44 protein-coding genes, 2 tRNA genes and 1 pseudogene are annotated in these 47859 nt (G+C 70.6%); 38 read left to right on the forward strand and 9 right to left on the reverse strand.

Annotated elements, in window-relative coordinates; all coding sequences use genetic code 11:
* Together GTW40_RS01310 and GTW40_RS32470 are read left to right on the forward strand one after the other, a co-directional pair.
* Window positions 1-193 (forward strand): annotated as a pseudogene (locus GTW40_RS01310) (hypothetical protein); the annotation flags it as partial.
* Between the two features lie 163 nt (window positions 194-356).
* Window positions 357-509 carry a hypothetical protein gene (locus tag GTW40_RS32470; protein WP_199587679.1) on the forward strand — a complete coding sequence of 51 codons (153 nt, stop codon included), beginning with the start codon at window positions 357-359 and terminating at the stop codon, window positions 507-509.
* Window positions 510-596: 87 nt separating this feature from the next.
* On the opposite strand, the gene GTW40_RS01315 is transcribed toward GTW40_RS32470, so the two are convergent.
* Entirely contained in the window at window positions 597-1163 is a 567-nt protein-coding gene (locus tag GTW40_RS01315) for a CGNR zinc finger domain-containing protein (protein WP_161178283.1), read from the reverse strand.
* Window positions 1164-1470: 307 nt separating this feature from the next.
* Window positions 1471-1884, reverse strand: a complete 414-nt coding sequence (locus tag GTW40_RS01320) for an SsgA family sporulation/cell division regulator (RefSeq protein WP_004002642.1) — start codon at window positions 1882-1884, stop codon at window positions 1471-1473.
* Window positions 1885-2075: 191 nt separating this feature from the next.
* On the opposite strand from GTW40_RS01320, the gene GTW40_RS01325 reads away from it, so the two are divergent.
* From GTW40_RS01325 to GTW40_RS01335, 3 genes are all read left to right on the forward strand, one after another.
* Window positions 2076-2516, forward strand: coding sequence for a TIGR02611 family protein (locus GTW40_RS01325; RefSeq protein ID WP_161178284.1), 441 nt, complete (start codon window positions 2076-2078; stop codon window positions 2514-2516).
* Window positions 2517-2563: 47 nt separating this feature from the next.
* Window positions 2564-2635: transfer RNA gene (locus GTW40_RS01330), tRNA-Val, on the forward strand.
* Between the two features lie 467 nt (window positions 2636-3102).
* Window positions 3103-3174 (forward strand) — tRNA-Val (locus GTW40_RS01335).
* 89 nt (window positions 3175-3263) lie between these two features.
* On the opposite strand, the gene GTW40_RS01340 is transcribed toward GTW40_RS01335, so the two are convergent.
* The gene (locus tag GTW40_RS01340) at window positions 3264-3989 is read right to left on the reverse strand and encodes an exonuclease domain-containing protein (RefSeq protein WP_161178285.1); all 726 of its coding nucleotides are present in this window, start codon (window positions 3987-3989) and stop codon (window positions 3264-3266) included.
* A 168-nt stretch (window positions 3990-4157) separates the two neighbouring features.
* Between GTW40_RS01340 and GTW40_RS01345 the strand changes: the two genes are divergently transcribed.
* The 3 genes from GTW40_RS01345 to thrS all read left to right on the forward strand — a co-directional run bounded on the left by GTW40_RS01345 (window position 4158) and on the right by thrS (window position 8040).
* On the forward strand, window positions 4158-4724 hold the full coding sequence (locus tag GTW40_RS01345; protein ID WP_161178286.1) for a DUF4365 domain-containing protein: 567 nt from the start codon (window positions 4158-4160) through the stop codon (window positions 4722-4724).
* Entirely contained in the window at window positions 4721-5971 is a 1251-nt protein-coding gene (locus GTW40_RS01350; protein ID WP_161178287.1) for a hypothetical protein, read from the forward strand. The genes GTW40_RS01345 and GTW40_RS01350 overlap by 4 nt, the downstream gene beginning before the upstream one ends.
* Window positions 5972-6063: 92 nt before the next feature.
* Window positions 6064-8040, forward strand: a complete 1977-nt coding sequence (thrS, locus tag GTW40_RS01355) for a threonine--tRNA ligase (protein WP_161178288.1) — start codon at window positions 6064-6066, stop codon at window positions 8038-8040.
* A 32-nt stretch (window positions 8041-8072) separates the two neighbouring features.
* Here thrS and GTW40_RS01360 read toward each other — a convergent pair whose 3' ends face one another.
* Complete coding sequence (locus GTW40_RS01360) at window positions 8073-8726, reverse strand: potassium channel family protein (protein ID WP_161178289.1); 654 nt, start codon at window positions 8724-8726, stop codon at window positions 8073-8075.
* Between the two features lie 67 nt (window positions 8727-8793).
* Here GTW40_RS01360 and GTW40_RS01365 point away from each other — a divergent pair, with 67 nt between their 5' ends.
* Window positions 8794-9354, forward strand: coding sequence for an HIT domain-containing protein (locus GTW40_RS01365; RefSeq protein WP_161178290.1), 561 nt, complete (start codon window positions 8794-8796; stop codon window positions 9352-9354).
* 66 nt (window positions 9355-9420) lie between these two features.
* Here the strand turns inward: GTW40_RS01365 and GTW40_RS01370 are convergent, their stop codons facing one another.
* Together GTW40_RS01370 and GTW40_RS01375 are read right to left on the reverse strand one after the other, a co-directional pair.
* Window positions 9421-11067, reverse strand: a complete 1647-nt coding sequence (locus GTW40_RS01370) for a hypothetical protein (RefSeq protein WP_161178291.1) — start codon at window positions 11065-11067, stop codon at window positions 9421-9423.
* Window positions 11068-11282: 215 nt separating this feature from the next.
* Entirely contained in the window at window positions 11283-13481 is a 2199-nt protein-coding gene (locus GTW40_RS01375) for an elongation factor G-like protein EF-G2 (RefSeq protein ID WP_161178292.1), read from the reverse strand.
* Window positions 13482-13782: 301 nt separating this feature from the next.
* Here GTW40_RS01375 and pgsA point away from each other — a divergent pair, with 301 nt between their 5' ends.
* The 7 genes from pgsA to GTW40_RS01410 all read left to right on the forward strand — a co-directional run bounded on the left by pgsA (window position 13783) and on the right by GTW40_RS01410 (window position 19580).
* The gene (pgsA, locus tag GTW40_RS01380) at window positions 13783-14457 is read left to right on the forward strand and encodes a phosphatidylinositol phosphate synthase (protein WP_161178293.1); all 675 of its coding nucleotides are present in this window, start codon (window positions 13783-13785) and stop codon (window positions 14455-14457) included.
* Entirely contained in the window at window positions 14454-15368 is a 915-nt protein-coding gene (locus GTW40_RS01385; protein ID WP_161178294.1) for a phosphatidylinositol mannoside acyltransferase, read from the forward strand. The genes pgsA and GTW40_RS01385 overlap by 4 nt, the downstream gene beginning before the upstream one ends.
* The gene (locus tag GTW40_RS01390) at window positions 15365-16528 is read left to right on the forward strand and encodes a glycosyltransferase family 4 protein (protein WP_161178295.1); all 1164 of its coding nucleotides are present in this window, start codon (window positions 15365-15367) and stop codon (window positions 16526-16528) included. Before GTW40_RS01385 ends, GTW40_RS01390 begins: the two co-directional genes overlap by 4 nt.
* A gap of 41 nt (window positions 16529-16569) precedes the next feature.
* Complete coding sequence (locus GTW40_RS01395; RefSeq protein ID WP_161178296.1) at window positions 16570-17112, forward strand: hypothetical protein; 543 nt, start codon at window positions 16570-16572, stop codon at window positions 17110-17112.
* Window positions 17113-17224: 112 nt separating this feature from the next.
* On the forward strand, window positions 17225-18130 hold the full coding sequence (pdxS, locus tag GTW40_RS01400) for a pyridoxal 5'-phosphate synthase lyase subunit PdxS (protein ID WP_161178297.1): 906 nt from the start codon (window positions 17225-17227) through the stop codon (window positions 18128-18130).
* A gap of 11 nt (window positions 18131-18141) precedes the next feature.
* Window positions 18142-18747 carry a pyridoxal 5'-phosphate synthase glutaminase subunit PdxT gene (gene pdxT / locus GTW40_RS01405; RefSeq protein ID WP_161178298.1) on the forward strand — a complete coding sequence of 202 codons (606 nt, stop codon included), beginning with the start codon at window positions 18142-18144 and terminating at the stop codon, window positions 18745-18747.
* Between the two features lie 80 nt (window positions 18748-18827).
* Complete coding sequence (locus GTW40_RS01410) at window positions 18828-19580, forward strand: YebC/PmpR family DNA-binding transcriptional regulator (protein ID WP_161178299.1); 753 nt, start codon at window positions 18828-18830, stop codon at window positions 19578-19580.
* 103 nt (window positions 19581-19683) lie between these two features.
* On the opposite strand, the gene GTW40_RS01415 is transcribed toward GTW40_RS01410, so the two are convergent.
* The gene (locus GTW40_RS01415; protein WP_161178300.1) at window positions 19684-19995 is read right to left on the reverse strand and encodes a hypothetical protein; all 312 of its coding nucleotides are present in this window, start codon (window positions 19993-19995) and stop codon (window positions 19684-19686) included.
* A 323-nt stretch (window positions 19996-20318) separates the two neighbouring features.
* Between GTW40_RS01415 and ruvC the strand changes: the two genes are divergently transcribed.
* From ruvC to GTW40_RS01460, 8 genes are all read left to right on the forward strand, one after another.
* The gene (gene ruvC, locus GTW40_RS01420; protein ID WP_161178301.1) at window positions 20319-20903 is read left to right on the forward strand and encodes a crossover junction endodeoxyribonuclease RuvC; all 585 of its coding nucleotides are present in this window, start codon (window positions 20319-20321) and stop codon (window positions 20901-20903) included.
* A complete protein-coding gene (gene ruvA, locus GTW40_RS01425) occupies window positions 20900-21505 on the forward strand; it encodes a Holliday junction branch migration protein RuvA (RefSeq protein WP_161178302.1) in 606 nt (201 codons plus the stop codon). Before ruvC ends, ruvA begins: the two co-directional genes overlap by 4 nt.
* Window positions 21506-21533: 28 nt before the next feature.
* Complete coding sequence (gene ruvB, locus GTW40_RS01430) at window positions 21534-22604, forward strand: Holliday junction branch migration DNA helicase RuvB (RefSeq protein ID WP_161178303.1); 1071 nt, start codon at window positions 21534-21536, stop codon at window positions 22602-22604.
* 165 nt (window positions 22605-22769) lie between these two features.
* A complete protein-coding gene (yajC, locus tag GTW40_RS01435; protein WP_161178304.1) occupies window positions 22770-23309 on the forward strand; it encodes a preprotein translocase subunit YajC in 540 nt (179 codons plus the stop codon).
* Between the two features lie 144 nt (window positions 23310-23453).
* Entirely contained in the window at window positions 23454-25217 is a 1764-nt protein-coding gene (gene secD, locus GTW40_RS01440; RefSeq protein ID WP_343245590.1) for a protein translocase subunit SecD, read from the forward strand.
* Between the two features lie 3 nt (window positions 25218-25220).
* Window positions 25221-26324, forward strand: a complete 1104-nt coding sequence (gene secF / locus GTW40_RS01445) for a protein translocase subunit SecF (RefSeq protein WP_161178305.1) — start codon at window positions 25221-25223, stop codon at window positions 26322-26324.
* Window positions 26321-26860: an adenine phosphoribosyltransferase gene (locus GTW40_RS01450; RefSeq protein WP_161178306.1), complete on the forward strand. Its 540-nt coding sequence runs from the start codon at window positions 26321-26323 to the stop codon at window positions 26858-26860. Before secF ends, GTW40_RS01450 begins: the two co-directional genes overlap by 4 nt.
* Window positions 26861-27124: 264 nt before the next feature.
* Window positions 27125-29644 (forward strand): bifunctional (p)ppGpp synthetase/guanosine-3',5'-bis(diphosphate) 3'-pyrophosphohydrolase, encoded by a 2520-nt coding sequence (locus GTW40_RS01460; protein ID WP_161178307.1) that lies wholly within the window; start codon window positions 27125-27127, stop codon window positions 29642-29644.
* Between the two features lie 118 nt (window positions 29645-29762).
* On the opposite strand, the gene GTW40_RS01465 is transcribed toward GTW40_RS01460, so the two are convergent.
* The gene (locus tag GTW40_RS01465; protein ID WP_161178308.1) at window positions 29763-30992 is read right to left on the reverse strand and encodes a DUF349 domain-containing protein; all 1230 of its coding nucleotides are present in this window, start codon (window positions 30990-30992) and stop codon (window positions 29763-29765) included.
* A 158-nt stretch (window positions 30993-31150) separates the two neighbouring features.
* Window positions 31151-31990, reverse strand: a complete 840-nt coding sequence (locus GTW40_RS01470; protein WP_161178309.1) for a peptidylprolyl isomerase — start codon at window positions 31988-31990, stop codon at window positions 31151-31153.
* Between the two features lie 180 nt (window positions 31991-32170).
* Here GTW40_RS01470 and GTW40_RS01475 point away from each other — a divergent pair, with 180 nt between their 5' ends.
* The 14 genes from GTW40_RS01475 (at window position 32171) to aroB (ending at window position 47450) form a co-directional block, all read left to right on the forward strand.
* Window positions 32171-32878: an MBL fold metallo-hydrolase gene (locus GTW40_RS01475; protein ID WP_161178310.1), complete on the forward strand. Its 708-nt coding sequence runs from the start codon at window positions 32171-32173 to the stop codon at window positions 32876-32878.
* A gap of 17 nt (window positions 32879-32895) precedes the next feature.
* Window positions 32896-34158, forward strand: a complete 1263-nt coding sequence (gene hisS, locus GTW40_RS01480) for a histidine--tRNA ligase (protein WP_161178311.1) — start codon at window positions 32896-32898, stop codon at window positions 34156-34158.
* 217 nt (window positions 34159-34375) lie between these two features.
* Complete coding sequence (locus GTW40_RS01485; protein ID WP_161178312.1) at window positions 34376-35032, forward strand: vitamin K epoxide reductase family protein; 657 nt, start codon at window positions 34376-34378, stop codon at window positions 35030-35032.
* A 71-nt stretch (window positions 35033-35103) separates the two neighbouring features.
* Window positions 35104-36456 carry a replication-associated recombination protein A gene (locus GTW40_RS01490; RefSeq protein WP_161178313.1) on the forward strand — a complete coding sequence of 451 codons (1353 nt, stop codon included), beginning with the start codon at window positions 35104-35106 and terminating at the stop codon, window positions 36454-36456.
* 340 nt (window positions 36457-36796) lie between these two features.
* Window positions 36797-37411, forward strand: coding sequence for a 30S ribosomal protein S4 (gene rpsD, locus GTW40_RS01495; protein ID WP_018549020.1), 615 nt, complete (start codon window positions 36797-36799; stop codon window positions 37409-37411).
* A gap of 221 nt (window positions 37412-37632) precedes the next feature.
* The gene (locus tag GTW40_RS01500) at window positions 37633-38079 is read left to right on the forward strand and encodes a DUF948 domain-containing protein (RefSeq protein WP_161178314.1); all 447 of its coding nucleotides are present in this window, start codon (window positions 37633-37635) and stop codon (window positions 38077-38079) included.
* Between the two features lie 15 nt (window positions 38080-38094).
* On the forward strand, window positions 38095-38457 hold the full coding sequence (locus GTW40_RS01505; RefSeq protein ID WP_161178315.1) for a hypothetical protein: 363 nt from the start codon (window positions 38095-38097) through the stop codon (window positions 38455-38457).
* Complete coding sequence (gene alaS / locus GTW40_RS01510; protein ID WP_161178316.1) at window positions 38457-41129, forward strand: alanine--tRNA ligase; 2673 nt, start codon at window positions 38457-38459, stop codon at window positions 41127-41129. The genes GTW40_RS01505 and alaS overlap by 1 nt, the downstream gene beginning before the upstream one ends.
* A 10-nt stretch (window positions 41130-41139) precedes the next feature.
* Window positions 41140-41604 carry a Holliday junction resolvase RuvX gene (ruvX, locus tag GTW40_RS01515; protein WP_161178317.1) on the forward strand — a complete coding sequence of 155 codons (465 nt, stop codon included), beginning with the start codon at window positions 41140-41142 and terminating at the stop codon, window positions 41602-41604.
* A 122-nt stretch (window positions 41605-41726) separates the two neighbouring features.
* Window positions 41727-43454: an endolytic transglycosylase MltG gene (gene mltG, locus GTW40_RS01520; RefSeq protein WP_202485221.1), complete on the forward strand. Its 1728-nt coding sequence runs from the start codon at window positions 41727-41729 to the stop codon at window positions 43452-43454.
* 190 nt (window positions 43455-43644) lie between these two features.
* Window positions 43645-44484, forward strand: coding sequence for a shikimate dehydrogenase (locus GTW40_RS01525; RefSeq protein WP_161178319.1), 840 nt, complete (start codon window positions 43645-43647; stop codon window positions 44482-44484).
* A gap of 178 nt (window positions 44485-44662) precedes the next feature.
* Complete coding sequence (gene aroC / locus GTW40_RS01530) at window positions 44663-45847, forward strand: chorismate synthase (RefSeq protein ID WP_161178320.1); 1185 nt, start codon at window positions 44663-44665, stop codon at window positions 45845-45847.
* Entirely contained in the window at window positions 45844-46362 is a 519-nt protein-coding gene (locus GTW40_RS01535) for a shikimate kinase (protein WP_161178321.1), read from the forward strand. Before aroC ends, GTW40_RS01535 begins: the two co-directional genes overlap by 4 nt.
* Window positions 46359-47450, forward strand: a complete 1092-nt coding sequence (gene aroB, locus GTW40_RS01540; protein WP_161178322.1) for a 3-dehydroquinate synthase — start codon at window positions 46359-46361, stop codon at window positions 47448-47450. The genes GTW40_RS01535 and aroB overlap by 4 nt, the downstream gene beginning before the upstream one ends.
* Window positions 47451-47859 lie beyond the last annotated feature (409 nt).

The raw sequence follows: 47859 nt of genomic DNA on the forward strand, positions 1-47859 counted from the left end.
GGTGGAGCGCCGACGCGGCGGGAAGGGCGCGATACGCGGCGGCGAGGCCGACCCGGTGGCGCCCGCCGCCTCGGCACCGTCCCTCGGCCGGGGCGGCGGACGCACGGCCCGTCCGGCCACCCCGCCCGCCGCCACCGGTTCAGGCGACGACTTCAGCGACATCGAGGCCATCCTCAAGAAGCACGGCATATGACCCGGCCCTGAGGGAGCGCGGCGTCACAGGCGGCCCCGGTACGTCCGAAAACGTTCACGACACGGAGCGAGCCGAACGAATCGGTGCGAATTCCGCAGACTCCCGCGCTTTACAGGTGTGTTGATCGCGTACAGGGCGCCCCGTGGTCCATCATCACCGCGAGATGGTGGATACGACACAGAGCGAGGCCCCGCCGCAGGAGGACGAGCCGCGCGGGTGCCTCTTCGCCCTTTCCCAGCCACCGCTGATGATCTTCCTTGCGGTGATCGGGTGTCTGATCCTCATGGCGGCGCTGCACGATCTGCTGTTGCTGTGAGCCGTACACGTCCGTCCCGGCGTCACCCGCCGGGACCGGCGTCGGTCCGAAGCCCCGACCGTCCCCACGCCCCGGCGCTCGACCGTCTCAGCCCGCCGACTCCGACTCCTTGCGCCGCGCGCGGTACGCGGCCACATGCAGCCGGTTCCCGCAGGTACGGCTGTCGCAGTAGCGGCGCGAGCGATTGCGGGACAGATCCACGAAGGCACGCCGGCAGTCCGGCGCCTCACAGCGCCGCAGCCGCTCCTGCTCCCCGGCCACCACGAAGAAGGCGAGCGCCATCCCGCAGTCGGCGGCGAGATGGTCGGCCAGCGACGCGCCGGGGGCGAAGTAGTGCACATGCCAGTCATAGCTGTCGTGGTCCGTCAGACGCGGGGTGGTGCCCGCGGCGGCGACCAGCTCGTTGATCAGCCCCGCGGCGGCGCGGGCGTCCGGTGCCGCGAAGATCCTCGCGAACCGGCCCCGCACCTTGCGCACCGCCGACAGGTCGAACTCGGACAGCGCCCCCACATCACTGACCGCGTGGCCGCGCACGAACGCGGCGAGCGCCTCGACGTCCGGCAGCCCGTCCGCCGCCGTGTCGTCCTCCGGCGCGGTGTTCACCAGATCGACCACGGTGTCGAGGGCGCACCGGGTGTCGTGGGTGATCAGCACGTTTCGCTCCCTGGCCTGGGGGTCGGGCGGACGCCCGCCGATGCTGGCCGATGGTAGCGACAACCCGGGCCGCCGCACCGGGCCCGCCCCGGGTGACTGCCCGGGCAACGCCTCGCCCCCCGTCCGGGTTCCCGGATCCGCGCGGAAAGCCGGGCGGACGGCACGCGGCGAAGGGAACGCGGGCACGGCTCGGCGCCGTCACCGTGAGTGTTCACGGTGACGGCGCCGAGCCTGCCGGTATACGGCTGTGCGGGCCCGAGCCGTCTCCCCGAGTGGACGGCGCCGGGCGTCTTGGACGGGCGGCGGCCTAGCTCTCCGCCAGGATGTGGGAGAGCTCCTGATCCAGATCGAAGTGCCGGTGCTCCGTGCCGGGCGGCACGGCGGCGTCGGTCCGCTTCAGGAAGGACTCCAGGGCCCGTGCGGGGGCCTCCAGCAGAGCCTCGCCCTCGGGAGAGCTGAGGGCGATGCACACGACGCCCTGGCCATGACTGCGCGATGGCCAGACACGGACGTCGCCGGTGCCGGTGGGCCGATGCAGCCCCTCGGCGAGAAGATCGCGGGCGAACACCCACTCGACGGTTTCCTCGGCTCCGGTGTGGAAGGTGGCGTGCACGGCGTAGGGGTCGGCCGTGTCGTACCGCAGGCCTGCGGGGACAGGCAGGGAGGACTCGCTCGACACAACGAGGCGCAGGTGCAGCTCGCAGCTGACCGTGGTGTTCATAAGCGCCAGGGCCTTTCGCTCAGTGTGCGCTCGGGGATTCGCACGTCGGCGAAATCGACATGCCACCTACGGTGCCGTTGTAAACCCCTCTGGGGGTTTTGCATGAGTTTCCGTACCTCTTCCGGCCGAGAACTTGTGCGACATCTGCCACCATTCCGGTGACTGGAATCACTCGGGTAGGGTTCGACGGTATGAATACGGGGAGTGACGTTCCGGGTGAGGTTGTCGTGGCGGACAAGGCGGACGCGGACCAGGAGCAGCCCGGACAGGGGCTGGGCTCCCGTGCGCCCGGATTCGTCAAGGACCGCCGCGCCCTCCATCTGAGCTGGCAGGTCGGCGTCTTCCTCGTCGGCCTCGCGGTCGTCGCCGCCGGCATCGTGATGCTCCCGCTGCCCGGCCCCGGCTGGGCCGTGATCTTCGGCGGCATGATGATCTGGGCCACCGAGTTCGTCTGGGCCCAGCTCGTGCTGCGCTGGACGAAGCGCAAGGTCACCGCCGCCGCGCAGCGCGCCCTCGATCCCCGTGTGCGCCGCCGCAACATCGCCCTGACCGTGATCGGCCTGGTGATCATCGGCGTGCTCACCGCGATCTACGTCCGGCAGTTCGGCTTCGTGCCGCCCTGGAAGATCTAGGCGGTCGGAACCACCCTCTGACATGCGGTAATGTTCTCTCTGCGCCCGGGCGATTAGCTCAGTGGGAGAGCGCTTCGTTCACACCGAAGAGGTCACTGGTTCGAACCCAGTATCGCCCACCCGGACCGACGGCCCATCTGCTTGCGAGCAGGTGGGCCGTCGGCATATGCGCTACGCTCCGCGCCCGCCGCTCCCCACGGACACCCGTCAAGACCGACTTCCGGACGGACCGCCCCACCCGCGCCGAAGCACCCCATTCAGGCCGCCTCCGGAAATACCCCCGCACCCTATTGCGCGACCGCGCCCACGCAATTCCCGTTGCGCCCGCATTTCCGCGGCACCTCGCACCGCACCCGGAATTCCGGAATCCTCAAGTCCTGTGTTCCGACAGGTCATATGAGTACAAGTCACTTCATGGGAAGCGGACGCGCAATGCCGCACACGCACCGCGCGGGACCCCGCACCGCACCCTGCCCGCGCCCTCCGTCACCGGAGACCGGTCGCGCCCCGGCGGCCCCGGCCGGTACCCCGCACCGAGGCGGTTTGGAGGAACCCCGCCGAGACCTGTATTGTTCAGTGCGTTCCCGGGCGATTAGCTCAGTGGGAGAGCGCTTCGTTCACACCGAAGAGGTCACTGGTTCGAACCCAGTATCGCCCACCCGGATCGACGGCCCATCTGCTTACGAGCAGGTGGGCCGTCGTCGTACGCCCACACGGCACCCCCTTCGCACCAGCGCCCCGCCACCGCTAAGCCGCCGCCGACAGCTCCTCCCTCAGCGGCCACTCCGTGCTCACCGTCTCCGGCGAACCACTGCGCGCGAACCACGCCTGGAGGCCCCGCGCCTGCGCCGCGTGCCAGCCGACCTGCAACGCGTGCAGCTCCGCCGGAGAGAGGCGCTCAAGGCGTGCCGAGAAACGCCGCCCCACCGCCCGTACGACATCCAGCGCCGCCAGCGCGTCCGCCGCCGCGTCGTGCGCGTCGTTCAGCGCCACGCCGTAGTGCTCGCACAGGTCCGTCAGCGTGCGGCGGCCCTTGCGGTAGCGGTCCAACTGCTTGTCCAGCACCCGGGGGTCGAGCACCCGCAGCGGGGCCGCCTCGAACCAGCGGTCCAGCGACGAGGCCCGGTGCCGCCGCAACTCGCGGTCCAACAACGTCAGATCGAACGGCGCGTTCATCACCACCAGCGGGCGCCCCATCGCCGTGTGCTCCGCCAGTTGCTGGGCTATCTCGTACATCACCGGCGCCGGCCAGCGGCCGTTGTGCTGGAGATGTTCCTCCGTCAGCCCGTGCACCGCCGTCGCCTCCGCGGGCACCGGCACCCCCGGGTTCACGAGCCACCGGCTCACCCGGGGCCGCGTACCCGGCGCGTCCTGTACGACGACGGCGGCCGCCACGATCCGGTCGCCCTCGACGTCCACACCCGTCGTCTCCGTGTCGAAGGCGGCCAGGGCCCCTTCGTACCAGCAAGTCATCCCAACCCAACTCCTCGTTCACCCAGGACACATGACATGCCGTCTTCTGCCCGTTTGGTGATACCCGGGCTGTTTGCGCCGTACGCCGGGCGGAGACAACAGGAGTACGGGTCTTTGCAGTTCAGCGGCCCGAAACGGGAAAACCCTTGGCTGGGAAGGCTGTTCGTCATGGCCATTGCGCAGCCCGAGCGGGGCGGGCTGCTGCCCGAACGCGCGGGACTGGTTCGCGGCACACTCGCCACCACCGCCTGCATGGAGACCCTGCAGGTCGGCTATCTGCACGCGGTCGCCGCCGCCGCGGGCTGCTCCCTGTCCCAGCCCTTCCCGGACAACGGCATCGACTGGCACGTCAGCCACAGCGCACCAGGCCACACCGTCGACGACGAAGTGACGATCAAGGTGCAGCTCAAGTGCACCTACCAGATCGCCCCCCACCCCCCGGGGCCCACCTTCTCCTTCACGCTCGACAACGACCATCTGCGCAAGCTCGCCCGCACCCCCGTCTCGGTGCACAAGATCCTCGTCGTCATGATCGTCCCGCGCGCCCAGGAGGACTGGCTCCGCGCCGGACACGACCGGCTCGACCTCCGCCACTGCTGCTACTGGGTCAACCTCGCCGGACACCCCGTCACCGGGCGCCACCGCACCACCGTGCGCATACCGGTCTCACGCATCTTCGACGACCGCGCGCTCTGCGAGATCATGACGCGCGTCGGGACGGGAGGCAGACCATGAGAAGCCGCGCCGACGACTCCGACGACGACACCACCGTCCGCCACCTGCGCGCCCACCCCGACCACCTCCCCTGGCACGAGACCCCCGACCCCACCCGCGTCGACCCCGCCGTCCTCACCACCCTCCTGCACCGCCATGGCTGGCAACGACGCGGCGGCGCCGCCGGGCGCTACGGCCGCTGGACCCCGCCCGCCCCGGCGGGCCCCGGCACCAGCCTCCTCGTGCCCGAGAACCGCGCCTTCCCCGACAGCGACGACCTCCTCGGCGAAGCCCTGGACGCCCTCGCCCGCAGCACCGCCCCCACCGCCCGCGAGGTGCTCATCGCCCTCGCCGTACCCAGCGACGAGATCCGCTGGCACCGCGACACCCCCTGCGGCCCCGCGGGCGCCGCCCCCTGGACCACCGACGAACATCTGCGCACCGCCGCCCGCCGCACCCTCCTGGCCGCCGCCCTCGCCACCCGCGCCCCGGCCGGCTACCACGGCGCCCGCCACCGGTCCGCCGCCGCGACCCTCCTCGACAGGATGCTCGTCGGACCGGCCGCCGAAGGCCGCCGCCTCACCGCCTTCGCCCCCGTACCCACCGCACGCCCCCTCGCCGTCCGCCTCCACCAGTCCCTGCACGCCACCCGCGAGGCCATCGACTACCAACGCGCCACCGGCAGCGCGGCCGCCTTCGACGGCGCCATCGCCGCCGGAGTCAGCCGCGAACTGACCGAGGCGCTCACCGTCCTCGTCCGCGGCAGCGAGGGCGCCCGCGTCACCGTCTCCTGGGCCCCCGCCGCCGGAGTCCCCGACGGCTGCGCCGCGCACGCCGAACCCGTCGAGTTCTCACCCGGCGACCTGCCCGTCCTGCGCGCCGCCGCGGCCCGCTATCTGCGCGCCGAGCCCTCCGTGCCCGTCGCGGTCACCGGCGTCGTCGTCCGCCTGCGCCGCTCGGGACCGCGCGGCGCGGGCACCGTACGGCTCCGCGTGCTCACCGGAGCCGAGGTGGCCCATCTGCGCCTCACCCTCGGCGAGGAGGACTACCGCATCGCCGGATACGCCCACCTCGTCGGCCTCCCGGTGCGCGTGCACGGCAGGCTGGAGCGCAGGGGCGGCTTCCGCAGGCTCACCGGCGCCACCGGGGTCGTCCCCGTCCAGGTCGACGAGGCCGAGCGCGACCGGCTGATGAAATCCCTCCAGGAGAACCTCGACTCCTTCGAGGAGGCGTGCGGCGAGACGTACGGCGAAGGGGACGGAAAGTAACCGTTTCGCGGTGGACGGTGCCGGGTCGGTACGATCCCTTGTGCGCGCGCTCCTGGTATGGCGCCGCATCCCACTTCAGTCAGGAGAGACCGGTGTCAGACGTCCGTGTGATCATCCAACGCGATTCCGAGCGGGAAGAACGCGTGGTGACGACGGGCACTACGGCCGCCGACCTCTTCGCGGGCGAGCGCTCGATCATCGCCGCGCGTGTGGGCGGCGAGCTGAAGGACCTCAGCCACGAGCTGTCCGACTGCGACGAGGTCGAGGGTGTCGAGATCTCCTCCGAGGACGGTCTCAACATCCTGCGCCACTCCACCGCGCATGTGATGGCCCAGGCCGTGCAGGAGCTGTTCCCCGAAGCCAAGCTCGGCATCGGCCCGCCGGTCAAGGACGGGTTCTACTACGACTTCGACGTGGAGAAGCCCTTCCACCCCGATGACCTCAAGGCCATCGAGAAGAAGATGCAGGAGATCCAGAAGCGGGGCCAGAAGTTCGCCCGCCGTGTGGTCTCCGACGAGGACGCCCGCGCGGAGCTGGCCGACGAGCCGTACAAGCTGGAGCTGATCGGCCTCAAGGGATCGGCCTCCTCCGACGACGGCGCGGACGTCGAGGTGGGCGCCGGCGAGCTGACCATCTACGACAACCTGGACGCCAAGACCGGCGAGCTGTGCTGGAAGGACCTCTGCCGGGGTCCCCACCTGCCCTCCACCCGGAACATCCCGGCGTTCAAGCTGATGCGCAACGCGGCCGCCTACTGGCGCGGCAGCGAGAAGAACCCGATGCTCCAGCGCATCTACGGCACCGCCTGGCCGTCCAAGGACGAGCTGAAGGCGCACCTGGAGTTCCTCGCCGAGGCCGAGAAGCGCGACCACCGCAAGCTGGGCAACGAGCTGGACCTCTTCTCCATCCCGGAGCAGATCGGCTCCGGCCTCGCCGTCTTCCACCCCAAGGGCGGCATCATCCGCCGCACCATGGAGGACTACTCGCGGCGCCGCCACGAGGAAGAGGGCTACGAGTTCGTCTACACCCCGCACGCGACGAAGGGGAAGCTCTTCGAGACCTCGGGCCACCTGGACTGGTACGCCGACGGCATGTACCCGCCCATGCAGCTCGACGAGGGCGTGGACTACTACCTCAAGCCCATGAACTGCCCGATGCACAACCTGATCTTCGACGCGCGCGGTCGCTCGTATCGCGAGCTGCCCCTGAGGCTCTTCGAGTTCGGGACCGTGTACCGGTACGAGAAGTCGGGCGTCGTGCACGGCCTCACCCGGGCCCGCGGCTTCACCCAGGACGACGCGCACATCTACTGCACCCGCGAGCAGATGGCGGAGGAGCTCGACAGGACGCTCACCTTCGTCCTCGGCCTGCTGCGCGACTACGGTCTGACCGACTTCTACCTGGAGCTCTCCACCAAGGATCCGGAGAAGTTCGTCGGCTCGGACGACGCCTGGGAAGAGGCCACCGAGACCCTGCGTCAGGTCGCCGAGAAGCAGGGCCTGCCGCTCGTGCCCGACCCGGGCGGCGCCGCGTTCTACGGCCCGAAGATCTCCGTCCAGGCCAAGGACGCGATCGGCCGTACCTGGCAGATGTCGACCATCCAGCTCGACTTCAACCTGCCCGAGCGCTTCGACCTGGAGTACACGGCGGCCGACGGCACCAAGCAGCGGCCGGTGATGATCCACCGCGCGCTGTTCGGCTCCATCGAGCGGTTCTTCGCCGTCCTCCTGGAGCACTACGCGGGTGCCTTCCCGGCGTGGCTCGCCCCCGTGCAGGCCGTCGGCATCCCGATCGGTGACGGGCATGTCGAGTACCTGGAGAAGTTCGCGGCCGAGGCCAAGAAGCAGGGCCTGCGGGTCGAGGTGGACTCCTCCTCGGACCGGATGCAGAAGAAGATCAGGAACGCCCAGAAGCAGAAGGTGCCGTTCATGGTCATCGTCGGTGACGAGGACATGAGCGCGGGCACCGTCTCCTTCCGCTACCGCGACGGCTCGCAGGAGAACGGCATCCCGTTCGGCGACGCCATCGCGAAGATCGCGAAGGTCGTGGAGGAGCGGGTCCAGGTCTGATCCGGACCGGCCCCCGTACGAGCCCCCGAGGACTAGTTCCTCGGGGGCTCGTCCTCTTCCCGCGAGAACACCTGCAGCAGCCACGACGAGAACGACCCCGTCACCGCCCCGAGCAGCGCCAGGCCGCCCGCCATCATGGCCGCCGCGATGATCCGGCCGCCCGTCGTGACCGGGACGATGTCGCCGTAGCCGACGGTGGAGAGGGTGGAGCAGGCCCACCAGACGGCGTCGCCGAAGTTCTTCATCTGGGAGGCGGGGGCGTCCCTCTCCTGCTGGTAGACCGCGAGCGCGCCGGTGAAGCCCATCAGGAGGGTGGAGAGCCCGGAGTAGACGATCACGCGCGCGTACAGCGGGAGCCGGGGGAGTCCGCGCCGGTGCTCCATGGCCTCGTAGATGCGGACGATGCGGAGCGGGCGCAGCAGGGGCAGGATCAGGACGAGGGTGTCCAGCAAGTGGGCGCGGACGAAGCGCGGGCCCTGGCCGCTGAGGGTCCAGCGCACGGCGTAGTCGACGGCGAAGAGTGCCCAGCAGACGAGGAGCAGCGAGAGCCAGAGGTCGTCCCACGGGGTGCCGGGGCGGGGGGAGAGGACGAGGGCGGCGTAGGAGCCGAGGAACGTCATCGAGGCCACGGTGAGCGGCATCTCGGCGTGGCGCTCCCAGCGCGCCGTGGGGCTGTCGTGGTCCACCGGGTCAGCTTGGCCGTTTGGTCCCCTTCCGCCGCCCCGGCGACACGCCGCGAACGGGCGAAGCCATATGCTGCCTTGCATGACGAGTGAGCCCGAGCAGCAGATCGGAGTGGGGACGCAGGACGCGTTCCAGCGCCTGTGGACGCCCCACCGGATGGCCTACATCCAGGGCGAGAACAAGCCGAGCGGTCCGGGTGCGGACGACGGCTGCCCGTTCTGTGTGATTCCGGCGAAATCGGATGAGGACGGTCTGGTCGTGCGGCGGGGTGAGCACGTGTACGCGGTGCTCAATCTGTATCCGTACAACGGCGGCCATCTGATGACGGTGCCGTACCGGCATGTGGCCGACTACACCGATCTGACCGGTCCGGAGACGGCCGAGCTGGCGGAGCTGACGAAGCAGGCGATGACGGCGCTGCGGACGGCGTCCGGGGCGCACGGGTTCAACATCGGTATGAACCAGGGTGCGGTGGCCGGTGCGGGTATCGCGGCCCATCTGCATCAGCACATCGTGCCGCGCTGGGGCGGGGACACGAACTTCATGCCGGTGGTGGGGCACACGAAGGTGCTGCCGCAGCTGCTCGCGGACACGCGGAAGATGCTGGCGGAGGCCTGGCCGGCGAGCTGACGCCGTACCTCACGCACATGAAGGCCGCCGGTTCTCCGGCGGCCTTCACGCGTCGTACGAGCGGTTCTACGCGTTGTAGAGGTCGGCCTTCCCGGGGGTCGGGTCCTGCACCTGGCCGCTGAGGAAGGAGGAGCGGGCGCCGAACTTCTCGGTGTTCACGCCGTTCTCGTTGAGGACCTTGATCGCGGCGGCGTGGACCACGCGCAGGACCGGGGTGGCCGCGCGCAGGGCGTCGTCGGCCATGAAGCGGTGGCGCCAGGGCTGGTCGGCCCAGGCGTGCCGGAGGCCGAAGGGCTCGGGCAGGGCGATGGAGCCGCCGAGCCAGTTGAGCAGGGGCGGGTACCAGGTCAGCGGGGCGCGCACGGCGAGTCGTACGACCTCGTCGGGGTTGACGAGGGGGAGCTTGACGGTGCGGTTCTCCCAGCGCTTGACGGACTTGGTGACCGTCTTGGTGGGGGCCTCGGACTTGGAGGTGAACAGGGGGTTCACCGGGCCGAGGGCGTGGCCGGTGACCTCGATGCGCAGGGTCTCGTGGAGCACGGTCACGGTGGTCATCATGGTGATGACCAGCTGGCCGTCCCACAGAGTCCACTGGACGCCGAGGTAGTGGCGGTCGCCGCTGCCGAACTGCTGCTTGTTGCAGATCTCCTGTATGGCGTGCGGCTTGACCTGGAAGGCCTCGACGTCGGTGCCCTCGGGGCGGGAGACGGCCTTGGCGTTCTCGCCGATGGGGGTGACGATCCAGTGCCGTATCGACGGGCGGGGGAAGCCGCCGGTGTTGAGCGGGCCGCGCTCCAGCATCCGGAGCTGGTCGTGGATGGAGCGTATGACGTCCCAGCTGCGGAAGGGGTGGATCTCGCGGCCGGACTCGGCGGGGACCAGGTCCTCGGCGAGCTGCCAGGAGCCCCAGCGGGTGCCCATGCCGAGGACGCCCTTGGGTCCTGCGTAGAAGACGGAGTTGGAGCGCTGTTCGGCACTGAGCCGGGCCAGGGACTGGCGGAGCTGTTCGGCGGCGGTCTCGCCGGGGCTGCGGGGTACGGCCTCGGGGACCTTGGCGCCGACGCTGCTGCCGGAGAGCAGGCCGTCCCAGCGGGCGCGCAGGTCGGCGGCGGTCTGCTCGCAGACGCGCCTGGCCCAGTACCAGCCGACGACGGGGGCGATGACGGCCGCGCGGGCGTACCAGCCCCAGAAGCCGCTGAAGGGGAGCTTCAGGAGGAAGAGGACGGCGAGGAGGCCGACTCCGGCGAGGAGTGCGGTGCCGATGGCTCCGGCGCGTTTGTCCTCGCGTTTGGCGAGAAAGGCGCGGAGCTGGAAGACGACGAGCCAGGCGATGAGGCCGGGCAGGAAGATCAGGCCGCAGACGACCATGATCATGGAGAGTTTGTTGTCGCGGTCGCGGCGGATGTTGTTCGCGGCGAGGCAGTGTTCGACGATCACCTGGGGTTCGGCGCCGAAGGACTGGATCAGCGGTTTGCGGCCGGAGGCGAGGAGCCGGTCGACGACGGCGCGGGAGAACGCCTCGCCGAGGTTGGGCCGGAACAGGCGGACGCGGCCGGTGTTGACGGTGGACTGGTGCCACTCGTTGTCGGTCTTCTTGATGTCCTCGATCGCGTTGTCCCGGTAGGCCGCCGAGGCCAGCGCGAAGGTCGCCGCCTGGCCCTCGTCGCCGGAGACGGGCACCTGAGGCCCGTCCCACTCCGTTCCGACTGACATTCCCGCCCCCATCGCCGCCTTCTCGCTCCTGCGGCCTTCCCGACTTCCGTGTCTCGCACACCTGTTGAACAGGCCATCTTGAACGGGCCGTCGTGCGGGCACCGGGTCGCCGGTGCCTGCCACGAGTGGCTTGATCAGCCTAGCCGCGGGCACCGACAACGCACCGGCGGACGACCGAAGCCGCCCACCGGCGCGCGGAGCGTACGCCGGGTGAACTACGGGGTGTCGCCCGCCTGTTCGCGGATGCGGTCGGCCACCTGAGGGGGCATCGGCTCGTGCCGGGCGTAGGCGCGGCTGAAGCGGGCGGTGCCGTGGGAGAGGGAGCGCAGGTCGATGGCGTAGCGCCCGATCTCGAACTCGGGGACCTCGGCGCGGACCAGGGTGCGTCCGGTGCCGACCTGTTCGGTGCCGAGGACGCGGCCGCGCCTGCTGGAGAGGTCGCTCATGACGGGGCCGACGTAGTCGTCGGGGATGAGGACGCCGACCTCGGCGACGGGTTCCAGGAGGTGGATGCGGGTGTCGGCGGCGGCCTCGCGCAGGGCGAGGGCGCCGGCGGTCTGGAAGGCGGCGTCGGAGGAGTCGACCGAGTGGGCCTTGCCGTCGAGCAGGGTGATGCGCACGTCGACGAGCGGGTATCCGGCGGCGACGCCCTTGGCGGCCTGGGCGCGTACGCCCTTCTCGACGGAGGGGATGAACTGGCGGGGGACGGCGCCGCCGACGACCTTGTCGACGAACTCGATGCCGGAGCCGTTCGGCAGTGGTTCGACCTCGATCTCGCAGATGGCGAACTGGCCGTGGCCGCCTGACTGCTTGACGTGGCGGCCGCGTCCGGCGGCCTTGCCCGCGAAGGTCTCGCGCAGGGACACCTTGTGGGGGACGACGTCGACCTGGACGCCGTAGCGGCTGCGCAGCCGTTCCAGGGCGACGTCGGCGTGGGCCTCGCCGAGGCACCACAGGACGACCTGGTGGGTGTCCTGGTTCTGTTCGAGCCGCATGGTCGGGTCCTCGGCGACCAGGCGGGCCAGGCCCTGGGAGAGCTTGTCCTCGTCGGGTTTGCTGTGGGCCTGGATGGCGAGCGGGAGCAGCGGGTCCGGCATCTGCCAGGGCTCCATGAGCAGCGGGTCGTCCTTGCCGGAGAGCGTGTCGCCGGTCTCGGCGCGGCTCAGCTTGGCGACGCACACGAGGTCTCCGGCGACCGCGTGCGGGACGGGGCGCTGCTGTTTGCCGAAGGCCATGGAGACGGCGCCGATACGTTCGTCCACGTCGTGGTCCTCGTGGCCCCGGTCGGTCATGCCGTGTCCGGAGACGTGGACGGTGTCGTCGGGGCGCAGGGTGCCGGAGAAGACGCGGACCAGGGAGACGCGGCCGACGTAGGGGTCGGAGGAGGTGCGGACGACCTCGGCGACGAGGGGCCCTTCGATGTCGCAGGGCTGGAGTTCGCGGGGCCTGCCGTCGAGGGTGGTGACCTCGGGCAGCGGGTGTTCGAAGGGGGTGGGGAAGCCGCCCGTGATCAGTTCCAGCAGTTCCAGGGTGCCGAGGCCCTGGCGGGCGCCGTCGGCGGCTGGGGCGGCGGCGAGGACGGGGAAGAAGGTGCCGCGTGCCACGGCGCGTTCCAGGTCCTGGACGAGGGTCTTGACGTCGACCTGTTCGCCGCCGAGGTAGCGGTCCATGAGGGTCTCGTCCTCGCTCTCGGCGATGATGCCCTCGATGAGCCGGTTGCGGGCCTCCTCGATGCCGGGGAGTTCGTCCTCGCCGGGTTCGGACTCCGTGCGTTCGCCGGTGGAGTAGTCGAAGAGCTTGCGCGAGAGCAGTCCGACCAGGCCGGTCACGGGGGCGTGGCCGTCGGGGCTCTCGGGGGCGCGCAGCGGGAGGTAGAGCGGGAGCACGGCGTCGGGGTCGTCGGCGCCGAAGGCCTCGGCGCACAGCCGGGTCATCTCCTCGAAGTCCGCGCGGGCGGATTCCAGGTGCGTGACGACGATCGCGCGGGGCATGCCGACGGCCTGGCACTCCTCCCAGACCGCGCGGGTCGAGCCGTCCACGCCGTCGGAGGCGGAGACGACGAAGAGGGCCGCGTCCGCCGCTCGCAGACCGGCCCTCAGCTCCCCGACGAAGTCGGCGTAGCCGGGGGTGTCGAGTACGTTGATCTTGATGCCGTCCCATTCGACCGGGACCAGCGAGAGCTGCACCGAGCGTTGCTGGCGGTGCTCGATGTCGTCGTAGTCGGAGACCGTGCCGCCGTCCTCCACGCGGCCGGCCCGGTTCACCGCCCCCGTCGTGAGTGCGAGGGCTTCCACCAGGGTCGTCTTGCCCGCTCCGGAGTGGCCGACCAGCACCACGTTCCGTATGGATTCGGGGTGGTCGGCCGTGACTGCCCTGCCGGCGGCCCCGGGATGTGATTGCGCCTTTTCGCCCATGATCCTGCCTCCCGTGGACGGTGAGGTCACTGTGGGCGCGGACACGCGGCACCGCGTGCACTGGCGGCTCCGGCGACGCCCGCGGTCCTTCGAGCTTTCCACTTGGGCCATGCCACGTCCATACGACGGACACCGCGCCGGGCGGTTCCGGCGCCCCCGTACCGACCCCGCGGGGGCCCGGCAACATCACGACAGGGCCACAACCCCAGGGTGCCCGCCAGCCGTGGGCCCCCGCGCGTGACTACGATGGGCGCGCCGGTGGTCACCAGGGGCTGCCGCCACACCGACCCTCGGGAAGGCCATGCTGAACAAGTACGCGCGTGCATTCTTCACGCGTGTCCTCACGCCGTTCGCCGCGTTTCTCATCCGCCGGGGCGTGAGCCCGGACGCGGTCACGCTCATCGGTACGGCCGGGGTGATGGCGGGAGCGCTGGTCTTCTTCCCCAGGGGCGAGTTCTTCTGGGGTACGATCGTGATCACGCTGTTCGTGTTCTCGGACCTGGTCGACGGCAACATGGCGCGCCAGCTGGGCCGCTCCAGCCGGTGGGGCGCCTTCCTGGACTCCACGCTCGACCGGGTGGCCGACAGCGCGATCTTCGGCGGCTTCGCCCTCTGGTACGCGGGCAACGGCGATGACAACGTGCTGTGCGCCGTCTCGATCTTCTGTCTGGCCAGCGGCCAGGTGGTGTCGTACACCAAGGCGCGGGGCGAGTCGATCGGGCTGCCGGTGGCCGTCAACGGGCTGGTGGAGCGGGCCGAGCGGCTGGTGATCTCGCTGGTCGCGGCCGGGTTCGCGGGGCTGCACAAGTTCGGTGTGCCGGGCATCCAGTACGTGCTGCCGGTCGCGCTGTGGATCGTGGCCGTGGGTAGCCTGGTCACCCTGATCCAGCGCGTCGTCACGGTGCGCCGGGAGTCGGCGGAGGCCGAGGAGGCCGCGCGGAACGACGCGGCCCGGGGCAGCGAGGCGGCCAAGTGAGCACTGCGGAACGCCTGACCGACGCCCTGTACGGACTCGGCTGGGGCGCGGTCAGGAAGCTGCCCGAACCGGTCGCCACGCGCCTGGGCGTCGGCATCGCCGACCTCGCCTGGAAGCGGCGCGGCACGGGTGTCCGGCGGCTGGAGTCGAACTACGCGCGCGTGGTGCCGGACGCGAGCCCGGAGCGGCTCGCCGAGCTGTCGCGCGCGGGGATGCGCTCGTATCTGCGCTACTGGATGGAGTCCTTCCGGCTGCCCGCGTGGAGCCCCGAGCGGGTGCGCACGGGCTTCGCCCCCAAGGGCGCCCACCATCTGATCGACGGCCTCGCGGCGGGCAAGGGCGTGATACTCGCCCTGCCGCACCTGGCCAACTGGGACCTGGCCGGCGCCTGGGTCACCACCGAGCTGAACACGCCGTTCACCACGGTCGCGGAGCGCCTGAAGCCGGAGAGCCTGTACGACCGTTTCGTCGCCTATCGCGAGGGCCTCGGCATGGAGGTCCTGCCGCACAGCGGCGCCTCCGCGTTCGGCACCCTGGCGCGGCGGCTGCGCGACGGCGGACTGGTCTGCCTGGTCGCGGACCGCGACCTGTCGGCCTCCGGCGTCGAGGTGGACTTCTTCGGCGAGCGCGCCCGGATGCCCGCGGGGCCCGCGCTGCTCGCCCAGCAGACCGGCGCGCTGCTCCTGCCGGTCACGCTCTGGTACGACGACTCCCCGGTGATGCAGGGCGAGGTGCACCCCGCGATCGAGGTGCCTCAGGCGGGCACGCGCGCGGAGAAGACGGCCGCCATGACGCAGGCGCTGGCCGACGCCTTCGCGGGCGGCATCGCCGAGCACCCCGAGGACTGGCACATGCTCCAGCGGCTGTGGCTCGCCGATCTGGATCCGGCCAAGACGGAGGGGCGGGCGTGAGAATCGGCATCGTCTGTCCGTACTCCTGGGACGTCCCGGGCGGGGTCCAGTTCCACATCCGCGACCTCGCCGAGTACTTCATCCGCCTCGGCCACGAGGTGTCCGTGCTGGCACCGGCCGACGACGACACTCCGCTGCCGCCGTACGTCGTCTCGGCGGGCCGCGCGGTCCCGGTGCGGTACAACGGCTCCGTGGCCCGGCTGAACTTCGGGTTCCTCTCGGCGGCGCGGGTGCGGCGCTGGCTGCACGACGGCGCGTTCGACGTGGTCCACATCCACGAGCCGACCTCGCCCTCCCTCGGCCTGCTCACCTGCTGGGCGGCGCAGGGGCCCATCGTGGCCACCTTCCACACGTCCAACCCGCGCTCGCGCGCCATGATCGCCGCGTACGCGATCCTCCAGGCCGCGCTGGAGAAGATCAGCGCCCGGATCGCGGTGAGCGAGTACGCGCGCCGCACCCTCGTCGAGCACCTGGGCGGCGACGCGGTGGTCATCCCCAACGGCGTGGACGTGGACTTCTTCGCCAAGGCCGAGCCCAAGCCCGAGTGGCAGGGCGGCACGATCGGCTTCATAGGGCGCATCGACGAGCCCCGCAAGGGACTGCCGGTGCTGATGCGGGCGCTGCCGAGGATCCTGGCCGCCCGGCCGGAGGCGCGGCTGTTGATCGCGGGCCGGGGTGACGAGGAGGCGGCCGTCGAGGAGCTGCCCGAGGAGCTGCGCTCGCGCGTGGAGTTCCTCGGCATGATCAGCGACGAGGACAAGGCCCGCTTCCTGCGCAGCGTCGACCTGTACGTGGCACCCAACACCGGCGGCGAGAGCTTCGGCATCATCCTGGTCGAGGCCATGTCGGCCGGTGCCCCGGTCCTCGCCTCCGACCTGGACGCCTTCGTGCAGGTCCTCGACCAGGGGCGGGCGGGCGAGGTCTTCGCCAACGAGGACGCCGACGCCCTCGCCACCGCCGCCGTCCGTCTCCTGGGCGACCCGGACCGCCGGGCCGAACTCAGCGAACGCGGCAGCACCCATGTCCGCCGCTTCGACTGGTCCACCGTCGGCGCGGACATCCTCTCGGTCTACGAGACGGTCACCGCGGGCGCGGCTGCGGTCGCCACGGACGAACGTCCGGGCCTGCGCTCCCGCTTCGGACTGGCGGCCCGGGACTGACCGGCGGACAGGGCGCCGCCCGGGGCCGGTAGCCTTCCGGCGTGACAGCAACGCTCATCTGGATTCTCGTCGCGCTCGTGGCCATCGGCGTCTATCTGAGCTGGACGGCCGGACGGCTGGACCGGCTGCACGTGCGGATGGACGCCGCACGTGCCGCGCTCGACGCGCAGTTGCTGCGCCGTGCCTCCGTGGCGCAGGAGCTGGCCACCTCCGGGGTGCTGGACCCGGCCGCCTCCATCGTGCTCTACGAGGCCGCGCACGCGGCCCGGCAGGCCGAGGAGGAGCAGCGCGAGGTCCTGGAGAGCGAGCTGAGCCAGGCACTGCGCGTCGTGTTCGAGGACGCGGGCCAGGTGGAGGCCGTACGGGCCGCCCCGGGCGGCGAGGAGGCGGCCCGGGAGCTGGCCGAGGCGGTGCGCCGGGTGCCGATGGCCCGCCGTTTCCACAACGACGCGGTCGGCGCCGCGCGCAGGCTCCGCGAGCACCGCAAGGTGCGCTGGTTCCGCCTCGCCGGTCACGCGCCGTTCCCGCTCGCCTTCGAGATGGACGACGAGCCGCCCGCCGCCCTGATCGAGCGCGCGGCCTGAGCGGACCGCGCAAAACGATCCACCGGTTCCCCATTGGCCCTTGTCGTGACCTGCGGGGTTCACGTTTCCTCGACGGTGCAGCAATCCCCTTCGCCATCAGTGAGGTCACCCCGTGTCCACCATCGACAACCAGGCTCCCGAGACCGGTACCGCCCGTGTGAAGCGCGGCATGGCCGAGCAGCTCAAGGGCGGCGTCATCATGGACGTCGTCACCCCGGAGCAGGCGAAGATCGCCGAGGACGCGGGCGCCGTCGCCGTCATGGCCCTGGAGCGGGTCCCGGCCGACATCCGCAAGGACGGCGGCGTGGCCCGTATGTCCGACCCGGACATGATCGAGGGCATCATCGACGCCGTCTCGATCCCGGTCATGGCCAAGTCCCGCATCGGCCACTTCGTCGAGGCCCAGGTCCTGCAGTCCCTCGGCGTCGACTACATCGACGAGTCCGAGGTCCTCACCCCGGCCGACGAGGTCAACCACTCCGACAAGTGGGCCTTCACGACCCCCTTCGTCTGCGGTGCCACCAACCTCGGTGAGGCCCTGCGCCGCATCGCCGAGGGCGCGGCCATGATCCGCTCCAAGGGGGAGGCCGGCACCGGCAACGTCGTCGAGGCTGTCCGCCACCTGCGCCAGATCAAGAACGAGATCGCGCGCCTGCGGGGCTACGACAACAACGAGCTGTACGCCGCCGCCAAGGATCTGCGTGCCCCGTACGAGCTGGTCAAGGAGGTCGCCGAGCTGGGCAAGCTCCCGGTGGTCCTCTTCTCCGCCGGTGGCGTCGCCACCCCGGCCGACGCCGCCCTGATGCGTCAGCTCGGCGCCGAGGGTGTCTTCGTCGGCTCCGGCATCTTCAAGTCCGGCGACCCGGCCAAGCGCGCCGCCGCCATCGTGAAGGCCACCACCTTCTACGACGACCCGAAGATCATCGCGGACGCCTCCCGCAACCTCGGCGAGGCCATGGTCGGCATCAACTGCGACACCCTCCCCGAGACCGAGCGCTACGCGAACCGCGGCTGGTAAGGCACGACACCATGAGCACCCCCGTCATCGGCGTCCTGGCCCTCCAGGGCGACGTACGGGAGCACCTGATCGCCCTGGCCGCGGCGGACGCCGTGGCCAGGCCCGTCAGGCGCCCCGAAGAACTCGCCGAGGTGGACGGCCTGGTCCTCCCCGGCGGCGAGTCCACCACCATCTCCAAACTGGCCGTCCTGTTCGGCCTGATGGAGCCCCTCCGCGCGCGCGTGCGCGCCGGAATGCCCGTCTACGGCACCTGCGCCGGGCTCATCCTGCTCGCCGAGAAGATCCTCGACCCGCGCTCGGGCCAGGAGACGATCGGCGGCATCGACATGATCGTGCGCCGCAACGCCTTCGGCCGCCAGAACGAGTCGTTCGAGGCAGCGGTCGACGTCCAGGGCGTACCGGGCGATCCTGTGGAGGGTGTCTTCATCCGCGCCCCCTGGGTCGAGTCCGTCGGCGCGGACGTCGAGGTGCTCGCGGAGCACGACGGCCACATCGTCGCCGTTCGCCAGGGCAGCGCGCTCGCCACCTCGTTCCACCCGGAGCTGACCGGTGACCATCGGGTCCACGCGCTCTTCGTCGACATGGTCCGCGCGAACCGGACGCCGGAGTCCTTGTAGGATCTGCGGCGGTACCCCTCAGGCTCTCCCAGCGCCGGGGGAGTCCGATCAGGATTGGGTTACGCGAAGGAGACAGGCAGATGTCCGGCCACTCTAAATGGGCTACGACGAAGCACAAGAAGGCCGTGATCGACGCCAAGCGCGGCAAGCTCTTCGCGAAGCTCATCAAGAACATCGAGGTCGCGGCCCGCATGGGCGGCGTCGACATCGAGGGCAACCCGACGCTGTACGACGCCATCCAGAAGGCGAAGAAGCAGTCGGTCCCGAACAAGAACATCGACTCCGCGGTCAAGCGCGGCGGCGGCCTCGAGGCCGGCGGCGCCGACTACGAGACGATCATGTACGAGGGCTACGGCCCCAACGGTGTCGCGGTGCTCATCGAGTGCCTCACCGACAACCGCAACCGCGCCGCCTCCGACGTGCGTGTCGCCATGACCCGCAACGGCGGCAACATGGCCGACCCGGGCTCCGTGTCGTACATGTTCAGCCGCAAGGGCGTCATCATCGTCCCCAAGGGCGAGCTGAGCGAGGACGACGTGCTCGGCGCCGTCCTGGACGCCGGTGCCGAGGAGGTCAACGACCTCGGTGAGACCTTCGAGGTCATCAGCGAGGCCACCGACCTGGTCGCGGTCCGCACCGCGCTCCAGGAGGCGGGCATCGACTACGACTCCGCCGACTCCAGCTTCGTGCCGTCCGTCCAGGTCGAGCTGGACGAGGAGGGCGCCAGGAAGATCTTCAAGCTGATCGACGCGCTCGAGGACAGCGACGACGTGCAGAACGTCTTCGCCAACTTCGACGTCAGCGACGAGGTCATGGAGAAGGTCGACGCGTGAGCCGCCGGCGCCGCGGCAGTGCTGCGGCGCCGACGTTCCCGTCGCGCAGAACGGCCCGCCGGACCAACTGGTCCGGCGGGCCGTTCTCGCACACGGCGCTGGATCAGCCGTCGATGCTCTTGACCGAGCCGGTGTGCTTCAGGTGGCCCTTGCCGTCGGCCTTGACGGAGTCCGCGAGCATGTCCTCGAACTGACCGTCCTTCCACCAGATGTTGATGGTGGCGGTGTGGCTGCAGATGTTGTGGTAGTACACGGTCGTGGTCGAGATACCGTCGCTGTAGGACCAGTTGAAGCAGCCGCTGCGGCCGCTGTGGTCGGATGCGGCCGACATCTGGGCGGCCTGTGCGGGCGTCGCGACGGCAAGGCCCGCCAGCAGGACGGACGTGGCGACGGCGGTCTTCAGTATGGCGCGCACGAAATTTCCCCGATTTCTGTGTGACGCGATGGTGATGAAAGTTCGGCCTGTTACAGATGGTGGTCGAGTGGCCGACAGTGGGTGAACGTATAGCGATCAAGTGGGTGCGGCAATCGGTAATGGCCGTCGCGCGCCCAAGTCCTGACGAATCATCAGGATTTTCCTGGACGGCCGGACCGTTTTCTTTGCCTCTCCTTTGATCGTTCCGTGGCCGATGACGCGTTGTCGGTGGCGCCGGATAGCCTGGCGCGGCAGGTACGGCCCAGGTCGTGCGGGCCGGACGGCCAGGGCACGGGCAGATGGAAGGAGCGAGGACTACTCGGATGCGCGTACTCGGTGTGGACCCAGGGCTGACCCGGTGCGGCGTCGGCGTCGTCGAGGGCGTGCCCGGACGGCCGCTGACGATGCTCGGTGTCGGTGTCGTCCGTACGCCGGCGGACGCCGAGCTGAGCCACCGTCTCCTCGCCGTCGAGCAGGGCATCGAGCAGTGGCTGGACGAGCACCGGCCGGAGTTCGTCGCCGTGGAGCGCGTCTTCGCCCAGCACAATGTCCGCACCGTCATGGGCACCGCCCAGGCCAGCGCCGTCGCCATGCTGTGCGCCGCCCGGCGCGGCATCCCCGTCGCCCTGCACACCCCCAGCGAGGTCAAGGCCGCCGTCACCGGCAGCGGCCGGGCCGACAAGGCCCAGGTCGGCGCCATGGTCACCCGCCTGCTGCGGCTCGGCGCGCCGCCCAAGCCCGCCGACGCGGCCGACGCCCTCGCCCTCGCCATCTGCCACATCTGGCGGGCCCCCGCGCAGAACCGGCTCCAGCAGGCCGTGGCCCAGCACCAGGCCCACGCGGCCAAGGCCGCCAACGCAGCAGACGGAGCCCACGCGGCTCACGCAACGAAAGGCCGAACGGCATGATCGCCTTCGTCAGCGGCACCATCGCCGCGCTCGCCCCCGACACGGCGGTCGTCGAGGTCGGCGGGGTCGGCATGGCCCTGCAGTGCACCCCGGACACCCTGGCGAAACTGCGCCTCGGCGAGGCCGCCAAGCTGCACACCTCCCTGGTCGTGCGCGAGGACTCCCTCACCCTGTACGGCTTCGCCGACGACGACGAGCGCCAGGTCTTCGAGCTGCTCCAGACCGCGAGCGGCGTCGGCCCCCGCCTCGCCCAGGCGATGCTCGCCGTGCACACCCCGGACGCGCTGCGCCGCGCGGTCGCCTCCAACGACGAGAAGGCCCTCATCGCCGTTCCGGGCATCGGCAAGAAGGGCGCGCAGAAGCTGCTGCTCGAACTGAAGGACCGGCTCGGCGCGCCCACCGGAGTCGCCGCCACCCGCGCCCCGGCCGCCCAGGGCTGGCGCGACCAGCTGCACACGGCCCTGGTCGGACTCGGCTACGCCCCCCGCGAGGCCGACGAGGCCGTGTCCGCCGTGGCGCCCGAAGCCGAGGCCGCCGAGGGCACCCCGCAGGTGGGCCAGCTCCTGAAGTCCGCCCTCCAGACCCTCAACCGCGCCCGCTGACCCGCGCCACCTCGCAAGGAGTACCTGAGTGAACCGGGACGACCCGATCGACAGCCCCGCCGAGGACCGGCTGGTGGGCTCCGTCGCCGACCGGGAGGACCAGGCCGTCGAGGCCGCCCTGCGCCCCAAGGACCTCGGCGAGTTCATCGGCCAGGAGAAGGTCCGCGAACAGCTCGACCTGGTGCTGCGCGCCGCCCGCGCGCGCGGTGCCACCGCCGACCACGTCCTGCTCTCCGGCGCGCCCGGCCTCGGCAAGACCACCCTGTCGATGATCATCGCGGCCGAGATGGGCGCCCCCATCCGCATCACCTCCGGCCCCGCCATCCAGCACGCGGGCGACCTCGCCGCGATCCTCTCCTCCCTCCAGGAGGGCGAGGTCCTCTTCCTCGACGAGATCCACCGCATGTCCCGGCCCGCCGAGGAGATGCTGTACATGGCGATGGAGGACTTCCGCGTCGACGTGATCGTCGGCAAGGGCCCCGGCGCCACCGCCATCCCGCTGGAGCTCCCGCCGTTCACCCTGGTCGGCGCCACCACCCGCGCGGGCCTGCTGCCGCCCCCCTTGCGTGACCGCTTCGGCTTCACCGCGCACATGGAGTTCTACGAGCCGCACGAGCTGGAACGCGTCGTGCACCGCTCGGCGAGCCTGCTCGACGTCGGCATGGAGGGGCAGGGCGCCGCCGAGATCGCGGGCCGTTCCCGGGGCACGCCCCGTATCGCCAACCGGCTGCTGCGCCGCGTCCGCGACTACGCGCAGGTCAAGGCGGACGGCCGGATCACCCGCGAGATCGCGGCCGCCGCCCTCGCCGTCTACGAGGTGGACGCGCGCGGTCTCGACCGCCTTGACCGGGCCGTGCTGGAGGCGCTGCTCAAGCTGTTCGGCGGCGGACCGGTCGGACTGTCCACGCTCGCGGTCGCGGTGGGGGAGGAGCGTGAGACGGTGGAAGAGGTCGCCGAGCCCTTCCTCGTACGCGAGGGACTGCTCGCCCGCACCCCGCGCGGCCGCGTCGCCACCCCGGCGGCCTGGGCCCACCTCGGACTGACCCCGCCACGCCCGGCGGGCACGGGAAACGGACAACAGGACCTGTTCGGGACGTGACGGCGGGGGCATTGGCGACGGAAGGAACCCAGGTGCCATGCTGAGCGTTGTTCCATGCACGCGGACTCGCCTAGACTCCGCCGATGCCGCCCTTGTGGGCGGCGCCGACCAGCCCCCTCCACCAGGCCGCTCACCGCGCGGTCGCGCGAAGGAAAATTCCGTCTCGTGAATATCTACACCCTTCTTCCCTTCATCGTGCTCATCGCGGCCATGTTCCTGATGACGCGCTCGGCCAAGAAGAAGCAGCAGCAGGCCAGCCAGATGCGCAACGAGATGCAGCCCGGTTCGGGCGTGCGCACCATCGGGGGGATGTACGCGACGGTCAAGGAGGTCACCGAGGACACGGTCCTCCTCGACGCCGCTCCCGGCGTCGAGCTGGTCTTCGCCAAGAACGCGATCGGCGCCGTCCTCACCGATGACGAGTACAACCGCATCGTGCACGGCATCGAGCACGACCTGAAGTCCGACGCGGACGTCGTCCCGGACGACGCCTCCTCCCTCACCGCCGACGCCGCCCCGGCCGCCGACGCCGACGACAAGCCCGTCGACCTCGGCAAGAAGGACGCCGCCGAGGACGCCCCGGCCGCCGAGGCCGAGGACGCCAAGACCGGTGAGGAGACCGAGGCCGCCGACGTCAAGGACGCCGCCGAGGCCACGGCGGGCGACGCGCCGAAGAAGACCGACGGCGAGTCCGACGCGAAGTAGGCGTCTCACGGGGCGGTCCGGCCCGGCCCGACAGCCGCCGGACACGCCCCGATCGCCTCTGTTTCCCGCACGGAATCCCGACACCATGTCATGGCCGGCCGGCGCCGACGGCGACCGGAGCGGCCCGAGAGGGAGTACGAGAAGGTGGCAGCACCTAAGAAGGGCCGGAGTGCGAGCGCTCAGAGCAAGCCAGGGCGCTCACTGGTCCTCATCCTGATCGCCATCGTGGCGCTCACCGGGGGGATGTTCGCCTCCGGACACACCACTCCGCGTCTCGGCATCGACCTTGCCGGCGGTACGAGCATCACGCTCAAGGCGAAGGCCGACCAGGGGTCGGCGATCAACAAGGCCAACATGGACACCGCGGTCGACATCATGAACCGCCGTGTCAATGGTCTGGGTGTCTCCGAGACCGAGGTGCAGACCCAGGGGACCGACCACATCATCGTCAACATCCCCAAGGGCACCAACTCCAAGGAGGCCCAGGACCAGGTCGGCACCACCGCCAAGCTGTACTTCCGCCCGGTCCTCGCGTCCGAGCCCAGCGGTGCCGCCGCCACGCCCAACCCCTCGCCGAGCGCCTCCTCCAAGGGCGGCACCTCGCCGAGCCCGTCGGGCAGCGCCGCCGGTGACCAGAAGGCGTCCGCCACCACGCCCTCTCCCACCTCCACCACCCAGGGCCGCCCCGTCAGCGGCGCCCTGAAGGCCGACGCGACGCCGTCGTCCTCCGCCTCTCCCAAGGCGTCCTCCACGCCCACCGCCTCCGCGAACCCGTCCGCGAGCGCCGCCGCCGGCAAGCTCCAGGCGCAGTACGCGGCGCTGGACTGCGCCAAGCCCGCCCAGCGCGCCAAGGCGAGCCAGAACAGCAAGCCCGGCGACACCATCGTGGCCTGCGGCCAGGTCGGCAAGGCCTGGTACAAGTACGTGCTCGGCCCGGCCGGCGTCGACGGCACCGAGGTCAAGAAGGCCCAGGCGGTCTTCGACACCCAGGGTGCCTCCGGCTGGCAGGTCCAGATGAACTTCACCTCCACCGGAGCCAAGAAGTTCGCCGACGTCACCGGTCAGCTGGCCAAGAACCCGGACCCGCAGAACCAGTTCGGCATCGTCCTCGACGGCGAAGTGGTCTCCAGCCCGTACGTGCGCACCGCCATCACCGGCGGCCAGGCGGAGATCTCCGGCAGCTTCACGCAGCAGGAGGCCCAGAGCCTCGCGAACATGCTGTCCTACGGCGCGCTCCCGCTCTCCTTCCAGAAGGAGACCGTCACCACGGTGACCGCCGCGCTCGGCGGCGAGCAGCTGCACGCCGGTCTGCTCGCGGGTGCCATCGGCCTCGCCCTGGTCGTGCTCTACCTGGTGATCTACTACCGCGGTCTGTCGCTCGTCGCCATGGCCTCGCTGCTGGTCTCCGCGATCCTCACCTACGTGATCATGACCCTGCTCGGTCCGGGCATCCACTTCGCGCTGAACCTGCCCGCGGTCTGTGGCGCCATCGTGGCGATCGGTATCACCGCGGACTCGTTCATCGTCTATTTCGAACGCATCCGGGACGAGATCCGCGAGGGCCGCACGCTGCGTCCCGCCGTCGAGCGGGGCTGGCCGCGCGCCCGGCGCACCATCCTCGTCTCCGACTTCGTGTCCTTCCTCGCCGCCGCGGTGCTGTTCATCGTGACCGTCGGCAAGGTGCAGGGCTTCGCGTTCACGCTCGGTCTGACCACCGTGCTCGACGTGGTCGTGGTCTTCTTCTTCACCAAGCCGCTCATGACCCTCCTGGCGCGCCGCAAGTTCTTCGCGGACGGCCACAAGTGGTCCGGGCTCGACCCGAAGAGCCTGGGTGCCAAGCCGCCGCTGCGCCGCACCCGCCGTCAGTCCGGTCCTGCCGCCGGTTCCGTCGACTTCCAGGAGGCGTGAGCGATGTCGAAGCTCGGTAACCTCGGCGCCCGGCTGCACCGCGGTGAAGTCAGTTACGACTTCATCGGCAAGCGCAAGATCTGGTACGGCGTCTCCATCCTGATCACCATCACGGCCATCGTCGGCCTGGTGGTGCGCGGCCTGAACATGGGCATCGACTTCCAGGGCGGCGCGGTCTTCACCACGCCGGCCAAGATGAGCACCTCGGTCAGCCAGGCCGAGGGATACGCCCACGAGGCCTCCGGCCACGAAGCGGTCGTGCAGAAGCTCGGCAACGGCAGCCTGCGCATCCAGATCGCCGGTATCGACACCGGCAAGGCCGACGACATCAAGGAGACCCTGGCCAAGGATCTCAAGATCGACCCGGAGTCGCTCGCCGCCGACCTCGTCGGCCCGAGCTGGGGTGAGCAGATCGCCAACAAGGCCTGGGAGGGCCTGGCGATCTTCATGGTGCTCGTGGTGATCTACCTGGCCATCGCCTTCGAGTGGCGCATGGCGGTGGCGGCCCTGGTCGCCCTGATCCACGACATCACGATCACCGTCGGCATCTACGCCCTCGTCGGCTTCGAGGTCACGCCCGGTACGGTCATCGGTCTGCTGACCATCCTCGGTTACTCGCTCTACGACACGGTCGTCGTCTTCGACAGCCTCAAGGAGCAGACCAAGGACATCACCAAGCAGACCCGCTTCACCTACAGCGACATCGCCAACCAGTCGATCAACGGCACCCTGGTGCGCTCGATCAACACCACGGTGGTCGCCCTGCTGCCGGTCGCGGGTCTGCTCTTCATCGGCGGCGGCTTCCTCGGCGCCGGAACGCTCAACGACATCTCGCTCTCGCTGTTCGTCGGCCTCGCGGCCGGCGCGTACTCCTCGATCTTCATCGCCACCCCGCTCGTCGCCGATCTCAAGGAGCGCGAGCCCGCGATGAAGGCCCTGCGCAAGCGGGTCCTGGCCAAGCGCGCGCAGGCCGCGGCCGGGGAGAATTCCGGGGAGCAGGGTTCCACGGGTGATACTTACGATGCGGCGCCCGCTGTGGTGGGCCCGCGCGACCAGCCCGTGGCACGCAACCGAGGCCGCGGCCGACCCTCTGGAAAGCGCCGATGACCGACATCCAGGAGCTGCTGCTCAGCCGAATCCGTGACGTCGCGGACTACCCGGAGCCGGGAGTGATGTTCAAGGACATCACCCCGCTCCTGGCGGACCCGGCGGCGTTCACGGCCCTGACCGACACGCTGGCCGAGATCGCCACGAACACCCGGGCGACCAAGGTCGTCGGCCTGGAGGCCCGCGGCTTCATCCTCGGAGCGCCCGTCGCCGTCCGCGCGGGCCTCGGCTTCATCCCCGTCCGCAAGGCGGGCAAGCTGCCCGGCGCGACCCTGCGCCAGGCCTACGACCTGGAGTACGGGTCGGCGGAGATCGAGGTGCACGCCGAGGACCTCACCCCGGACGACCGCGTGCTGATCGTGGACGACGTCCTCGCCACCGGCGGCACCGCCGAGGCCGCGGCCCAGCTCATCGAGCGGGCCGGTGCCCAGGTCGCGGGCCTCGCGGTCCTCATGGAGCTCGGCTTCCTCGGCGGCCGCGCCCGCCTGGAGCCCGCGCTCAAGGGCGCGCCCCTGGAGGCTCTGCTCCAGGTCTGACGCGTCCGGCCGACACGTTCGGCGGGAACGAAGCACAGCTCGGCCGTGGGCGGCACCGGATCACCGGTGCCGCCCACGGCCGTATCCTTTCGGCCACCAGGACGACAGTCCCCGGCCACCTCCGGAAATCCCCCCACGGACCCCACGCGTTCCATGGACGGAGCGTCCGCGCACCGGGCCGAAGGCGATGACAAGGCGCGGGATCGCTACCATGGGATCTCCGGAGCCTGTCCGGGCTACCCGGATCGCGCACGAGGAGTCCTCTTGCCAGACGAGGCCCAGCCACTGACCGCCGCCAAGCCCGAGTCCGCCTCGGCCCCGGCGGTGAAGCCCGCGCCCAACGCGTCCGACGCGAAGAACGACTCCCGCGGGACGGCGGCCCACGCCTCCTCCGCGCCCGTCGAGAAGACCGCCGACGCCTCCCGGCCGAAGCCGGCCGCGCCCGTCCGCGCCGCGGCCGGGCAGTCCGCGACCCGCTCCGGCTCCTCCAACCGCGTCCGCGCCCGCCTGGCCCGCCTCGGTGTGCAGCGCGCGAACCCCTACAACCCGGTCCTGGAGCCGCTGCTGCGGATAGTGCGCAGCAACGACCCCAAGATCGAGAACGCGACGCTCCGCCAGATCGAGCGCGCCTACCAGGTCGCCGAACGCTGGCACCGCGGCCAGAAGCGCAAGAGCGGCGACCCGTACATCACGCACCCGCTCGCCGTCACCACCATCCTGGCGGAGCTGGGCATGGACCCGGCCACGCTGATGGCGGGCCTGCTGCACGACACCGTCGAGGACACCGAGTACGGCCTGGACGACCTGCGCCGGGACTTCGGCGACGTGGTCGCGCTGCTCGTCGACGGCGTGACCAAGCTGGACAAGGTCAAGTTCGGCGAGGCGGCGCAGGCCGAGACCGTGCGCAAGATGGTCGTCGCCATGGCCAAGGACCCGCGCGTCCTGGTCATCAAGCTCGCCGACCGCCTGCACAACATGCGCACCATGCGCTATCTCAAGCGCGAGAAGCAGGAGAAGAAGGCGCGCGAGACCCTCGAGATCTACGCGCCCCTCGCCCACCGCCTGGGCATGAACACCATCAAGTGGGAGCTGGAGGACCTCGCCTTCGCGATCCTCTACCCCAAGATGTACGACGAGATCGTCCGTCTGGTGGCCGAACGCGCGCCCAAGCGCGACGAGTACCTGGCCATAGTGACCGACGAGGTCCAGTCCGACCTGCGCGCCGCCCGCATCAAGGCGACCGTCACCGGGCGCCCGAAGCACTACTACAGCGTGTACCAGAAGATGATCGTCCGCGGCCGTGACTTCGCGGAGATCTACGACCTGGTGGGCATCCGCGTCCTCGTGGAGACCGTCCGCGACTGCTACGCGGCCCTCGGCACCATCCACGCGCGATGGAACCCGGTCCCCGGCCGGTTCAAGGACTACATCGCGATGCCCAAGTTCAACATGTACCAGTCGCTGCACACGACGGTCATCGGGCCCAACGGCAAGCCGGTCGAACTCCAGATCCGCACGTTCGACATGCACCGCCGGGCCGAGTACGGCATCGCCGCGCACTGGAAGTACAAGCAGGAGGCCGTCGCCGGTGCCTCCAAGGTGCGCAGCGACGCGCCCAAGGCGTCCGGCAAGGGCAAGGACGACCACCTCAACGACATGGCGTGGCTCAGACAGCTCCTGGACTGGCAGAAGGAGACCGAGGACCCCGGCGAGTTCCTGGAGTCGCTGCGCTTCGACCTCTCGCGCAACGAGGTCTTCGTCTTCACGCCCAAGGGCGACGTCATAGCGCTCCCGGCCGGGGCCACCCCGGTCGACTTCGCCTACGCGGTGCACACCGAGGTCGGCCACCGCACCATAGGAGCGCGCGTCAACGGGCGCCTCGTACCGCTGGAGTCCACCCTGGACAACGGCGACCTGGTGGAGGTCTTCACCTCCAAGGCACCTGGCGCGGGCCCCTCGCGCGACTGGCTGGGCTTCGTCAAGTCGCCCCGCGCGCGCAACAAGATCCGCGCCTGGTTCTCCAAGGAGCGCCGCGACGAGGCGATCGAGCAGGGCAAGGACGCCATCGTCCGCGCCATGCGCAAGCAGAACCTGCCGATCCAGCGCATCCTCACCGGCGACTCGCTGGTCACGCTCGCGCACGAGATGCGCTACCCCGACATCTCCGCGCTGTACGCGGCGATCGGCGAGGGCCATGTCTCCGCGCAGAACGTGGTGCAGAAGCTGGTGCAGGCGCTCGGCGGCGAGGAGGCCGCGAGCGAGGAGATCGACGAGAGCGTCCCGCCCGCGCGCGGCCGCAGCCGCAAGCGCCGCTCCAGCTCCGACCCCGGTGTCGTGGTCAAGGGCGTGGACGACGTGTGGGTCAAGCTGGCCCGCTGCTGCACCCCCGTCCCCGGCGACCCGATCATCGGCTTCGTCACCCGGGGCAGCGGCGTCTCGGTGCACCGCAGCGACTGCGTCAACGTGGAGTCGCTCTCCCGCGAGCCCGAGCGCATCCTCGACGTCGAGTGGGCGCCCACCCAGTCCTCGGTCTTCCTGGTCGCCATCCAGGTCGAGGCGCTGGACCGCTCCCGGCTGCTCTCGGACGTCACCCGCGTCCTGTCCGACCAGCACGTCAACATCCTCTCGGCGGCCGTGCAGACCTCCCGCGACCGGGTGGCCACCTCGCGCTTCACCTTCGAGATGGGCGACCCCAAGCACCTCGGCCACGTCCTGAAGGCCGTGCGGGGCGTGGAGGGCGTCTACGACGTCTACCGGGTCACCTCGGCCCGCAACCGCACGTAGGACGGCCTGCGGGGCGGCACAGGCCGCCCCGCAGGCCCCGTGGGAACCCCGCGGGCCTCAGGGCACGCCGAAGGCCCCGTACGTCGCGTACGGGGCCTTCGGCGTGGTGGGCGGGGTATCAGCCGCCGAACTCGTGCAGGCCCTTCAGGGCCTGGTCCAGGAGCGCCTGGCGGCCCTCCAGCTCACGCTCCAGCTTCTCGGCGCGCGAGGTGTTGCCCTGGGCACGCGCCTGCTCGATCTGGCCGCGCAGCTTGTCCACGGCGGCCTGGAGCTGACCGGTCAGACCCTCGGCACGCGCACGCGCCTCCGGGTTGGTCCGGCGCCACTCGGCCTCCTCGGCCTCCTGGATGGCCCGCTCGACCGCGTGCATCCGGCCCTCGACCTTGGGACGCGCGTCCCGCGGTACGTGACCGATGGCCTCCCAGCGCTCGTTGATCGAGCGGAAGGCGGCCCGCGCGCTCTTCAGATCCCCGACCGGAAGGAGCTTCTCGGCCTCCTCGGCCAGCCCCTCCTTCAGCTTCAGGTTCTCGCCCTGCTCCGCGTCCCGCTCCGCGAACACCGAGCTGCGCGCGGCGAAGAACACGTCCTGGGCGCCGCGGAAGCGGTTCCACAACTCGTCCTCGTGCTCGCGCTGGGCGCGGCCCGCGGCCTTCCAGTCCGCCATCAGATCGCGGTAGCGGGCCGCCGTCGGACCCCAGTCCGTCGAAGCGGACAGCGCCTCGGCCTCGGCGACCAGCTGCTCCTTGATCCGGCGGGCGTCCTCGCGCTGCGCGTCCAGCTGCGCGAAGTGCGCCTTGCGCCGCTTGGAGAACGCCGACCGGGCGTGCGAGAAGCGGTGCCACAGCTCGTCGTCGGACTTGCGGTCGAGCCGGGGCAGCCCCTTCCAGGTGTCCACCAGCGCGCGCAGCCGCTCACCGGCCACCCGCCACTGGTCGGACCCGGCCAGCTGCTCCGCCTCCACGACCAGGTCCTCCTTGGCCTTGCGGGCCTCGTCGGACTGCTTGGCCCGCTGTGCCTTGCGCTCCTCGCGGCGCGACTCGACCGTCTTGACGAGCTTGTCGAGACGGGTCCGCAGCGCGTCCAGGTCGCCGACCGCGTGGTGCGCGTCCACCTGCTCGCGGATGTGACCGATCGCGGTCTGCGCGTCCTTCGCCGACAGATCGGTGGTCTGTACACGCTTTTCGAGGAGGCCGATCTCGACAACCAGGCCCTCGTACTTGCGCTCGAAGTAGGCAAGCGCCTCCTCGGGGGAGCCGGCCGCCCACGATCCGACGACCTGCTCGCCCTCGGCCGTACGCACGTACACGGTCCCCGTCTCGTCGACGCGGCCCCACGGGTCGCTGCTCACAGCGCCTCCTCCACATGATGCCCGCCAGGTGCCTCCCGGCCCCCGGGCATCGTCCACAGTTTCGTCACCGCCAACATAGGCGACCGGCGGGTGGCCTGTCCGCATCCAGCGCGAGCGAAATTGCGCAGATGACGACGCGGACCGCCACCACCGGAGGGTCAGGACTTGGCGACCGTGGCCTTGTCGATCACGACGGTCGCGTTCGGGGCGCCGTCGCCCTGGCCCGTGTTCTCGCCCGCCTTGGCGATCTTGTCGAGCACCTTCAGGCCCGCCGTGTCGATCGTGCCGAACGGGGTGTAGTCGGGCGGCAGCGGGCTGTCCTTGTAGACCAGGAAGAACTGGCTGCCGCCGGTGTGACGGCCCTGCTGGGTCTGGGCGTTGTACTGGTTGGCCATCGCCACCGTGCCCGCCGGGTAGACGTTGCCCTTCAGGCTCTTGTCCTTCAGGTTCTCGTCCGGGATCGTGTAGCCCGGACCGCCGCTGCCGGTGCCCGTCGGGTCGCCGCACTGCAGCACGTAGATCCCGTTGGTCGTCAGGCGGTGGCACTTCGTGTGGTCGAAGTAGCCCTTGTTCGCCAGGAAGTCGAACGAGTTCACCGTGTGCGGGGCCGCCGTGTTCAGCGCCACGTCGATGTCGCCGCAGGTGGTGGCCAGCTTCATCGTGTACTTGGCCGACGTGGCGATCGACATCGCCGGCTCCTTCTTCCACTGGAGCTTCTTCACCGCGCCCGCGGCGGGCTTCTCGCAGGGGTCCGGCGCCTTCTGGCTCGGGCTCGCGGACGGCGTGCTCTCGGAGCCCGCGTTGACCTTCTTGCTGTCGTCGCTCTTGAACGCCCCGGTCGTGTACAGCGCGGCACTGCCGATCACGACCACGCCGAGGACGGACGCGATCACGGCGTTGCGCGTCCTGGCCTTGTGCCGTGCGCTCGTGCGTCGCTGCTGCTGCCGCAAGAACTTCTCCCGGGCGAGCTGACGCCGCCGCTGCTCCTGGCTGACCACCGGGTTCTCTCCTCATGCGTGTCGTGTGCCGGCCGGTGCGCGCGGGTGCGCCGGGCCGACAGGCGCGTGTAGCCCCGTACCGTATATGGGTTCGCTGAGGAAACGGCAGCGCCGGTAGGCTCATGACCACGGGCCGACCGCCCGCGAGCCCTCCCGTATCGACACAAACGAAGGACGATCGTGCTCATTGCCGGGTTCCCCGCCGGGGCCTGGGGGACGAACTGTTACGTCGTCGCCCCCGCCGCCGGTGAGGAGTGCGTGATCATCGACCCGGGCCATCAGGCGGCCCAAGGAGTCGAGGAGACGCTCCGCAAGCATCGGCTGAAGCCCACCGCCGTCGTCCTCACCCACGGCCACATCGACCATGTGGCCTCGGTCGTCCCCGTGTGCGGAGCGCACGACGTGCCGGCCTGGATCCACCCCGACGACCGCTACATGCTCAGCGACCCCGAGAAGGCGCTCGGCCGGTCCATCGGTATGCCGCTCATGGGCGAGCTGACCGTGGGCGAGCCCGGCGACGTCCGGGAGCTGACCGACGGGGCGAAGCTGGACCTGGCCGGGATGGAGTTCTCCGTCGCGCACGCGCCGGGCCATACCAAGGGGTCGGTGACCTTCAGGATGCCCGGGAAGACCGACATTCCGCCGGTCTTCTTCTCCGGGGACCTGCTGTTCGCCGGCTCCATCGGACGCACCGACCTGCCGGGCGGCTCCATGGAGGACATGCTCGGGTCGCTGGCACGGGTGTGCCTGCCGCTCGACGACTCCACCGTGGTCCTGTCCGGCCACGGCCCCCAGACGACCATCGGCCAGGAACGCGCCACCAACCCCTATCTGCGGCAGGTGGCCGCCGGCCAGGGAGCCGACCAGGCTCCCCGACGAGGAATGTGACGAGAGAGCTTCTTTCCGTGAGCACCTTCAAGGCCCCCAAGGGCACGTACGACCTGATCCCGCCGCAGTCCGCCACGTACCTCGCCGTGCGCGAGGCCATCGCCGCCCCCCTGCGCAACTCCGGGTACGGCTACATCGAGACCCCCGGCTTCGAGAACGTCGAGCTGTTCGCGCGCGGTGTCGGCGAGTCCACCGACATCGTCACCAAGGAGATGTACGCCTTCGAGACCAAGGGCGGCGACCGGCTCGCCCTGCGCCCCGAGGGCACCGCGTCCGTGCTGCGCGCCGCCCTGGAGGCCAACCTGCACAAGGCGGGCAACCTCCCGGTCAAGCTCTGGTACTCCGGCTCGTACTACCGCTACGAGCGCCCCCAGAAGGGCCGCTACCGCCACTTCTCCCAGGTCGGCGCCGAGGCGATCGGTGCCGAGGACCCGGCGCTCGACGCCGAGCTGATCATCCTGGCCGACCAGGCGTACCGCTCGCTGGGCTTGCGGAACTTCCGCATCCTGCTGAACTCCCTGGGCGACAAGGAGTGCCGTCCCGTCTACCGGGCCGCGCTCCAGGACTTCCTGCGCGGCCTCGACCTCGACGAGGACACCCTGCGCCGCGCGGAGATCAACCCGCTGCGCGTCCTCGACGACAAGCGCGAGTCGGTCCAGAAGCAGCTCACCGGCGCCCCCCTGCTGCGCGACTACCTGTGCGACGCCTGCAAGGCGTACCACGAGGAGGTCCGCGAGCTCGTCCTCGCGGCGGGCGTCGCCTTCGAGGACGACCCCAAGCTGGTGCGCGGCCTGGACTACTACACCCGCACCACCTTCGAGTTCGTCCACGACGGCCTGGGCTCGCAGTCCGCGGTCGGCGGCGGCGGCCGCTACGACGGCCTCTCCGAGATGATCGGCGGCCCCGCGCTCCCCTCGGTCGGCTGGGCGCTCGGCGTGGACCGCACCGTCCTCGCCCTGGAGGCCGAGGGCGTGGAACTGGACATCCCGTCCTCGACCAGCGTCTACGCCGTACCCCTCGGCGAGGAGGCCCGGCGCCTGCTGTTCGCCAAGGTCACCGAGCTGCGCAAGGTCGGCGTCGCGGCCGACTTCTGCTACGGCGCCAAGGGCCTCAAGGCCGCCATGAAGGCCGCCAACCGCTCCGGCGCGCGCTACGCCCTGGTGCTGGGCGAGCGCGACCTCGCCGAGGGCGTCGTCCAGCTCAAGGACATGGAGACCGGCGAGCAGACGCCGATCGGCCTCACCGAGGTCGTGGCGGAACTGGAGTCCCGGCTCGGCTGAGCCGGTGGTCGTACGACGGGCCGGGCGGCACGATGCCGCCCGGCCCGTCACTCTTCGTTCTGCTGTGCCCCGCCGAATGCGGAACCGGCCGGAAACCCGCCCCTCCCGAGGGCCGAAGGTCCTTACTTATCCACAGCGAACGGTGCGCGGGTGCACCCGTGCGGCACAATGGCCCCTGCCCGAAGAAGGTCCCTTCTCAAGCAGACGGAACGGCGTGATGAGCAAGACGACAGTCACCGACCTCTCCACCGTGCCCGAGCCGGAGCACGCGGCCACCCCATCCGGAGCCGCCGGCGCCAGCCGCGCCCTGGCCGTGCTGCTGTTGATCACCGGTGCCGCGGGTCTGCTCGCCGCGTGGGTCATCACGATCGACAAGTTCAAGATCCTCGAGGCCAAGGTCGCGGGCAAGACCTTCACCCCCGGGTGCAGCCTCAACCCGGTGGTCTCCTGCGGCAGCGTCATGGAGAGCAAGCAGGCCGCCGCGTTCGGCTTCCCGAACCCGATGCTCGGCCTGGTCGCCTACGGCATCGTCATCTGCGTCGGTATGAGCCTGCTGGCCCGCGCCCGCTTCCCGCGCTGGTACTGGCTGACCTTCAACTTCGGCACCCTCTTCGGCGTGGCCTTCTGCTCCTGGCTCCAGTTCCAGTCCCTGTACCGGATCAACGCGCTGTGCCTGTGGTGCAGCCTGGCCTGGGTCGCCACCATCGTCATGTTCTGGTACGTGACGTCCTTCAACGTCCGCAACGGCTTCCTGCCGGGCGGCCGCGCCCTGAAGACCTTCTTCGGCGAGTTCACCTGGGTCCTGCCGGTCCTGCACATCGGCATCATCGGCATGCTGGTCCTGACCCGCTGGTGGACCTTCTGGACCAGCTGAGCGCCGGTCCGCCGGGCACCGGGCATGATCGTCCGGGCCCGGTTGTCAGTGGGGTGTCTTAGGGTTTCCACGTGGAAGCCGACCTGTTCACCGCCGCTGCCGAAGAGCGCCAGGAGAAGGACCCGACCAGTAGTCCTCTCGCCGTCCGGATGCGTCCGCGCACCCTGGACGAGGTGGTGGGCCAACGGCATCTGCTGAAGCCCGGCTCACCCCTGCGGCGCCTGGTCGAGGGCGGCGGCGGCCCGGCGGGACCCTCCTCGGTCGTGCTCTGGGGCCCGCCGGGCACCGGCAAGACCACCCTCGCGCACGTGGTGTCCCGGGCCACCGACAAGCGGTTCGTGGAGCTGAGCGCGATCAGCGCGGGTGTCAAGGAGGTCCGCGCGGTCATCGACGGCGCCCGCCGTGCCGCCGGGGGCTTCGGCAAGGAGACCGTCCTCTTCCTCGACGAGATCCACCGCTTCAGCAAGGCCCAGCAGGACTCCCTGCTCCCGGCCGTCGAGAACCGCTGGGTCACCCTGATCGCCGCCACCACCGAGAACCCCTACTTCTCGGTGATCTCCCCGCTGCTCTCCCGCTCTCTCCTCCTCACCCTCGAACCCCTCACCGACGACGACCTGCGCGGCCTGCTCCGCCGCACCCTCGCCGACGAGCGCGGTCTCGGGGACGCCCTCACGCTTCCCGAAGAGGCCGAGGGGCACCTGCTCCGCATCGCCGGCGGCGACGCCCGCCGGATCCTGACGGCCCTGGAGGCCGCGGCCGGCGCCGCTCTCGACAAGGCGGAGACGGAGATCACCCTCGAGACCCTGGAGGAGACCGTCGACCGCGCCGCCGTGAAGTACGACCGCGACGGCGACCAGCACTACGACGTGGCCAGCGCTCTCATCAAGTCCATCCGGGGCTCCGACGTGGACGCGGCGCTGCACTATCTGGCCCGGATGATCGAGGCCGGTGAGGACCCCCGCTTCATCGCCCGGCGCCTGATGATCTCCGCGAGCGAGGACATCGGCGTCGCCGATCCGAACGCGCTCCCCATAGCCGTCGCCGCCGCCCAGGCCGTCGCCATGATCGGCTTCCCCGAGGCCGCGCTCACCCTCAGCCACACCACCATCGCCCTCGCGCTGGCCCCCAAGTCCAACTCGGCGACCCGGGCGATCCAGGGAGCCATGGCCGACGTGCGCAAGGGCCTGGCCGGACCGGTCCCCTCCCACCTGCGGGACGGCCACTACAAGGGCGCCGAGAAACTCGGCCACGCCAAGGGCTACATCTACCCGCACGACCAGCCGAACGCGATCGCCGCCCAGCAGTACGCCCCGGACGCCCTCAAGGACCGCGAGTACTACACCCCGACGCGCAACGGCGCCGAGGCGCGGTACGCGGACGCCGTCGAGTGGACCAGGAAGCACCTCGGTCGCAAGCGGTCCTGAGCGCCCTGTAGACTGCCCCGAAGTGCTGAGTCCCGTGTCCGGCCCCTCGTAGAGGGAACCGGCTCACCAGAGCGGGACATCCAGCCGGAGACCCGGCCCCCGGGCGGGGTTCTCCAGGAGCGTCGCGCACCGTCGAAGGTGTCGCGGGCAGCCCACCACCCTCCGGCAGCAGCCGGAACCGGCCGGTGGGCCACTCGCGTGCTGCACGTATGTGCCCAGTTCGGGGAACGGCTGCCCGGCCCGTCCGCCAAGGACGGACAGGGTCTCCCCGGCTGCGGATGCGACCTCCCCTAACCCTGGTGAAGCCGTATTCGCACAGATAAAACGAGGTGTTTGGTTCATGGCGAACCAGTCCCGCCCCAAGGTCAAGAAGTCGCGTGCCCTCGGCATCGCGCTGACCCCGAAGGCCGTCAAGTACTTCGAGGCCCGCCCCTACCCGCCGGGCGAGCACGGCCGCGGCCGCAAGCAGAACTCGGACTACAAGGTCCGTCTGCTCGAGAAGCAGCGTCTGCGCGCGCAGTACGACGTGTCCGAGCGTCAGCTCGTCCGCGCCTACGAGCGTGCCGCCAAGGTCCAGGGCAAGACCGGTGAGGCCCTGATCATCGAGCTGGAGCGTCGTCTCGACGCCCTGGTCCTGCGTTCGGGCATCGCCCGCACGATCTACCAGGCCCGCCAGATGGTCGTCCACGGCCACATCCAGGTCAACGGCCAGAAGGTCGACAAGCCGTCCTTCCGTGTCCGTCCGGACGACGTCGTGCAGGTCCGCGACCGCTCCAAGGACAAGACGCTCTTCCAGGTCGCGCGTGAGGGTGGCTTCGCCGCCGACGGTGAGACCCCGCGTTACCTCCAGGTGAACCTCAAGGCCCTGGCGTTCCGCCTGGACCGCGAGCCGAACCGCAAGGAGATCCCGGTGATCTGCGACGAGCAGCTCGTCGTCGAGTACTACGCCCGCTGATCCCAGCCCCCGCGTAGGCACTCAAGCCCGCCGTCCCACCGCCCTTTTGGGCGGGTGGGGCGGCGGGTTCACGCGTTCCCGGGCCGCGTCCGCGGACCCGGTGCAGCGGGCCCGGGAAAGCGGCCGCGCAGCCCCGGCTAATCCGGTACAGAGCCCCGCCCCCGGCGCGATAGGCTCGGTGCACGACTTTTCCGATGCTCAGGCATGTTTTCAGGGAGCGGGTGCGCACAGTGTCCGGTGGAGAGGTGGCCGGAATCCTGGTGGCCGTCTTCTGGGCGATCCTGGTCTCCTTCCTCGCGGTAGCGCTGGCGAGGCTGGCCCAGACCCTCAAGGCGACGACCAAGCTCGTGGCGGACGTGACCGACCAGGCCGTCCCGCTGCTCGCCGACGCGTCCTCGGCCGTGCGGTCGGCACAGACCCAGATCGACCGGGTGGACGCGATCGCCTCGGACGTCCAGGAGGTCACCTCCAACGCGTCCGCGCTCTCCTCCACCGTCGCCTCCACCTTCGGCGGCCCGCTGGTCAAGGTCGCGGCCTTCGGCTACGGCGTCCGCCAGGCCCTCGGCGGCCGCAAGGAGGCCGCGCCCGCGAAGCAGTCGAAGCCGTCGAGGCGCACGGTGATCGTGGGCCGGACGGTCCCGGCCACCCGGCGGGGCAAGCGAAAGTAAGGACTGAGACCAGCGATGTTCCGCCGTACGTTCTGGTTCACCACGGGTGTCGCCGCCGGTGTGTGGGCCACCACCAAGGTCAACCGCAAGCTGAAGCAGCTGACCCCGGAGAACCTGGCCGCGACGGCGGCCAACAAGGCCCTGGAGACCGGTCAGCGGCTGAAGGACCGCGCGGTCGGCTTCGCGCTCGACGTCCGCGACAACATGGCGCAGCGGGAGAGCGAGCTGGAAGAGGCTCTTGGCATCCAGGAGCGCCCCGGCCTGCCCCCGGCCCGGCGGTACACCGCCATCGAGAACCACCGCGCCCCGAACAACCGCAGCACACTGAAGTACATCGAGAACACGACGTACTCGTACAACCGGAATGAGGACCACTGATGGAGTCGGCCGAGATTCGCCGCCGCTGGCTGAGCTTCTTCGAGGAGCGCGGGCACACCGTCGTCCCTTCGGCGTCGCTCATCGCGGACGACCCGACTCTGCTCCTCGTCCCCGCCGGCATGGTGCCCTTCAAGCCCTACTTCCTGGGTGAGGTCAAGCCGCCCTTCCCGCGCGCCACCAGCGTGCAGAAGTGCGTGCGCACGCCCGACATCGAAGAGGTCGGCAAGACCACCCGCCACGGCACCTTCTTCCAGATGTGCGGCAACTTCTCCTTCGGCGACTACTTCAAGGAAGGCGCCATCAAGTACGCCTGGGAGCTGCTCACCAGCCCCCAGGACAAGGGCGGTTACGGCCTCGACCCCGAGCGTCTGTGGATCACCGTCTACAAGGACGACGACGAGGCCGAGCGCATCTGGCACGAGGTCGTCGGCGTGCCCAAGGAGCGCATCCAGCGCCTGGGCATGAAGGACAACTACTGGTCCATGGGCGTCCCCGGCCCCTGCGGCCCCTGCTCCGAGATCAACTACGACCGCGGCCCCGAGTTCGGCGTCGAGGGCGGCCCCGCCGTCAACGACGAGCGGTACGTCGAGATCTGGAACCTCGTCTTCATGCAGTACGAGCGGGGCGAGGGCATCGGCAAGGACAACTTCGAGATCCTCGGGGACCTGCCGAGCCAGAACATCGACACGGGCCTCGGTCTTGAGCGCCTCGCCATGATTCTGCAGGGCGTGCAGAACATGTACGAGATCGACACCTCCATGGCCGTCATCAAGAAGGCCACCGAGCTGACCGGTGTCGAGTACGGCGCCGCCCAGCATTCCGACGTCTCGCTGCGCGTGGTCACCGACCACATGCGCACCTCCGTGATGCTCATCGGCGACGGCGTCACCCCGGGCAACGAGGGCCGCGGCTATGTGCTGCGCCGCATCATGCGCCGCGCCATCCGCAACATGCGTCTGCTCGGCGCCACCGGTCCGGTCGTCAAGCCGCTGATCGACACCGTGATCGAGATGATGGGCCAGCAGTACCCCGAGCTCATCACCGACCGCGAGCGCATCGAGAAGGTCGCCGTCGCCGAGGAGAACGCCTTCCTCAAGACGCTGAAGGCCGGCACCAACATCCTCGACACCGCGGTCACCGAGACCAAGGAGTCCGGCGGCACGGTCCTCTCCGGCGACAAGGCGTTCCTGCTCCACGACACCTGGGGCTTCCCGATCGACCTCACCCTCGAGATGGCCGCCGAACAGGGCCTCGCCGTGGACGAGGAGGGCTTCCGCCGCCTGATGAAGGAGCAGCGGGAGCGCGCCAAGGCCGACGCCCAGGCCAAGAAGACCGGCCACGCCGACATGGGCGCCTACCGCGAGATCGCGGACGCCGCCGGAGCCACCGACTTCATCGGCTACGCCGACACCGAGGGCGAGTCCACGATCGTCGGCATCCTGGTCGACGGCGTCTCCTCCCCGGCCGCCACCGAGGGCGACGAGGTCGAGATCGTCCTCGACCGCACCCCGTTCTACGCCGAGGGCGGCGGCCAGATCGGCGACACCGGCCGTATCAAGATCGACTCCGGTGCCGTCATCGAGATCCGCGACACCCAGAAGCCGGTCCCGGGCGTCTACGTCCACAAGGGCACCGTCCAGGTTGGCGAGGTCACCGTCGGCGCCAAGGCCCACGCCTCCGTGGACCGGCTGCGCCGCAAGGCCATCGCCCGCGCCCACTCGGCCACCCACCTGACCCACCAGGCGCTGCGCGACGCCCTCGGCCCGACGGCCGCCCAGGCCGGTTCCGAGAACCAGCCCGGCCGCTTCCGCTTCGACTTCGGCTCCCCGTCCGCCGTTCCCACGGCCGTGATGACCGACGTCGAGCAGAAGATCAACGAGGTGCTCTCCCGCGACCTCGACGTGCACGCCGAGGTCATGGGCATCGACGAGGCCAAGAAGCAGGGCGCCATCGCCGAGTTCGGCGAGAAGTACGGCGAGCGCGTGCGCGTCGTGACCATCGGCGACTTCTCCAAGGAGCTGTGCGGCGGCACCCACGTGCACAACACCGCCCAGCTGGGCCTGGTGAAGCTGCTCGGCGAGTCCTCCATCGGCTCCGGTGTGCGCCGTATCGAGGCCCTGGTCGGCGTGGACGCCTACAACTTCCTCGCCCGTGAGCACACGGTCGTCAACCAGCTCACCGAACTGCTCAAGGGCCGTTCGGAGGAGCTGCCGGAGAAGGTCTCCGCGATGCTCGGCAAGCTGAAGGACGCCGAGAAGGAGATCGAGAAGTTCCGCGCGGAGAAGGTCCTCCAGGCCGCCGCCGGTCTCGCCGAGTCCGCCAAGGACGTACGCGGGATCGCCCTGGTCACGGGCCAGGTCCCGGACGGCACCACGCCGGACGACCTGCGCAGGCTGGTCCTCGACGTGCGCGGGCGCATCCAGGGCGGCCGGGCCGCCGTCGTCGCCCTGTTCACCGTGAACAACGGCAAGCCGCTCACGGTCATCGCCACCAACGAGGCCGCCCGCGAGCGCGGTCTCAAGGCCGGCGAGCTGGTCCGTACGGCCGCCAAGACCCTCGGCGGCGGCGGTGGCGGCAAGCCGGACGTCGCCCAGGGCGGCGGTCAGAACCCGGCCGCCGTCGGCGAGGCCGTCGACGCGGTCGAGCGCCTCGTCGCCGACACGGCCAAGTAGGGCATCGCTCATGCGCAGAGGACGACGACTCGCCATCGACATCGGGGACGCCCGGATCGGGGTCGCCTCGTGCGACCCCGACGGGATCCTCGCCACTCCGGTGGAGACGGTGCCCGGCCGGGACGTACCGGCCGCGCACCGGCGCCTCAGGCAACTGGTCGAGGAGTACGAGCCGATCGAGGTCGTCGTCGGACTCCCTCGCTCCCTCAAGGGGGGCGAGGGCCCGGCCGCGGTCAAGGTGCGCGCGTTCACCCAGGAGCTGGCTCGGGGCATCAAGCCGGTGCCGGTACGTCTGGTGGACGAGCGGATGACCACGGTGACGGCCAGTCAGGGACTGCGCGCCTCCGGTGTGAAGTCCAAGAAGGGCCGCTCCGTGATCGACCAGGCGGCCGCCGTCATCATCCTTCAGCAGGCCCTGGAATCCGAACGGGTGTCAGGGCAGCCGCCGGGTGAGGGCGTCGAAGTGGTCATCTGATCGCGATACGGTAACGTTCCGCGCGATGCGGTGGTTTCGAACAGCGACCGCACAGCAAGAGGCGGAACGGCGCCGGTACGGGAGCCGAGCGACCGCCATGGCCTCGCGGCTCTAGGGGATCGATGACTGAGTATGGCCGGGGCCCAGGCTCCGAACCGTGGCATCCGGAGGACCCGTTGTACGGGGACGGCGGATGGGGAGGACAGCAGACCCACCCCGGTCAGTCCCCCTACGGCGGCCAGCCGCAGCAGCAGTACCCGCAGCAGCCGCAGGAGCAGTACGGCGACTGGTCCCAGGGACAGCAGCAGCCGGGCTATGGCGAGCAGTACCCGCAGCAGCCGCAGCACCCGCAGCACTACGACGGGCAGGGCGGGGCGCACTACGACCCCCAGTTCGATCCCCGGTTCGCCGGCCAGCAGCAACAGCACCCCCAGCAGCCGCAGCAGCCCCAGGGCGGCGGCTGGGACGCCACGGGCACCCACGGCCAGGCTCCCTACGCCGCCGACCCCGGTGACCCCTACGGACAGCAGCCCGTGGCGTACGGCGCCGAGCGGCCCGACCTCTACGGCACCGAGGACGCCTACCCGCCGCCCCAACCGCCCGGGCACCGCACCGCCGACCCGGAGTGGGAGCAGGAGCAGGAGGCGGAGGAGCACCCCCTGGCCGCCGGGAGCGGCGAGGACGACGACGCCGAGGACGAGCCCGCGGAGACCGGGCGCGCCGAGCGGCGCGGCAAGGGCCGCAAGCCCGTCAAGGACAAGAAGAAGCGCACCGGCTGCGCCCTCATGGTCGTCATCGTGGTCTTCGGCGGCGGCCTAGGCGGCGTCGGCTATCTCGGCTACACCTTCTACCAAAATCGTTTCGCCCCGCCCGCGGACTACGCGGGCAGCGGCAACGGCGAGACGGTCGTCGTGGAGATCCCGAAGGGCGCGGGCGGCGCCGACATCGGCCGCAAGCTCAAGGAGGCCGGAGTCGTCGAAAGCGTCGACGCCTTCGTCTCCGCCCAGATCGCCAACCCCCAGGGCAAGTCCCTCCAGGACGGCGTCTACACACTCCAGAAGCACATGTCGGCCGCCAGCGCGGTCGAACTGATGCTCAGCCCGAAGAGCCGGGCCAACCTCATCATTCCCGAGGGCAAGCGCAACGCCTGGGTCTACGCGGAGATCGACAAGCGTCTGAAGCTCCCCAACGGCACCACCGCGAACGTCGCGAAGAAGGACTGGAAGGACCTCGGGCTGCCCTCCTGGGCGAACGACAACAAGGAGATCAAGGACCCCCTGGAGGGCTTCCTCTACCCGTCCAGTTATCCGGTGGCCAAGGGCATGAAGCCCAAGGACGTCCTGAAGAAGATGGTCGACCAGGCCAACGAGCAGTACCAGCACTACGACCTCACCGGCAAGGCCCGGAGCCTGGGCCTCGACAGCCCGCTTCAGGTGCTCACGGTGGCGAGCCTGGTGCAGGTCGAGGGCAAGTACAAGCACGACTTCGACAAGGTCGCCCGTGTCGTCTACAACCGTCTCGAGCCGAACAACACGGAGACGGCGGGCCGGCTGGAGTTCGACTCCACCATCAACTACCTGAAGGCCCAGAGCACTCTGGACGTCGGCTCGGTCGCGGACCTGCGGAAGATCCACGATCCGTACAACACCTACGACATCAAGGGACTCCCGCCGGGCCCCATCAGCAACCCCGGCGCCGAAGCCATCGAGTCCGCGCTGAACCCGGCCGACGGCCCCTGGTACTACTTCGTCTCGATCAGCGAGAACGAGACGGTGTTCGCCGTCACCAACGAAGAGCACAACCGGAACGTCGAGCGCTACGAGAAGGCACGCAAGCAAGCGGGCCAGTGAGCTACGCGGGGCCGGTCTACGTGCGCGCGCCCGGCTCGTGCGTCCGGTTCTGGGGTCACTACGAAGAGATCGGCGTCTAATCGCACCGGATCCTCGATCCCTTCGCCCCGTCGGACTCTCCGACGGGGCGAAGTCGTGCACGGGAAGCTACGATCCGTCAAGACCGTCAGGCAGCTCAAGGACAAGTTCAATGACAGCTCGGGCAACTGAGGCCCGCCGAGCCGCTGTGCTCGGTTCACCGATCGCGCACTCTCTTTCTCCGGTGCTGCACCGCGCCGCGTACCAGGAGTTGGGCCTGGACGACTGGACCTACGACCGTTTCGACGTCGACGAGGAAGCCCTGCCGGGTTTCTTCGACGGGCTCGGCCCGGAGTGGGCTGGGCTGTCGTTGACCATGCCGCTGAAGCGGGCCGTCATTCCGTTGCTGGACGGGATCAGTGAGACGGCCGCTTCCGTGGATGCCGTGAACACGGTCGTGTTCACCGAGGACGGGCGTCGCGTGGGGGACAACACCGATATTCCCGGGATGGTCGCCGCGCTGCGTGAGCACGGGATCGAGGAGGTGGAGTCCGCCGCGATTCTCGGGGCGGGTGCCACCGCGTCCTCCGCGCTGGCCGCCCTGGCCCGGGTCTGCACCGGGGAGGTCACCGCGTATGTGCGCAGCGCCGCCCGGGCCGGCGAGATGCGGCAGTGGGGGGAGCGGCTCGATGTGGAGGTCCGTATCGCCGACTGGGCGGACGCGGCCGAGGCGCTGCACGCGCCCCTGGTGATCGCCACCACTCCGGCGGGCACCACCGACGCCCTCGCGACCGCCGTGCCCGAGCGGCCCGCCACGCTCTTCGACGTGCTCTACGACCCCTGGCCGACCGAGCTGGCCGCCCGCTGGTCCATGTTCGGCGGCGCCGTGGTCGGCGGCCTGGACCTGCTCGTCCACCAGGCCGTGCTCCAGGTCGAGGCCATGACCGGCCGCTCCCCGGCACCGCTGGAAGCCATGCGCCACGCGGGCGAACAGGCCCTCGCCGCCCGCTGAACACCCCCGCTCCCACGCCCCGCGCGGGTCCCGGCATCCGGACCGAGGACCGGATTCGTCCCCCGGCGTGGGAGGATCGGAGGTGGCAGACCGGAATCGCGCACCCGGTCGTGCCGCCGCCGTACGCGCGCATCTGTGTACGCGGCGCAGTACCGGGCGCGAACACTGAGGAGCACCGTTGAGCAGGCTGCGTTGGCTGACCGCGGGGGAGTCCCACGGCCCCGCACTCGTCGCGACGCTGGAGGGACTTCCCGCCGGCGTGCCGATCACCACCGAGATGGTGGCCGATCACCTGGCGCGGCGGCGGCTCGGCTATGGACGCGGCGCGCGGATGAAGTTCGAGCGCGACGAGGTCACCTTCCTGGGCGGTGTCCGGCACGGTCTGACGCTGGGCTCCCCGGTCGCGGTCATGGTGGGCAACACCGAGTGGCCGAAGTGGGAGCAGGTCATGGCGGCCGACCCGGTGGACGAGGAGGTCCTCGCGGGCCTGGCGCGCAACGCGCCGCTGACCCGTCCGCGCCCCGGCCACGCCGACCTCGCGGGCATGCAGAAGTACGGCTTCGACGAGGCCCGGCCGATCCTGGAGCGTGCCTCGGCGCGTGAGACGGCGGCGCGGGTCGCGCTGGGCGCGGTGGCGCGGTCGTACCTGAAGGAGACGGCCGGGATCGAGATCGTCTCCCACGTGGTCGAGCTGGCCTCGGCGAAGGCGCCGTACGGCGTCTACCCGACCCCGGCCGACGTGGAGCGGCTGGACGAGGACCCGGTGCGCTGCCTGGACGCGGACGCGTCGAAGGCGATGGTCGCGGAGATCGACCAGGCCCACAAGGACGGCGACACCCTCGGCGGTGTGGTCGAGGTGCTGGCCTACGGCGTCCCCGTCGGCCTCGGCTCGCACGTGCACTGGGACCGCAGGCTGGACGCCCGGCTGGCCGCCGCCCTCATGGGCATCCAGGCGATCAAGGGTGTCGAGGTCGGCGACGGCTTCGACCTGGCGCGGGTGCCGGGTTCGAAGGCGCACGACGAGATCGTCCGGACCGAGGACGGCATCCGCCGGGTCACCGGCCGCTCCGGCGGCACCGAGGGTGGTCTCACCACCGGTGAGCTGCTGCGGGTGCGCGCCGCGATGAAGCCGATCGCGACCGTGCCGCGCGCGCTGCGGACGGTGGACGTCGCCACGGGCGAGGCCACGCAGGCGCACCACCAGCGCTCGGACGTGTGCGCGGTCCCGGCGGCGGGCATCGTGGCGGAGGCCATGGTGGCGCTGGTCCTCGCGGACGCGGTGGCGGAGAAGTTCGGCGGCGACAGCGTGGCCGAGACCCGTCGCAACGTGCGGTCGTACCTCGACAACCTGACGATCGGATGAGCGGCGTGCCGGTCGTGGTCCTGGTCGGCCCGATGGGCGTGGGCAAGTCCACCGTCGGGCGGCTGCTGGCCGAGCGGCTGGACGCGGCCTTCCGGGACACCGACGACGACATCGTGACCGAGCAGGGCCGCGAGATCGCGGACATCTTCGTGGACGACGGCGAGGAGACCTTCCGCGCGCTGGAGAAGCGCGCGGTGGCCGCCGCCGTCGCCGGGCACGAGGGTGTCCTCGCCCTGGGCGGCGGCGCGGTCCTGGACGCGGACACGCGGGCGCTGCTGGCCGGGCAGCGGGTCGTCTACCTCTCGATGGACGTCGAGGAGGCGGTGCGCCGCACCGGTCTGAACGCGGCGCGCCCGCTGCTCGCGGTCAACCCGCGCAAGCAGTGGCGGGAGCTGATGGGAGCCCGCCGCCATCTGTACGAGGAGGTCGCCACGGTGGTCGTGGCGACGGACGGGCGCGGCCCCGACGAGGTCGCCCAGGCCGTCCTGGACGCACTGGAGTTGAAAGAAGCATGAGCGAGGCAGTCACCCGCGTCCAGGTCGCCGGCACGGCCGGCACCGACCCCTACGAGGTCCTGGTCGGACGCCAACTCCTCGGTGAGCTGGGCGGGTTGATCGGTCCCAAGGCCAAGCGGGTCGCGGTGATCCACCCCGAGGCGCTCGCCGAGACCGGGGACGCGCTGCGCGCCGACCTGGCCGGGCAGGGCTTCGAGGCCGTCGCCATCCAGGTGCCCAACGCCGAGGAGGCCAAGACCGCCGAGGTCGCCGCCTACTGCTGGAAGGCGCTCGGCCAGTCCGGGTTCACCCGCTCCGACGTCATCGTGGGCGTCGGCGGCGGCGCCACCACCGACCTGGCCGGATTCGTCGCCGCGACCTGGCTGCGCGGGGTGCGCTGGATCGCCATCCCCACCACCGTGCTCGCCATGGTGGACGCGGCGGTCGGCGGCAAGACCGGCATCAACACCGCCGAGGGCAAGAACCTCGTCGGCGCCTTCCACCCCCCGGCCGGTGTGCTGTGCGACCTGGCCGCGCTGGACTCCCTCCCGGTCCACGACTACGTCTCCGGTCTGGCGGAGGTCATCAAGGCCGGTTTCATCGCCGACCCGGTGATCCTCGACCTGATCGAGTCCGACCCCGAGGCCGCGCGTACCCCGGCGGGTCCGCACACCGCCGAGCTGATCGAGCGCTCGATCCGGGTCAAGGCCGACGTGGTCTCCTCCGACCTCAAGGAGGAGGGGCGCCGGGAGATCCTCAACTACGGGCACACCCTCGGCCACGCCATCGAGAAGAACGAGCGGTACAAGTGGCGGCACGGCGCGGCCGTCGCCGTCGGCATGCACTTCGCCGCCGAACTCGGCCGCCTGGCGGGCCGGTTGGACGACGCCACCGCCGACCGCCACCGCGCGGTCCTGGAGTCCGTCGGCCTGCCGCTGCACTACCGCTACGACCAGTGGCCCAAGCTGGTGGAGGCGATGAAGGTCGACAAGAAGTCCCGCGGCGACCTGCTCCGCTTCATCGTCCTGGACGGTCTCGGCCGCCCCACCGTCCTGGAGGGCCCGGACCCCGCCGTCCTCCTCGCCGCCTACGGCGAAGTGGGCCAGTAGCTCCCGACACCGCCCCGTCTGCCCGATTCCCTTGACGGGTCCGGGACTTGCTACCGCCCCCGGCCGTTTCACCAAACGACGGCCGGGGGCGGTACGGTTCGCTACAGTGCGGGCTTCGTACCCGCCTTCCGGCGCTGAACGCGTGTACGAGATGGAGTGGCAACGGATGCAGCACGCAGTGGGATCTCCGCTGCCGCCGCCCCACCCACCGGGGCAGGGACCGCAGACCGGCTGGGTACCGGCCGCCCACCATCCGGGTCCGCCCCCGGCGGCACCCCAGGGCCCCCCGCCCGGCTATCCCGCAGCGGGCGCCCCCATACCCCCGGGCGCCATGCCGCCCGTACCTCCGCCGCCTCCGCCTCCGGCCGCGCCGCCCGTCGCCGGGACGTACGGACCGCACGGCTCCGAG

The sequence above is a fragment of the Streptomyces sp. SID4985 genome (assembly GCF_009863025.1).
In the GTDB taxonomy this organism is placed as follows: Bacteria; Actinomycetota; Actinomycetes; order Streptomycetales; family Streptomycetaceae; genus Streptomyces.

Excerpts from the sequence above, each read along its gene's own strand:
- GTW40_RS01345 (WP_161178286.1), top strand. The coding sequence starts at position 4,158 with ATGGCCATTGCGCAGCCCGAGCGGGGCGGGCTGCTGCCCGAACGCGCG.
- GTW40_RS01535 (WP_161178321.1), top strand. The coding sequence starts at position 45,844 with ATGAGCGGCGTGCCGGTCGTGGTCCTGGTCGGCCCGATGGGCGTGGGC.
- ruvA (WP_161178302.1), top strand. The coding sequence starts at position 20,900 with ATGATCGCCTTCGTCAGCGGCACCATCGCCGCGCTCGCCCCCGACACG.
- pgsA (WP_161178293.1), top strand. The coding sequence starts at position 13,783 with ATGCTGAACAAGTACGCGCGTGCATTCTTCACGCGTGTCCTCACGCCG.
- GTW40_RS01350 (WP_161178287.1), top strand. The coding sequence starts at position 4,721 with ATGAGAAGCCGCGCCGACGACTCCGACGACGACACCACCGTCCGCCAC.
- ruvX (WP_161178317.1), top strand. The coding sequence starts at position 41,140 with ATGCGCAGAGGACGACGACTCGCCATCGACATCGGGGACGCCCGGATC.
- GTW40_RS32470 (WP_199587679.1), top strand. The coding sequence starts at position 357 with ATGGTGGATACGACACAGAGCGAGGCCCCGCCGCAGGAGGACGAGCCG.
- GTW40_RS01325 (WP_161178284.1), top strand. The coding sequence starts at position 2,076 with ATGAATACGGGGAGTGACGTTCCGGGTGAGGTTGTCGTGGCGGACAAG.
- GTW40_RS01525 (WP_161178319.1), top strand. The coding sequence starts at position 43,645 with ATGACAGCTCGGGCAACTGAGGCCCGCCGAGCCGCTGTGCTCGGTTCA.
- GTW40_RS01485 (WP_161178312.1), top strand. The coding sequence starts at position 34,376 with ATGAGCAAGACGACAGTCACCGACCTCTCCACCGTGCCCGAGCCGGAG.
- GTW40_RS01340 (WP_161178285.1), bottom strand. The coding sequence starts at position 3,989 with ATGACTTGCTGGTACGAAGGGGCCCTGGCCGCCTTCGACACGGAGACG.
- aroB (WP_161178322.1), top strand. The coding sequence starts at position 46,359 with ATGAGCGAGGCAGTCACCCGCGTCCAGGTCGCCGGCACGGCCGGCACC.
- GTW40_RS01370 (WP_161178291.1), bottom strand. The coding sequence starts at position 11,067 with ATGTCAGTCGGAACGGAGTGGGACGGGCCTCAGGTGCCCGTCTCCGGC.
- secF (WP_161178305.1), top strand. The coding sequence starts at position 25,221 with ATGTCGAAGCTCGGTAACCTCGGCGCCCGGCTGCACCGCGGTGAAGTC.
- ruvC (WP_161178301.1), top strand. The coding sequence starts at position 20,319 with ATGCGCGTACTCGGTGTGGACCCAGGGCTGACCCGGTGCGGCGTCGGC.
- mltG (WP_202485221.1), top strand. The coding sequence starts at position 41,727 with ATGACTGAGTATGGCCGGGGCCCAGGCTCCGAACCGTGGCATCCGGAG.
- GTW40_RS01450 (WP_161178306.1), top strand. The coding sequence starts at position 26,321 with ATGACCGACATCCAGGAGCTGCTGCTCAGCCGAATCCGTGACGTCGCG.
- GTW40_RS01365 (WP_161178290.1), top strand. The coding sequence starts at position 8,794 with ATGCTGCCTTGCATGACGAGTGAGCCCGAGCAGCAGATCGGAGTGGGG.
- pdxT (WP_161178298.1), top strand. The coding sequence starts at position 18,142 with ATGAGCACCCCCGTCATCGGCGTCCTGGCCCTCCAGGGCGACGTACGG.
- GTW40_RS01505 (WP_161178315.1), top strand. The coding sequence starts at position 38,095 with ATGTTCCGCCGTACGTTCTGGTTCACCACGGGTGTCGCCGCCGGTGTG.
- GTW40_RS01375 (WP_161178292.1), bottom strand. The coding sequence starts at position 13,481 with ATGGGCGAAAAGGCGCAATCACATCCCGGGGCCGCCGGCAGGGCAGTC.
- GTW40_RS01320 (WP_004002642.1), bottom strand. The coding sequence starts at position 1,884 with ATGAACACCACGGTCAGCTGCGAGCTGCACCTGCGCCTCGTTGTGTCG.
- alaS (WP_161178316.1), top strand. The coding sequence starts at position 38,457 with ATGGAGTCGGCCGAGATTCGCCGCCGCTGGCTGAGCTTCTTCGAGGAG.
- rpsD (WP_018549020.1), top strand. The coding sequence starts at position 36,797 with ATGGCGAACCAGTCCCGCCCCAAGGTCAAGAAGTCGCGTGCCCTCGGC.
- GTW40_RS01410 (WP_161178299.1), top strand. The coding sequence starts at position 18,828 with ATGTCCGGCCACTCTAAATGGGCTACGACGAAGCACAAGAAGGCCGTG.